Annotated in this window: 52 protein-coding genes and 1 tRNA gene (1 of these 53 running past the window's edge); 26 read left to right on the top strand and 27 right to left on the bottom strand. The window is 57.0% G+C overall.

What is annotated here, in order from left to right; genetic code table 11:
- Positions 1-1,944 carry the 3' portion of a SpoIID/LytB domain-containing protein gene (locus tag ACH2EM_RS04410; protein WP_395150900.1) on the top strand. 942 nt of this gene lie to the left of the window's left edge, so 1,944 of the gene's 2,886 nt are visible here — the last part of the coding sequence; its start codon lies off the left edge, out of view; the stop codon is at positions 1,942-1,944.
- A gap of 235 nt (positions 1,945-2,179) precedes the next feature.
- Here ACH2EM_RS04410 and ACH2EM_RS04405 read toward each other — a convergent pair whose 3' ends face one another.
- The 9 genes from ACH2EM_RS04405 to ACH2EM_RS04365 form a co-directional block, all read right to left on the bottom strand.
- Complete coding sequence (locus ACH2EM_RS04405) at positions 2,180-3,259, bottom strand: LCP family protein (protein ID WP_395150898.1); 1,080 nt, start codon at positions 3,257-3,259, stop codon at positions 2,180-2,182.
- A 511-nt stretch (positions 3,260-3,770) separates the two neighbouring features.
- Positions 3,771-4,172 (bottom strand): ATP synthase F1 subunit epsilon, encoded by a 402-nt coding sequence (gene atpC, locus ACH2EM_RS04400; RefSeq protein ID WP_395150897.1) that lies wholly within the window; start codon positions 4,170-4,172, stop codon positions 3,771-3,773.
- Positions 4,172-5,569, bottom strand: coding sequence for a F0F1 ATP synthase subunit beta (atpD, locus tag ACH2EM_RS04395; RefSeq protein WP_395150895.1), 1,398 nt, complete (start codon positions 5,567-5,569; stop codon positions 4,172-4,174). Before atpD ends, atpC begins: the two co-directional genes overlap by 1 nt.
- A 27-nt stretch (positions 5,570-5,596) precedes the next feature.
- A complete protein-coding gene (gene atpG, locus ACH2EM_RS04390; protein WP_395150894.1) occupies positions 5,597-6,577 on the bottom strand; it encodes an ATP synthase F1 subunit gamma in 981 nt (326 codons plus the stop codon).
- Positions 6,565-8,082: a F0F1 ATP synthase subunit alpha gene (gene atpA / locus ACH2EM_RS04385; RefSeq protein WP_395150893.1), complete on the bottom strand. Its 1,518-nt coding sequence runs from the start codon at positions 8,080-8,082 to the stop codon at positions 6,565-6,567. The genes atpG and atpA overlap by 13 nt, the downstream gene beginning before the upstream one ends.
- Positions 8,083-8,087: 5 nt before the next feature.
- A complete protein-coding gene (atpH, locus tag ACH2EM_RS04380; RefSeq protein WP_395150891.1) occupies positions 8,088-8,603 on the bottom strand; it encodes an ATP synthase F1 subunit delta in 516 nt (171 codons plus the stop codon).
- Positions 8,600-9,091 carry a F0F1 ATP synthase subunit B gene (atpF, locus tag ACH2EM_RS04375; RefSeq protein ID WP_395150890.1) on the bottom strand — a complete coding sequence of 164 codons (492 nt, stop codon included), beginning with the start codon at positions 9,089-9,091 and terminating at the stop codon, positions 8,600-8,602. Before atpF ends, atpH begins: the two co-directional genes overlap by 4 nt.
- Positions 9,092-9,107: 16 nt before the next feature.
- Positions 9,108-9,329: an ATP synthase F0 subunit C gene (atpE, locus tag ACH2EM_RS04370; RefSeq protein ID WP_395150889.1), complete on the bottom strand. Its 222-nt coding sequence runs from the start codon at positions 9,327-9,329 to the stop codon at positions 9,108-9,110.
- Positions 9,330-9,380: 51 nt separating this feature from the next.
- Positions 9,381-10,061 carry a F0F1 ATP synthase subunit A gene (locus tag ACH2EM_RS04365; protein ID WP_395150888.1) on the bottom strand — a complete coding sequence of 227 codons (681 nt, stop codon included), beginning with the start codon at positions 10,059-10,061 and terminating at the stop codon, positions 9,381-9,383.
- 285 nt (positions 10,062-10,346) lie between these two features.
- On the opposite strand from ACH2EM_RS04365, the gene ACH2EM_RS04360 reads away from it, so the two are divergent.
- The 4 genes from ACH2EM_RS04360 to ACH2EM_RS04345 all read left to right on the top strand — a co-directional run bounded on the left by ACH2EM_RS04360 (position 10,347) and on the right by ACH2EM_RS04345 (position 14,657).
- Entirely contained in the window at positions 10,347-11,951 is a 1,605-nt protein-coding gene (locus ACH2EM_RS04360) for a sensor histidine kinase (protein WP_395150887.1), read from the top strand.
- Positions 11,948-12,658 carry a response regulator gene (locus tag ACH2EM_RS04355; protein ID WP_395150886.1) on the top strand — a complete coding sequence of 237 codons (711 nt, stop codon included), beginning with the start codon at positions 11,948-11,950 and terminating at the stop codon, positions 12,656-12,658. Before ACH2EM_RS04360 ends, ACH2EM_RS04355 begins: the two co-directional genes overlap by 4 nt.
- A gap of 92 nt (positions 12,659-12,750) precedes the next feature.
- Positions 12,751-13,716: a GTP 3',8-cyclase MoaA gene (gene moaA, locus ACH2EM_RS04350; RefSeq protein WP_395150885.1), complete on the top strand. Its 966-nt coding sequence runs from the start codon at positions 12,751-12,753 to the stop codon at positions 13,714-13,716.
- Between the two features lie 5 nt (positions 13,717-13,721).
- Complete coding sequence (locus tag ACH2EM_RS04345; protein WP_395150884.1) at positions 13,722-14,657, top strand: molybdopterin-binding protein; 936 nt, start codon at positions 13,722-13,724, stop codon at positions 14,655-14,657.
- A gap of 148 nt (positions 14,658-14,805) precedes the next feature.
- Here ACH2EM_RS04345 and secA read toward each other — a convergent pair whose 3' ends face one another.
- The gene (gene secA / locus ACH2EM_RS04340; RefSeq protein WP_395150883.1) at positions 14,806-17,625 is read right to left on the bottom strand and encodes a preprotein translocase subunit SecA; all 2,820 of its coding nucleotides are present in this window, start codon (positions 17,623-17,625) and stop codon (positions 14,806-14,808) included.
- 313 nt (positions 17,626-17,938) lie between these two features.
- Here secA and ACH2EM_RS04335 point away from each other — a divergent pair, with 313 nt between their 5' ends.
- On the top strand, positions 17,939-18,589 hold the full coding sequence (locus ACH2EM_RS04335) for a hemolysin III family protein (protein ID WP_395150882.1): 651 nt from the start codon (positions 17,939-17,941) through the stop codon (positions 18,587-18,589).
- 75 nt (positions 18,590-18,664) lie between these two features.
- Here ACH2EM_RS04335 and ACH2EM_RS04330 read toward each other — a convergent pair whose 3' ends face one another.
- The 5 genes from ACH2EM_RS04330 to ACH2EM_RS04310 all read right to left on the bottom strand — a co-directional run bounded on the left by ACH2EM_RS04330 (position 18,665) and on the right by ACH2EM_RS04310 (position 22,257).
- Positions 18,665-19,312, bottom strand: a complete 648-nt coding sequence (locus tag ACH2EM_RS04330) for an HAD family hydrolase (protein ID WP_395150881.1) — start codon at positions 19,310-19,312, stop codon at positions 18,665-18,667.
- A 29-nt stretch (positions 19,313-19,341) separates the two neighbouring features.
- Complete coding sequence (locus ACH2EM_RS04325; protein ID WP_395150879.1) at positions 19,342-19,854, bottom strand: QueT transporter family protein; 513 nt, start codon at positions 19,852-19,854, stop codon at positions 19,342-19,344.
- Between the two features lie 196 nt (positions 19,855-20,050).
- Positions 20,051-20,926 (bottom strand): DegV family protein, encoded by an 876-nt coding sequence (locus ACH2EM_RS04320; protein WP_395150878.1) that lies wholly within the window; start codon positions 20,924-20,926, stop codon positions 20,051-20,053.
- A 5-nt stretch (positions 20,927-20,931) separates the two neighbouring features.
- On the bottom strand, positions 20,932-21,429 hold the full coding sequence (locus ACH2EM_RS04315; RefSeq protein ID WP_395150877.1) for a tRNA (cytidine(34)-2'-O)-methyltransferase: 498 nt from the start codon (positions 21,427-21,429) through the stop codon (positions 20,932-20,934).
- A 3-nt stretch (positions 21,430-21,432) separates the two neighbouring features.
- A complete protein-coding gene (locus ACH2EM_RS04310; protein WP_395150876.1) occupies positions 21,433-22,257 on the bottom strand; it encodes a pyridoxamine kinase in 825 nt (274 codons plus the stop codon).
- Between the two features lie 275 nt (positions 22,258-22,532).
- Between ACH2EM_RS04310 and ACH2EM_RS04305 the strand changes: the two genes are divergently transcribed.
- From ACH2EM_RS04305 to ACH2EM_RS04270, 8 genes are all read left to right on the top strand, one after another.
- Entirely contained in the window at positions 22,533-22,727 is a 195-nt protein-coding gene (locus tag ACH2EM_RS04305) for a hypothetical protein (protein ID WP_395150875.1), read from the top strand.
- Positions 22,728-23,103: 376 nt separating this feature from the next.
- Positions 23,104-24,999, top strand: coding sequence for an aminotransferase class I/II-fold pyridoxal phosphate-dependent enzyme (locus tag ACH2EM_RS04300; protein ID WP_395150874.1), 1,896 nt, complete (start codon positions 23,104-23,106; stop codon positions 24,997-24,999).
- 317 nt (positions 25,000-25,316) lie between these two features.
- Positions 25,317-26,153: a transporter substrate-binding domain-containing protein gene (locus ACH2EM_RS04295; protein WP_395150873.1), complete on the top strand. Its 837-nt coding sequence runs from the start codon at positions 25,317-25,319 to the stop codon at positions 26,151-26,153.
- 67 nt (positions 26,154-26,220) lie between these two features.
- Positions 26,221-27,066: a transporter substrate-binding domain-containing protein gene (locus ACH2EM_RS04290; protein WP_395150872.1), complete on the top strand. Its 846-nt coding sequence runs from the start codon at positions 26,221-26,223 to the stop codon at positions 27,064-27,066.
- Between the two features lie 99 nt (positions 27,067-27,165).
- Entirely contained in the window at positions 27,166-27,885 is a 720-nt protein-coding gene (locus ACH2EM_RS04285; RefSeq protein ID WP_395150871.1) for an amino acid ABC transporter permease, read from the top strand.
- The gene (locus tag ACH2EM_RS04280) at positions 27,872-28,594 is read left to right on the top strand and encodes an amino acid ABC transporter ATP-binding protein (RefSeq protein WP_395150870.1); all 723 of its coding nucleotides are present in this window, start codon (positions 27,872-27,874) and stop codon (positions 28,592-28,594) included. Before ACH2EM_RS04285 ends, ACH2EM_RS04280 begins: the two co-directional genes overlap by 14 nt.
- Positions 28,595-28,903: 309 nt before the next feature.
- Entirely contained in the window at positions 28,904-30,307 is a 1,404-nt protein-coding gene (locus tag ACH2EM_RS04275) for an ROK family protein (RefSeq protein WP_395150869.1), read from the top strand.
- 207 nt (positions 30,308-30,514) lie between these two features.
- Positions 30,515-31,156 (top strand): hypothetical protein, encoded by a 642-nt coding sequence (locus tag ACH2EM_RS04270; RefSeq protein ID WP_395150868.1) that lies wholly within the window; start codon positions 30,515-30,517, stop codon positions 31,154-31,156.
- 272 nt (positions 31,157-31,428) lie between these two features.
- Here the strand turns inward: ACH2EM_RS04270 and ACH2EM_RS04265 are convergent, their stop codons facing one another.
- Both ACH2EM_RS04265 and hemW read right to left on the bottom strand, forming a co-directional pair.
- Entirely contained in the window at positions 31,429-32,340 is a 912-nt protein-coding gene (locus ACH2EM_RS04265) for a L,D-transpeptidase (RefSeq protein WP_395150867.1), read from the bottom strand.
- Positions 32,341-32,365: 25 nt separating this feature from the next.
- The gene (gene hemW / locus ACH2EM_RS04260) at positions 32,366-33,457 is read right to left on the bottom strand and encodes a radical SAM family heme chaperone HemW (protein WP_395150866.1); all 1,092 of its coding nucleotides are present in this window, start codon (positions 33,455-33,457) and stop codon (positions 32,366-32,368) included.
- Between the two features lie 157 nt (positions 33,458-33,614).
- Between hemW and ACH2EM_RS04255 the strand changes: the two genes are divergently transcribed.
- The 9 genes from ACH2EM_RS04255 to ACH2EM_RS04215 all read left to right on the top strand — a co-directional run bounded on the left by ACH2EM_RS04255 (position 33,615) and on the right by ACH2EM_RS04215 (position 42,777).
- Positions 33,615-34,346 (top strand): Bax inhibitor-1 family protein, encoded by a 732-nt coding sequence (locus ACH2EM_RS04255; protein WP_395150865.1) that lies wholly within the window; start codon positions 33,615-33,617, stop codon positions 34,344-34,346.
- A gap of 226 nt (positions 34,347-34,572) precedes the next feature.
- Positions 34,573-36,237, top strand: coding sequence for a phosphotransferase (locus ACH2EM_RS04250; RefSeq protein ID WP_395150864.1), 1,665 nt, complete (start codon positions 34,573-34,575; stop codon positions 36,235-36,237).
- A complete protein-coding gene (locus ACH2EM_RS04245) occupies positions 36,234-37,571 on the top strand; it encodes a hypothetical protein (protein WP_395150863.1) in 1,338 nt (445 codons plus the stop codon). Before ACH2EM_RS04250 ends, ACH2EM_RS04245 begins: the two co-directional genes overlap by 4 nt.
- Before the next feature lie 3 nt (positions 37,572-37,574).
- A complete protein-coding gene (gene yfcE, locus ACH2EM_RS04240; RefSeq protein WP_395150862.1) occupies positions 37,575-38,117 on the top strand; it encodes a phosphodiesterase in 543 nt (180 codons plus the stop codon).
- A 21-nt stretch (positions 38,118-38,138) separates the two neighbouring features.
- Positions 38,139-38,609, top strand: a complete 471-nt coding sequence (locus tag ACH2EM_RS04235; protein ID WP_395150861.1) for an S-ribosylhomocysteine lyase — start codon at positions 38,139-38,141, stop codon at positions 38,607-38,609.
- Positions 38,610-38,913: 304 nt separating this feature from the next.
- On the top strand, positions 38,914-39,981 hold the full coding sequence (locus tag ACH2EM_RS04230) for an ABC transporter permease (protein ID WP_395150860.1): 1,068 nt from the start codon (positions 38,914-38,916) through the stop codon (positions 39,979-39,981).
- Positions 39,978-40,943, top strand: coding sequence for an iron chelate uptake ABC transporter family permease subunit (locus ACH2EM_RS04225; RefSeq protein WP_395150859.1), 966 nt, complete (start codon positions 39,978-39,980; stop codon positions 40,941-40,943). Before ACH2EM_RS04230 ends, ACH2EM_RS04225 begins: the two co-directional genes overlap by 4 nt.
- Before the next feature lie 3 nt (positions 40,944-40,946).
- Positions 40,947-41,699 (top strand): ABC transporter ATP-binding protein, encoded by a 753-nt coding sequence (locus ACH2EM_RS04220; RefSeq protein WP_395150858.1) that lies wholly within the window; start codon positions 40,947-40,949, stop codon positions 41,697-41,699.
- A 46-nt stretch (positions 41,700-41,745) separates the two neighbouring features.
- Positions 41,746-42,777 (top strand): siderophore ABC transporter substrate-binding protein, encoded by a 1,032-nt coding sequence (locus ACH2EM_RS04215; RefSeq protein WP_395150856.1) that lies wholly within the window; start codon positions 41,746-41,748, stop codon positions 42,775-42,777.
- A gap of 208 nt (positions 42,778-42,985) precedes the next feature.
- On the opposite strand, the gene ACH2EM_RS04210 is transcribed toward ACH2EM_RS04215, so the two are convergent.
- The 8 genes from ACH2EM_RS04210 to ACH2EM_RS04175 form a co-directional block, all read right to left on the bottom strand.
- Entirely contained in the window at positions 42,986-44,374 is a 1,389-nt protein-coding gene (locus ACH2EM_RS04210; protein ID WP_395150855.1) for a hypothetical protein, read from the bottom strand.
- A 12-nt stretch (positions 44,375-44,386) separates the two neighbouring features.
- Complete coding sequence (locus ACH2EM_RS04205) at positions 44,387-45,838, bottom strand: MBOAT family O-acyltransferase (RefSeq protein WP_395150854.1); 1,452 nt, start codon at positions 45,836-45,838, stop codon at positions 44,387-44,389.
- 69 nt (positions 45,839-45,907) lie between these two features.
- Complete coding sequence (locus tag ACH2EM_RS04200; RefSeq protein ID WP_395150853.1) at positions 45,908-46,267, bottom strand: DUF2304 domain-containing protein; 360 nt, start codon at positions 46,265-46,267, stop codon at positions 45,908-45,910.
- Complete coding sequence (locus tag ACH2EM_RS04195) at positions 46,264-46,974, bottom strand: glycosyltransferase family 2 protein (RefSeq protein WP_395150852.1); 711 nt, start codon at positions 46,972-46,974, stop codon at positions 46,264-46,266. Before ACH2EM_RS04195 ends, ACH2EM_RS04200 begins: the two co-directional genes overlap by 4 nt.
- A 6-nt stretch (positions 46,975-46,980) precedes the next feature.
- Positions 46,981-48,222 carry a glycosyltransferase family 4 protein gene (locus ACH2EM_RS04190; protein WP_395150851.1) on the bottom strand — a complete coding sequence of 414 codons (1,242 nt, stop codon included), beginning with the start codon at positions 48,220-48,222 and terminating at the stop codon, positions 46,981-46,983.
- A gap of 28 nt (positions 48,223-48,250) precedes the next feature.
- The gene (gene wecB / locus ACH2EM_RS04185; RefSeq protein WP_395150850.1) at positions 48,251-49,390 is read right to left on the bottom strand and encodes a non-hydrolyzing UDP-N-acetylglucosamine 2-epimerase; all 1,140 of its coding nucleotides are present in this window, start codon (positions 49,388-49,390) and stop codon (positions 48,251-48,253) included.
- Between the two features lie 30 nt (positions 49,391-49,420).
- Positions 49,421-50,554: an NAD-dependent epimerase/dehydratase family protein gene (locus tag ACH2EM_RS04180; protein ID WP_395150848.1), complete on the bottom strand. Its 1,134-nt coding sequence runs from the start codon at positions 50,552-50,554 to the stop codon at positions 49,421-49,423.
- 21 nt (positions 50,555-50,575) lie between these two features.
- On the bottom strand, positions 50,576-51,622 hold the full coding sequence (locus ACH2EM_RS04175; RefSeq protein ID WP_395150847.1) for a polysaccharide biosynthesis protein: 1,047 nt from the start codon (positions 51,620-51,622) through the stop codon (positions 50,576-50,578).
- 244 nt (positions 51,623-51,866) lie between these two features.
- Between ACH2EM_RS04175 and pepT the strand changes: the two genes are divergently transcribed.
- Together pepT and ACH2EM_RS04165 are read left to right on the top strand one after the other, a co-directional pair.
- Positions 51,867-53,087, top strand: a complete 1,221-nt coding sequence (pepT, locus tag ACH2EM_RS04170) for a peptidase T (RefSeq protein WP_395150846.1) — start codon at positions 51,867-51,869, stop codon at positions 53,085-53,087.
- A gap of 73 nt (positions 53,088-53,160) precedes the next feature.
- On the top strand, positions 53,161-54,819 hold the full coding sequence (locus ACH2EM_RS04165) for a SulP family inorganic anion transporter (protein WP_395150845.1): 1,659 nt from the start codon (positions 53,161-53,163) through the stop codon (positions 54,817-54,819).
- Positions 54,820-54,906: 87 nt separating this feature from the next.
- Here ACH2EM_RS04165 and ACH2EM_RS04160 read toward each other — a convergent pair whose 3' ends face one another.
- Together ACH2EM_RS04160 and ACH2EM_RS04155 are read right to left on the bottom strand one after the other, a co-directional pair.
- The gene (locus ACH2EM_RS04160) at positions 54,907-55,623 is read right to left on the bottom strand and encodes a GGDEF domain-containing protein (protein ID WP_395150844.1); all 717 of its coding nucleotides are present in this window, start codon (positions 55,621-55,623) and stop codon (positions 54,907-54,909) included.
- 90 nt (positions 55,624-55,713) lie between these two features.
- Positions 55,714-57,138, bottom strand: a complete 1,425-nt coding sequence (locus ACH2EM_RS04155) for a TrkH family potassium uptake protein (RefSeq protein ID WP_395150843.1) — start codon at positions 57,136-57,138, stop codon at positions 55,714-55,716.
- Positions 57,139-57,587: 449 nt separating this feature from the next.
- Here ACH2EM_RS04155 and ACH2EM_RS04150 point away from each other — a divergent pair.
- A tRNA-Arg gene (locus tag ACH2EM_RS04150) sits at positions 57,588-57,664 on the top strand.
- Positions 57,665-57,671 lie beyond the last annotated feature (7 nt).

Below are 57,671 nucleotides of genomic sequence, written 5' to 3'. Positions count from 1 at the left end.
ATTCTGGCGGCCTCGGTGTGGCACATCCGGTACAGCAGCGGTGGCTCCCCTCTGGAGGGAATGGGCTATGGCACTGCGGATTTTGATGCAGCCGCTCGCAGCAGCCTGACCCAGGCCCAGGGGCAAGGCAGCCAGGCAGCGGCCTATCTGGCCCTGCCCCAGCTGGGCGGAACGCTGGTTTACCGGGCGGGGGCTGTACCGCAAACCGCTGCTGATGGCAGGGTGTATGCCGCCGAGGCCCAGCAGGAGGCGGCCCAGTTTACCGCAAGCGTTGACCCGGCAGCCCCTCATGCAAACCCCATTGTGGTGTGTCCCCGCCAGTCCATTCCGGGGCTGGATGGCCTGAGCGACCAGGAATTGCTGAGCCAAAACAGCGGTTTTACCCTTTACACCAACGAGCAGACCTACCGCTACAAAGTGGCAGCGGTTTACTACTGGGACCCTGCCGAAACAGGGGCCACTGCATTTGATTTGTACGAGCTGGAGGATTTGAGCAACTACCAGGACTTTTTGACCTTTGTATTGGGCAGCAAGGCCCGCAGCCTGTACGAAATGCCGGTGGATTTGCAGGATGACGACCGGTTTGCAACCCTGGTGGCCGATATGGAGGATGGCACCAAGCTGGTGATTTTGGGCCGGATGCAGCGCAGCGATGAAACAGCGGTGCTGCAGCCCAAGCAGATTCAGCCAGCCGACCAGCCCCTGCTGCCCATGGCCATGTACAAGGCCGCAGACCAGCAGGCCCCCTCGGTGGAAACCTTGAACCAGTACTGGATGAACTGGTACCTTACCAGCGGCGCCACCAGCAGCGATGTACAGCAGGAAAGCGGTATGCCCCAGGAGGATCAGCTGGTGGAAGGGGAGCTTTTGACCCCTGAAAACCAGGAAAACCAGCAGCCGGAAACCAGCGCCAGCCCAGAGCCTTCTTCCAGTGCTGCCCCCAGCAGCAGTGAAAAGCCGGGCACCAGTGCCAGCCCCAAGCCCACGGCAACCGGCACTGGCACCCCCAGTCCCCAGCAGACAGAGGCACCTACCCAGCAGCCCGCAGGGAACGCCACCCAGGCGCCCATCCAGCAGGCTACCCAGGCGCCGGTGCAAACCCAGGCCCCCACTCCGGCACCCACTCAGGCGCCCACCCCTGCCCCCACGGCTGCGCCATCCAGCGGTAAAACCATTACCGTAACCATGAATGGCGTGCGCCAGGAGATGGACCTGGTGGAATGCCTGGCCATGATTGCCCGTGCCGAGATGGGCGCCGGTGCTCCGGTGGAAGCCTACAAGGCCCAGATTATTGCGGCCCACTCCTGGATTTTGAGCCAGGGCGGAGCCCCCAGCGTGGTGGGCAGAGAGCCCAACAGCACCATCCGACAGGCAGCCCAGGAGGTGGCAGACCTGGTGGTGACCTACAACGGCAGGGTGGCCTTTACCCCGTATTTTGCAAGTGCTGCCTTTGGTACCAATGCCAGCGAGGATGTGTGGGGCAGCTCCCGTCCCTATCTGGTAGCGGTGGACAGCCCCTATGACCAGACCTATGCCACCAACTGGCAGAACACCCGTGTGTTTACGGTGGAGGAGGTGGCCCAGCGGGCCAGCGAACGGCTGGGACAGGATTTGTACGCTTACAGCGACGACCCTTCCACCTGGATGGGGGATTTGGTGAAAAACAGTTCCGGCTATGTTACCAGTATGCGGGTGGGCAATGTTACCATCAGCGGCAGCAAATTGCAGGAAAATGTTCTGGCCGGTTTCTCCGGGCGGCCCATTCGCAGCGCTGCCTTTGACATTACATACAGCGATGGAGCCTTTTCCATTACCACCTATGGCTATGGTCATGGCTGCGGCATGAGTCAGTTTGGCGCCTGGGGTTATGCAGCCAACGGCTGGAGCTACCAGCAGATTCTGGCCCATTACTACCCCGGTACCAGCCTTTCGGCGGTGGGCTGATGGATGTTAACCGGAAGCGGGCCTCTGTGTTAAATCCGCAAGGCGGATTGCAGGGCCTTTGCGGCAAGCCAGCCGCTGCCAGGTTGATTTATAAAAGAAAAAAGATAAACGCAAGAGGTTCCCTGCCATGCACTGCGGCAGGGAACCTCTTGCGCTTTTGTAAGGGTGGCTGGGGCGCAAAAAAACTCCCCCAAAGTTTTGGGGGAGTGAGTGTTTTAAGTGGCTGAACCCAGCATTAAGCGGCGCTGCTGGCAGAACTGCTCTGAGCACTTTGGGCAGAGCTTGCATCCTCGCTCTGTTCGGCCACCAAACCGCCCAGAGTGCGGCCGGGGTCAATGTTCATGCCGTAGAGATAGCTTTCGCCGGTAACAAGGCCCAAATCTTCTTCGGCCACCGGGTGGGCTGCATCCCGGAAGTGCTCGTTCAGCAGCTGGGCACAGCTTTCTCTGTCCACATAATAAACAAATTTGTGCCCGTTGATGTTGGCAGCACCGCCAGGCAGCCGCACAATGTAGATTTGTTCGGGATTTACCTTCAGCAGGGTGGCGTAGATGCCCCAAAGCTCGGTGATATCCAGGCTGGTGTTGATATAGTGGGCTACCACCTTGCAGGTGTTATAATAGTCGGCAAGGGTGTACTCGGTAAGCAGACTTTTTACAAGGGCAGCGTAGAAGTACTGCTGGGTTTCCAGACGCTTGTAATCGGCAGTGCCATAGTTGCGGTTGCGCAGAATCACCTCGGCCGTATCGCCGCTTACCCGGTGCTGGCCCTGAGGTACCAGCATCTCTTCCTCGCCGGTTTCGGGGTTGATGGCCGTAATATCCCAGGGAACATACATTTCGATGCCGCCCATGTTGTTGAGCATGGTTTTAAAAGCCTGCATATCAATGGTGATGTAATCGTCCACCGGCAGCTTGAACAGCTGGTAAAGCTTGTTGGCAATGTTGTTGATTTTGTTGGTTTGATCGGGGCCGTTGGCAAATACCTCGTTGATTTTGCCGGTATGGGTGGAAATGCCCTCGCCTATATCCTCGCCTGCGTAGGTGTCACGGGGGATTTGCAGGGCATTGATGGTGTAATTTACCCGGTCGATTTGCAGGTACAGCAGCACATCGGTCATGCCTTTGCCGTTGGAATAATCCCGGCCTTCGTCGTCTGCATCGTAGTCGATGCCCATAATCAGGAGGTTGTAAAACCGGTCGCCGCCAGATTCGATATCCGGGTCGGTTTGCTGGTTCAGGGTACCGGCATCGCCCTCGTCAAAGGCATCGGCAATCTGGCTGTAAAAGTAATAAGCAGATGCGCATCCTGCCACCAGCAGAACTGCCAGAACTAGAGCGGCTATTTTTAAAACTAGCGATCGTTTTGAGTGTTGCAAAAGGTTGCCCTCACTTTCTGTTGGGTGAACATTGAAACAAAATAATCCACTTTATCATGGAAAAAAAGCCATAATATGGATGTTTGTATCAAAATAGTTACAAAGATATTATACCCTATTCCGGGCAATCTGGCAGTAATTGAAGTGAAATTTGATTTAATAACAAGTTTGCAGGGACTGAATTTGTGCATTTTGCGTAAATTTGCCGAAAAAATGTACAAAGATTGTGAAGATGAAAGGATGATATTTCCTAAATAGCCATTTAAAAACCAGTTCATGGTGCATCCATAAGCTGGTTTACTATCCTGGGGGGAATGCCCGGATTTGGGGCAGGGGCAAAGAGGGCAGCAGGCAAAAAAAGGAAGGAGAGCCGTGGCTCTCCTTCCTTTTTTGATACAAAACACATGGGTCAAACCACAAAAGCCGCAAAATCAGCTGCAAAGAGCCATCAGCGGCGGCCAGATACCTTCAGGCGGGCCATGGCACGGGCCATAGCGGCCTTGGAGCGATGGTATTCTTCCACGCTCTTTTTCTGGCGCAGGCGTTCCTCGGCACGCTCCAAAGCTTCCTGGGCACGCTTGGCGTCAATTTCCGCCGGGTCCTCGGCGCTGCTCACCAGCACAATGGCCCGTTCCGGCATGATTTCCACAAAGCCCTGGCCAATGGCGGCGGTTTTCCACTCGCCGTTCACCCGAAAGCGCAGTTCGCCCGGCTCCATGGCGGTTACGGCAGGCTCGTGGCCGGGCAGCACGCCATACAGGCCGTCAATGGCGGGGATAACCAGTTCCTCCGCAGGGCCAATGTAAAACTGCCGCTCCGGGGTGATAATCTCCAAAAACAGAGTAGCCATTAAATCGCCCCCTGTGCACGGGCCTTTTCCCGCACCTCGTCAATGGTACCAACCATGGAGAAGGCAGTTTCGGGGTATTTGTCCAGCTCGCCGCCCAGAATGGCCTCAAAGCTATTGATGGTTTCGCTCAAGGGCACATAGCGGCCCTGCATACCGGTAAAGGTTTCGGCCACAAAGAAGGGCTGGCTGAAGAACTGCTGAATGCGGCGGGCACGCTCCACGGTCTTTTTGTCGGCGTCGCTCAGTTCTTCCATGCCCAGAATGGCGATGATGTCCTGCAATTCTTTGTAGCGCTGCAGCAGCTCCTGGGTGCCGCGGGCTACCCTGTAGTGACGGCTGCCCACCACATCCGGCTCCAGAATACGGCTGCTGGATTCCAGCGGGTCCACAGCGGGGTAGATGCCCTGTTCCACGATTTTACGGCTCAAAACGGTGGTGGCATCCAGGTGGGTAAAGGTGGTGGCAGGGGCCGGGTCGGTCAGGTCGTCGGCGGGCACATACACAGCCTGCACGCTGGTGATGGCCCCATCACGGGTGGAGGTAATACGCTCCTGCAAAGCACCCACCTCGTTGGCCAGAGTGGGCTGGTAGCCTACGGCGCTGGGCATACGGCCCATCAGAGCGGATACCTCGCTGCCGGCCTGCACATAACGGAAGATGTTATCGATGAACAGCAGCACATTGCGCTTTTCCTGGTCACGGAAATATTCGGCCATGGTCAGGCCGGTGAGTGCCACACGCATACGGGCTCCCGGCGGCTCGTTCATCTGGCCAAAGACCAGTGCGGTTTTGGAAAGAACGCCGCTGTCCTTCATGTCACGCCACAAATCGTTGCCCTCACGGGTACGCTCGCCCACGCCGGTAAAGATGGAATAGCCGCCGTGCTCGGTGGCAATGTTGCGGATCAGCTCCTGAATCAAAACGGTTTTGCCTACACCGGCGCCGCCAAACAGACCAATCTTGCCGCCACGGGCATAGGGAGCCAGCAGGTCGATGACCTTAATGCCGGTTTCCTGAATCTGCACCACAGGGCTCTGGTCCACAAATTCGGGGGGCTGGCGATGGATGGACCACTTGTCAGCGTCCTTTACATCCTCGCCGCCGTCAATGGCCTTGCCCAGAACATTGAACATACGGCCCAGGCATTTTTCGCCCACGGGCACCTCAATGGGGGCGCCGGTGGCGGTAACAGCCACACCACGGCCCAAACCCTCGCTGGGGCTGAGCATGATGCAGCGCACGGTGTTGCCGCCCACATGCTGGGCAACTTCCATCACCTGTTCGGTGCCGTTCAGCTGCACGGTCAGGGCTTCGTTGATGGCAGGCAGCTTGCCGCTGTCAAATTCCACATCTACAATGGGGCCCAAAACCTGTGCGATGGTACCTTGGTTTTGCATATCGGTTCCTCGCTTTCAGAGAATAAATCAAAGGGTTGGGGCTGCCGGGCTGGGCAGCTGGGTGGGGGTGCCGTCGGCCTGCACCAGATAAACCGCATCCGGCTTTGGCAGGGCAGCGGTGTGCAGGCACACCTTTTTTTGCTGAGAGCCGCCCACAATCTCGGTAATTTCCTGGGTAATAGCGGCCTGGCGGGCACGGTTCAGCTCCAGCGAAAGGGTGCGAATCATCTCACGGGCGTTTTTGGTGGAAGAATCCATGGCGGTCATGCGGGCGTTCTGCTCGCTGCAAAAGGATTCCACCAGGCAGCCAAACACCACACCTTTCAGATAGCCGGGCACGATTTTATCCATAACCTTGTAAGAGGAAGGCACATAGGTTACCCGGCGCTTGTACTGGCCGCCGCTGTATTCCGGCTCGGTGTACTCAAACTGGTTGATATCCAGGGGCAGCAGCTGGTAGGTGCGGGGCTCCATCATCAGGGGTGTTACCATGTAGGTGAACACCATGTGAACCTCGTCCAGCTCGCCGCTTAAAAACAGCTTGGCAATCTCCTCGCTGATGTCCCGGGAGCGGGTGATGGTGGGGTCCTGTGCGGTGTACAGAAAGTCGGTTTCAAAGGGGATGCCCCGGCCGGTAAAATAGGCCCGGCCCACCTGGCCGATTACAAACAGACGGTAGTTGGGGGTTTGTGCCAGTTTTTCTTCGGCCAGCTTGAGCACATTGTGGTTGTAGGCACCGCAAAGGCCCTTGTCGCCGGTTACCACAACATAACCCACGGTACGGTTATGGCCAGGGCGCTTTTCCATATAGGGATGGTCCAGCCGGCCGGAGTGGTGCAGGATATCGGCAATGGTATCCTGAATTTTTTGAAAGTAGGGGTGCACGCCGTTGAGCTGCTGGCGTGCCTTGCGCATTTTGGAGGAGGAAATCAGATACATGGCGTTGGTGATTTTAAGGGTCTGATCCACGCTCTTAATGCGCACCCGGATTTCTTTTATGCTTTCCATTGTGCGCTCACCTGATCCTTATATCCCTCCAGTGCAGAGCGGATGCCTTCGGCAACGGCGGCGGACAGTGCGCCGGTGGTGTCGATTTCCTCCAGCAGCTGGGGTTGGGTGTTTTGCAGATGGTCCACAAAGCCCTGGGCCACGGTGCGCACATGGGCAAGGGGCACATCGGCCAAAAGACCATTGGTGGAAATATACAGGATGGTAGCCTGACGGCTTACGCTCATGGGGGAGTACAAAGGCTGCTTGAGCAGCTCCATCAGCCGCTTGCCGTGGTCCAGTGCATTCTGGGTGGCTTTGTCCAAATCCGAGCTGAACTGGGTGAATACCTCCAGCTCACGGAAACGGGCCAGGTCGATGCGCAGGGTACCGGCGGTCTTTTTAACCGCCTTGGTCTGAGCACTGCCGCCCACACGGCTGACGGACAGGCCCACATTGACGGCGGGACGCTGGCCGGAGAAGAACAGGTTGCTCTCCAGATAAATCTGGCCATCGGTGATGGAAATCACATTGGTGGGAATATAGGCGGAAACATCGCCTGCCTGGGTTTCGATGATGGGCAGAGCGGTCATGGAGCCGCCGCCGTACTCCTGGGTCAGCCGGCAGGAACGCTCCAGCAGGCGGCTGTGCAGATAGAACACATCGCCGGGGTATGCTTCACGGCCGGGGCTGCGGTGCAGCAGCAGGGACAGGGCACGGTAGGCCACAGCGTGCTTGGAAAGGTCGTCGTACACAATCAGCACATCCTTGCCCTGGGACATAAAGTATTCGCCCAGAGCGGTGGCGGAGTAGGGGGCAATGTATTGCAGGGGAGCCGGCTCGCTGGCAGGACTGGATACAATGATGGAATACTCCATGGCACCGTATTTTACAAAGGTGTTGCGCAGCTGTGCCACGGTGGAAGCCTTCTGGCCGATGGCCACATAGATGCAGATAACATCCTTGCCTTTCTGGTTCAGAATGGCGTCCACAGCAACGGAGGTTTTGCCGGTCTGGCGGTCGCCGATAATCAGCTCACGCTGGCCACGGCCAATGGGTACCATGGCGTCGATGGCCAAAATACCGGTCTGCAAAGGCACATTCACTGGCTCACGGGAAACAACACCGGAGGCTTCTCGCTCGATGGGCAGGGTCTGGGTGGTTTCGATGGGGCCCAGGCCGTCGATGGGACGGGCCAGAGCATCCACGGTGCGGCCAATCATGGCGTCGCCCACAGGCACATCAGCGGCACGGCCGGTGCGCTTTACCACACTGCCCTCTGCCAGGCCGTCCTGCTTGCCCAGCAGAACTACACCCACGCTGTCCCGCTCCAGGTTCAGCACAATGCCCTTGGTGCCGTTTTCAAACTCCACCAGCTCGCCGTAAATGGCGTTGCGCAGGCCGTAGATGGTGGCAATGCCATCACCAATTTCCAAAATGGAACCGGTCTCATCGCAGGTGGCACGGTTATCGTAATGTTCAATCTCCTCCCGCAGGATGGAGATAATTTCTTCGGACTGATTCACAGGATTCACCTCTCTTGCAGCTGGCGAGACAAACGCTGAAGCTGCCCGCTGACACTCTTGTTGTATGTGGTTCCGTTGATTTCCAGCACAAAGCCGCCCAGCAGGGCAGGCTCGATGCAAACCTGCATTTCCACGGCGGCCAGCTTATGGAGCTGGCACATGGCCCGGCCCAGCTGAGAAACCGTTTGCTGGCTGGGTGCATGGGCACAGCGCAGCAGACAAACAGCCTTGTTCTCGCTGGCCAGCTGCAGCAGGTGGAACTGGTGTACAATTTCGCTCAGGATGCAAAAACGGCCCTTTTCGGCCAAAAGCTCATAAAAATGAAGCAGTTGTTTGGGGCAGTCTGCAAAAGGCAGGCGGTGAATCACCGCCTGCTTTTCTTTTAAACGGACTGCCGGGCTTACCAACGCCTGGTACAAAGCGGGGTTTTCCAAAATCAGGCTGGCACTCTGGCGCAGCTGCTGTTCGGAAACACCGGTCTGGAACAAGGCGGCAGCATAGCGCTGGGCTGTCTGGCTCATGCGTGTTCCTCCACTTCACTCAGGAAGGCAGTAACCAGGGCCTGGTCGGCATCGGCATTCATGTTTTGCTGAGAAACCTTGGAGGCAGCCATCAGGGCCAGCATGGCAATCTGCTGCCGTGCCTGGGCCAGCATGGCGTCCTTGTCGGCCTGGGCCTGCTGCTGGGCAGCGGCCTGCAAACGGCTAATGTCCTGCCGGGCCTGTTCCATCTTGGCTTCGTAGTCTGCCTGGGCCTGCTTTCTGGCCTGGTCCAAAATAGCCTGGGCCTCCTTTTTGGCGGCCAGCAGGTGGGCCTCGTACTCGGCCTTGGTCTGGTTTGCCTCTTCCATGCGGGCCTGGGCACCCTGAATGTTATCCGAAATCTCCTTGGAGCGTTCGTCCAGCATCCGGGTGACCGGGCCAAACAAAAACTTTTTCATTAAAAGAAGCAGAATTGCCAGGTTTAAAAACACCCACAGTATTTCTGCATTCAGGTTTAAAATCGTCACGGCATCTCGCCTCCCATTACTGCATGAAGATCAGCAGGATGGCAATCAGGAAACCGTAGATAGCGGTAGCTTCGGCCAGCGCACAGCCCAGCAGCAGGTTGCTGCTGATTTTGCCGGCAGCTTCGGGCTGGCGGGCAATGGCCTCGTTGGATTTGCCGGTGGCAATACCAATGCCCAGGCCTGCACCCAGGCCAACCAGAACAGCGATAGCAGCACCAATAGCAGTAGCGGTAGTCATAATAAAGTTCCTCCTAAAAATCAATGTTTAAAAAATGTTGGTGAAAGGTGGTTATTCAATGGCTTCGCCCAGGAACAGCGTGGTCAGGAAAACAAAAACCACCGCCTGGATGATGCCGTCGAATGCATCGAAATAAAGGCTCAAGGGGATGGGCACAATGGCCGGCGCCACAATTTTGATGAGTTCCATAATGACAAAGGATGCAAACACATTGCCAAACAGACGCATACACAGCGAAAGCGGCCGGATGCCAATCTCCAGAATGTTCAGGGGCGCAACAATGGGCGAAGGTTCCGCAAATTTGCGAAGTCCGCCTTTAAGCCCCTTAACGCGAAAGCTGGAACCATAAATCAGCAAAGCCGACATAATGGCAAGGCCAGCGGTTACATTCAGGTCCTTGGTGGGCGGGGTAAGGCCCACAAATTCCGAAAGGTTGGCCAGTACCAGATAGATGCCCATGGTACCCAGAATGGGTGCGTAGCTGCGCCAGTGATGGCCCAGGTTTTCGCGGCAGAAGTTGTTCAAAAATCCCACCAGCGCTTCTGCCACCATCTGTTTGCGGCCCGGTACCTTTTTCATGTCGTGGGTCAGCCAGATGGCAACCAGCGTAATGCCGGCAATCAAAATCCAGCTTACCACCGCAGATTCCGGCACGGGAATACCGCCAAAAATGGGAATTTCAAATGCAGTTTTGTTTTGCAGCGCTTGTGCGAGTTCCTCTTTGATATCCATAGATTCTCCCCCCTTTTGATACCTGCCCTATTGTAAGCTGTTCTCCGGTTAGGGGCAAGTCTTACGAAACTAAAAAAAATAAAAAACCAAACAAACCGACGATTTTCATAATAGAGGCAAACCAATGTGGAAAAAATGCACCGGCATTGTGCAGAAATCACAGCGAAAAAACGGCCCTGTGGCGTCATTTGTGCCGTCTGGGTAATTGTGGTATGATAAGGGCACAAGCCGCCGGATGATGGCCGGCAGATTGCTTTAGCCCCAAAAAGGAGGAGCCCGCCCGTTATGAAACCCTTGAAATTGCTGCACAAAGTGCAAAATACCCTCACCAGCCAGCTTTCGCTGCTGAGCGTTCTGGGCATTGTGGCGGCGCTTTTGCTGGGGCTGGTGAGCAGCCTGTGCCTGAATATGCACACCAGCGAAACCATGCAGAACCAGCATATGCAGGAGATGGCGGCCGTGCTGGCCCAGACCGATACCGTAAAACGGCTGCTGATGACCGGCCAAAATCAGGACAAGGAGCTGGTGCAGGCGGTAGCCGCCCAGATGGAAGGGGTGGATGTGGTGCTGGTGGCCGATCCCCAGGGGCAGGTGGTTGTGTTTGGCGGCCGCTGGTCCGGCGACTATGTTACCCTGCCCAGGTCTGGGGAAAGCCTGGCCCCGCAGCGCATGAAAACGGAGCATGGGCTGGAACGCTGTGCCTTTGCCCCGGTGTACCAGGACCAGCAGCTGCTGGGCTATGTGATGACAGGGGTACATGAGCGTTTTGTGTATGCAGTGGTGGGCCTTACACTGGCCCAGTACCTGCTCATTGGCGTGGTGGCGGTGCTGATTGGTGCGGTACTGGCCCGGCGCATGGCGGTGCAGATTAAAGGGGAACTAAAGGGCTATGAGCCCAATGTGTTTGCCCAGATGGTGGATCAGCGCACCGAGGTATGGGATGCACTGGAGGAAGGGGTGCTGGCCATTGATGCAGCCAGCCGGATTGTGTATGTGAATGCCGCAGCGGTGGAGATGCTGCACCTGGATGCTCAGCAGCCCCTGGGGGCAAAGCTGCACCAGGTATACCCGGCCAGCACGCTGGAACGTATTTTGCAAACCGGCCAGCCGGAATACAATGTGCCCCTGCGCTCGTTGCAGGATGCAAAGGTGCTGGCAGACCGGGTGCCGGTGCGCAAGGAGGGCAAAATCATTGGGGCAGTGGCCATTTTCCGCAACCGAACCGAGATGATGCGGCTGGCCCAGGATCTGACCGGCGTGCGCCATGTGATGGAGGCACTGCGGGCCAACAACCACGAATTTATGAACAAGCTCCATGTGATTTTGGGCCTGCTGCAGCTGGAGGAATACCAGGAAGCGGAACGCTATGTGCTGGAGCTGACCAAGGCACGGGCCCAGTCCACCGGGGATATAACCAAGCGCATCCAGGAGCCTTCTGTGGCAGCCTTGCTGATTGGCAAATTAAGCCGTGCCCAGGAATTGCAGGTGCATTTTTCCCTGGACCCTTCCAGCAAGCTGCTCCAGGGCAGCCGCTGCCTTTCTACCCATGCCATGATTTTGATTTTGGGCAATCTGATTGAAAACGCCTTCGATTCCTTCCGTCATGTGGCCAGCGGGGCAGTGCGGGAGGTGGAGGTTTGCATTCTGGAGGAGGAAAAAGGCCTGCTCATCTGTGTGGAGGACAGCGGCTGTGGCATGGAGCCGGATGTGTGCCAGCGGATGTTCCAGCAGGGCTATTCCACCAAAGGCGAGGGCCGAGGCACCGGCCTTGCTTTGGTACAGCAGATGCTGGAAAGTTACGGCGGTACCATCCGGGTGGAGTCCACACCGGGGCTTGGTACCACCATTACCATCAATGTGCCGGTACAACAGGAGGAAAAAGACCTATGATGCAGGAGGAACGCAAGCTGCCTTACCAGGTGGTGATTGTGGAGGATGATCCTATGGTGGCCATGCTCAACCGCCGCTATACCCAAAAGGATGATCGGTTTGTGGTGGTAAAGGAGTTTAACCGGGGCCAGCCTGCGCTGGATTATCTGCGGTTTCACCCGGTGGATTTGCTGCTGCTGGATATGTATATGCCGGAGCTGAGCGGTTTGGAGCTGCTTCGGCAGCTGCGCAGTGCCGGGGTGCAGGTGGATGCCATTTTGATTACCGCTGCCAGCGACACACCCACCGTGGAGAATGCCATGCGGCTGGGCGTGGTGGATTATCTGGTAAAACCCTTTGAATACCAGCGGTTCCAGCAGGCGCTGGACACCTTCCACTGGCGCCGGGCGGCGGTGCAGTGCCCCACCATGAGCCAGCAGGAGCTGGATGGGCTGCTGCATAGCCCCACCCAGGCATTGCCCGCCAAGGCGCCCATCCCCAAAGGCTTGCAGGAAAAAACCCTGGCCCTGATTTTGGAGTTTTTGCGCCAGCAGACCCAGAGCCTGACCTGCGAGCAGATTGCCCATGGGGTGGGGTTTTCGGTGGTAACGGTGCGCCATTATGTGGCCTATCTGGCCCAGAGCGGGCAGGTGGAGTCTCAGGTGGATTATTCCACCGGCGGCAGACCCAGCGTGCTGTATTGGCTGGCCCGGCCACACAGTAATTGACTTTGAACGACAAAATCGTTACAATCGTTATAGCAAAAGAACTACAATGCTTTTTGGGGCGGTGCCCCACAAAAAGGGAAAAGGAGTGCCCTATGCAGGATTCCTATGGGCGCAGCATTGATTATCTGCGCATTTCCGTCACCGACCGGTGCAACCTGCGCTGCCGGTACTGTATGCCCCAGGGGATAGACTGGGCCGAACACGATACCATTCTGAGGTATGAAGAAATTTTGCAGGTGGCCCGTGCAGCCATTGCCCAGGGCATCAACTGCTTTAAAATTACCGGCGGCGAACCCCTGGTGCGCCGGGGCATTGTGGAGTTTATTAAGGAGCTGGCCGCTCTGCCGGGCTGCCGCAATGTAACCCTGACCACCAACGGCCTGCTGCTGGCGCCGCTGGCAAAGCCCCTGGCCCAGGCAGGGCTGGAGGCGGTGAATGTAAGCCTGGATACCCTGGACCCGGCACAGTATGAGGCCATTACCGGCTTTGCCGGGCTGCCCCAGGTGCTGGAGAGCATTCAGGCAGCCATGCAGGCCGGGCTGCGGGTAAAAATCAACAGTGTGCTGCTGGCGGATACCGCAAACCAGATTAAGCCTCTGGCCCGGCTTGCAGCGCAATGGCCGGTGGATGTGCGCTTTATTGAGCTGATGCCCATTGGCGAGGGGGCAGCAGGCGGGGGCTATAACCCTGCGCTGGCCCACCGTGAACTGCTGGAGGAATGGCCGGACCTGCATTCGGTGCAGGAACGGCGGGGCAACGGCCCTGCCTGGTATGAGGCTGCGGAGGGCCTTTTGGGCCGCATTGGCTGGATTGATGCGGTAAGCCATGGCTTTTGCGATGGCTGCAATCGGGTACGCCTGACCAGCACCGGCCAGCTAAAACCCTGCCTGTGCTACGAGCAGGGGGTGGATTTACGCAAGCTGCTGCGCAGTGGCGCCAGCCAGGCTCTGCTGGAGCAAACCATTGCCCAGGCCATTGCCCAAAAACCCAAGGCCCATTGCTTTAACCAGGCACAGGATATTACAGAGTACCGCCGTATGGCGCAGATTGGAGGATAATTGCCGTGGGCATTGTAAAGGCGATTTGTATTTCGGAAGTACGAGGGGTGCAAAAGCACCCGGTGGAGCAGGTGACCCTTACCCCGGAATGGGGCATTGTGGGGGATGCCCATGGCGGCAGCTGGCACCGCCAGGTGAGCCTGCTTTCCTACGATAAAATTGAGGCGTTCCGCCAAAAGGGAGCGGACATTGATTTTGGGGCCTTTGGCGAAAACCTGGTGGTTTCCGGCTTTGATTTCCGCAGTTTGCCGGTGGGCACCCTGCTGCGCTGCGGCTCGGTGCTGCTGGAAATGACCCAGATTGGTAAGGAGTGCCACAGCCATTGTGAAATCTACAAGGCAATGGGCGATTGCATCATGCCCCGTGAAGGCGTGTTTGCCAAGGTGGTGGAGGGCGGCTGCATTGCCGTGGGGGATGAAATGACCATTCAGCCCCGCACCCAGCCCCGGCCCTTCCAGGCGGCGGTTATCACCCTGTCGGACAAGGGCGCAAGGGGACAGCGCACCGACGAAAGCGGCCCGGCCATTGTGCAGCGGCTGGAGCAGGAGGGCTACCAGGTAGTGGAAACCCTGCTGCTGGCGGACGAACAGGCGGCCTTGCAGCGGCATCTGATTCGTTTGTGTGACCAGCGTCAGCTGGATTTGATTCTTACCACCGGCGGCACTGGTTTTTCGCCCCGGGATATTACCCCCGAAGCCACCCTGGCGGTGGCCACCCGGCAGGCTCCCGGCATTGCGGAGGCCATCCGGGCGGCCAGCATGGCCATTACTCCCCGTGCCATGCTCTCCCGTGGGGCATCGGTGATTCGGGGCAAAACCCTGATTGTAAACCTGCCCGGCAGCCCCAAGGCAGTGCAGGAAAGCATGGATGTATTCCTGCATACCATCGGCCACGGCCTGGCTGTTATGCGAGGGCAGGAGGGTGAATGTGCCCGCAGGTAAGCGCAAGCTGCTGCACCGGGTTTGCCAAGTTGCCAAAGGCAGCGCAAAATCTGCCAACTGTGAATAAAAACAAAAGCATCCGCCGAAGATAACTCGGCGGATGCTTTTTTGTTTGCTTTAGGTAAGTGCAGCAAAGAGCGGGCAGACCTTACAGGTCGGGGTGATACTCCTTGCAGGTGCACTTTTTCCACTTTTGGCCGCTGCCGCAGGGGCATTCGTCGTTGCGGCCGATTTTTACCACCTTGGCAGGGCCATTGCTGCCGCGGCTGGGCACGGCGGCATCACCGGCGGGCTTTGCAACCTGCTCCCGCTTTACAACGGTGGAGGGGTCCACCGGCTGGGCGTCCTGCTGGTCGGCACCGGGGGCCTGGCCGTTGGGAGCGGCTGCGGGGTTGGGCTGAACCTTCAGCTGAATGGTCAGCAGCATACGCACGGTGTCCTCTTTGATGCTGTCAATCATGGCGTCAAACATCTCAAAGCCTTCCATGCGGTATTCCACCACAGGGTCACGCTGGCCGTAGCTGCGCAGGTAGATGCCCTGGCGCAGCTGGTCCATGGCGTCGATGTGGTCCATCCACTTGCTGTCCACATTGCGCAGCAGGCACATACGCTCCAGCTCACGCATGATGGGAGCGCCGAACATCTTTTCTTTGTTATCCAGCACACGGTTGCCCCGCTCCATAAAGAAGTCGATAACATCCTGCTTTTTCAGGGTGGCAAGGGCTGCATCGTCGTAATGCAGGTCGGTGTCCAGGGTCAGCCAGCCCAGGTAATGGAGGCGCAGGGAGGTCAAATCCCATTCGCTGGGTTTATCCCCGGCGCAGAAGCTCTGCACACTGGCCTCGATGTTGTCCTTCATCATGCTGCGAAGGGTTTCCTTCAGGTTTTCGCCATCCAGAACCTTGCGGCGCTGGCCATAGATGATTTCACGCTGCTTGTTCATAACATCATCGAATTGCAGCACATTTTTACGGATGCTGAAGTTTTGAGCCTCCAGCTTTTTCTGGGCACCTTCGATGGTGTTGGTAATCATCTTGTTTTCGATGGGGGTATCGTCGTCCAGGCCCAGCGTGTTCATCAGGCCCTGTACACGGTCGCCGCCAAACAGGCGCATCAAATCGTCTTCCAGGCTCAGGAAGAAGTGAGAGGTACCGGGGTCGCCCTGACGGCCGGAACGGCCGCGGAGCTGGTTGTCAATCCGGCGGCTTTCGTGCCGCTCGGTACCAATGATGTACAAACCGCCGGCAGCACGCACCTCCTCGGCCTCCTGGGCGATGGTGGCCTTGTGGTGGCTGAGCAGCTCCTCATACCGGGCACGCACAGCCAGAATTTCCTGGTTGTCGGTCTCGGCATGGCCGTCTGCCTCGGCAATCAGTTCCTCGGCATAGCCTTCCTTGCGCAGCTGGGCCTTGGCCAGATAGTCGGCGTTGCCGCCCAGCATAATGTCGGTACCACGGCCTGCCATGTTGGTGGCAATGGTAACGGCACCCTTTTTGCCGGCCTGGGCTACGATTTCGGCCTCTTTTTCGTGGTTTTTGGCGTTCAGCACATTGTGCTTGATGCCCTGGCGGCTCAGCAGCTTGCTGAGCAGTTCGCTCTTTTCGATGCTTACGGTACCAACCAGAACAGGCTGGCCCTTTGCGTAGCACTCCGCCACCTGACGGATCACCGCATCGTACTTGCCCTGTACGCTCTTGTACACACTGTCCGGCTCATCCTTGCGCAGACGGGGCTTGTTGGTGGGTACGGTCACAATTTGCAGGCCGTAAATTTCCAAAAATTCATCCGCTTCGGTTTTGGCGGTACCGGTCATGCCGGCCAGCTTTTCGTACATACGGAAGTAGTTCTGGAAGGTGATGGTGGCCAGGGTTTTGCTTTCGGCGGCAACCTTAACCCCTTCCTTGGCCTCGATGGCCTGGTGCAGACCCTCGTTGTAGCGGCGGCCAATCATCAGACGGCCGGTGAACTCGTCCACGATGATAACCTCACCGTCCCGCACCACATAGTCGATGTCACGCTGCATCACGCCACGGGCCTTGATGGCCTGGTTGATGTGGTGGGACAGGGTCATGTTGGCAGCGTCCGAGAGGTTTTCCACATGGAAGTAAGCCTCGGCCTTTTCGATGCCGCTCTGGGTCAGGGTGGCGGTCTTGTGCTTTTCGTCCACCACATAGTCGCCTTCCACCTGAGCGTCCTGGTCTTCCTTGTCGTCCAGTTCTGCCACTTTGCTCATCTTCAGGGTTTTTACAAACTGATCCGCCTGCTGGTACAGCTGGCTGGAATCATCGCCTTTACCGCTGATGATGAGGGGGGTGCGGGCTTCGTCAATCAGGATGGAGTCCACCTCGTCCACGATGGCAAAGTAATGGCCCCGCTGCACCATATCCTTTTTGTATACCACCATGTTGTCACGCAGGTAGTCGAACCCGAACTCGTTGTTGGTGCCGTAGGTAATATCGGCCTGGTAGGCGGCGTGGCGCTGGCGTGCGTCGATGCCCTGCACAATCAGGCCCACCGAAAGGCCCAGCCAACGGTACAGCTTGCCCATCCACTCGGAGTCACGGCGGGCCAGGTAGTCGTTTACAGTAATAACATGCACACCTTTGCCGGTGAGGGCGTTCAGGTAAACGGGCAGGGTGGCCACCAGGGTTTTGCCCTCACCGGTCTGCATCTCAGCAATGCAGGCACGGTGCAGCACAATACCACCAATAATCTGCACAGGAAAGTGCTTCATGCCCAGCACACGCCAGCTGGCCTCACGGCAAACGGCAAAGGCGGTGGGCAGAATATCATCCAGGCTTTCGCCCTTGGCCAAACGCTCTTTCAGAGCGGGGGTCATGGCCTGCAATTCCTCGTCGGATTTAGCAGCCATCTCGGCTTCCATTGCAACCACCTGGTCTGCAATGGGGCGAATACGCTTCAGCTCTTTATCCGAAAAGGTACCAAAGATTTTGTCTAAAAATGCCAAACTCGATCACTCACATTCTACATTTTAAGCATTCTTGGAAAACGCTGGTCGGTGTAAGATCGGCGATTCCCGGCGGGCAGAGCAGCAGTGTACGGTAATTTTGAGCTGAAAAAGCTACAAAATACCCCACGGATGCTATGCACCCATACTACTTCATTTTAATATAATACAACATGGCAGGGCTTCTGTAAAGGAACACCATGGCCCAAACTGTGAAATTTTTTGTTAACATTGCATTTTACGGCATGAACGGTTATAATAAATGTGAAATATAGTATTTAAAACTAGATTAAATAGGGAGGGAGGCTACTTCATGAGCCGCTATTTTGCAAAAGGGCGGGAGCCTGTAAGCAGTTATACACATTTTTGGGGTGCCATTGGAGGGCTGGCCGCAACCGCATTGCTGGCGGTGCGCAGCATTGTGCAGGGCAACAGCGGGCTGGTGCTGGCAGGGTGCCTGTTGTTTGGTCTGTCGCTGGTGGCGCTGTATTCTGCCAGCAGCGTCTACCACTATGCCCGGTGTGCGGCCCCCGGCCTGCGGCGGCTGCGCAAGCTGGACCACGCTATGATCTATGTGCTGATTGCGGGCAGCTACACCCCCTTTTGTGTGGCTTATATGCAGCCGGGCCGCCGGGAACTGTTTTTGGGCGGCTTGTGGGTGGCTGCGGTGCTGGGGATTTTGTTCAAGCTGGTTTGGCTGGACGCCCCCCGCTGGATTGGCACGCTGATTTACCTGGCCATGGGCTGGTCCATCCTGCTGGATTTTTCCTCCTTTGCATCCATGCCGGGGGCCTGCCTGGCCCTGGTGGCTGCGGGCGGGGTGTGCTACACCGTTGGGGCTGTGTTCTACATTGCCAAATGGCCCAACATCAACCAGCAGTGGGGGTTCCACGAGCTGTTCCACCTGTTTATTCTGGCAGGCAGCCTGATGCACTTTTTGGCCGTTTTTCTGTTTGTGGCATAAACGGCATAAAATAAGAAAAAATTCCCCAGTGGGTGCATGGCATCCCTGGGGAATTTTTGTTGTATTTGAGAGAGTTTACAGCCCCAGCATACCCGGCAGCAGGCTAAGGGTTTGCAGCACCGGCGCACCGGTGGTTTGCAGCCGCTGGGCGCTGTGGTGGCCCTGGGCGCAGAGCACGCACTGGGTGCCCATGGCCTGGGCGGTTTCAAAGTCATGGAGCGTGTCCCCAATCATGACCACCTGGGCAGGGTCGATGGATTGGGTGGCCATAAACCGCAGGCCGGTTTCCACCTTGCTGTGTGCGTAAATGTCGTTCTGGCCGAGCAACTTATCAAAAAAGCCAGAAAGACCACGCTGGGCCACCTGCTCCTCCAGGACAGACTGGGGACTGGCGGACAGCACCACCTGGGGAATCCCGGCGGCTTTTAGGGCGGTAAGAGCCTGCAATGCACCGGCGCACAGGCCGCATTGCTGGGCGGCGGGCAGGTAATGCTCCATGTAATCCTGGGCCAGCACATCAAAGGGATGGCGGTCAAAATCAAACCCGGCAGTCCGGTAGTAATCCCGTACCGGAAAGCCAAAGATGGAACGGTACTGATTTAAATCGTACCGCTGGGCATAGCCCCAGCGTTCCAGCAGCTGGTTCAGGCACTGGATGCAAAGGTCCAGGTCGTCCAGCAGGGTGCCGTTCCAATCCCATAAAATAAGGCGGGGAGGATTCATGGTGCGCTCCTTTTTGGTGTAAAACGCTCTTATTCGGTAAACAGCCGGCGCAGAGCAGGTACCCGCTCAATCAGGCAAACCAGGGCAACACCCAGAATGGTGCAGCTGATGATTTCGCCCACGCCAACGGTAAAGCCGTTCCACAAAGCGGCAGGCAGGGTTGCCTCAGCTTCGGGAATCAGGAAGGTGAGCATGAGCGCACCCACAATGATGGCGTTGGATACCACCGGGGGCAGGCTGGGCACAATGGCCAGCTTCTGCTTGCCAAAGCGCACATTGCGCAGCAGGTAGGTAACCACACAGGCCAGCAGGGTGGCTGCGGTGCCAAACACCACATCCATCAGGGTAGAGCCCAGCAGGTTGGACAAAAAGCAGCCCAGGGTAACGGCCACAATGTATTCCGGGCCGAACACGGGCAGCAGGCAGAGTGCCTCGGCAATGCGAACCTGCACAGCACCGTAGCTGAAGGGAAGAAAGACCAGGCACAGCACAGTGTAGATGGCTGCCACCATGGCACAGCGAACAAGGCGTTTTGTATTCATAGTTTTATTCTCCGGCAGAAAGATTTTATCCCCACAGAACTGCCAACGCTGCGGGGGTGGGCCCAGCCAGAAGGCTGGGAGAGCCTAAAATCATAAGTTGCTCTGTGCCGTCAAACACTGCGGCACCCCGGTATTTTAACAAAAAAAAGGCCCTGGGGCAAGCCCCGGGGCCAAAACTTTTTGCAAAAAACAAGGTTTATCGACGAGGAGCGCCGTTGTACACAATGGCCAGGGCATCCGGGCCGGTGTTGCTGGCGATGGCGGCACCCAGCTTGAATACATGGTGGGGTGCGCAGCCAAACTCCTTTTTGCATTGCTGAACCAGGTCGTCCACAGCGTCAATGTCGGTGCAGCCGATCATGTAGGAGAAATCCTCGCCCAAATCTGCGGCACGCTCCTTAACCAGCCGAATCATGGCAGCAGGTACGCCTGCATCGCCCCGCACCTTGGCCTCCACCGAGCTTTTGCCGTCCACCAGGCTGATGATGGGCCGCAGTCCCAGCAGTTCGCCGGCAAAGGCAGCAGCGGCAGAAACACGGCCGCTTTTTTTCATGACCTTCAGGCTAAAGGCAGAGAGCACCACCTCGGCACTGGCGAATGCCTTGTTCAGCAGGCTGAGCACATAGTCCATCTCGGCACCGTTGCGCAGCAGCCGGGCTGCCTCGCACACCGGCCAGCCGTATACAAAGGAGTAGGTGTGGCTGTCCACCAGATGAATGCGCAGGGTGTGGTCCGGGCGTTCCTCCCGCAGAAGGTCCTGGGCCATGACGGCGGCATCGTAGGTGGCACTGCCCCCTGCATTGATGGTCACATGCAATACATCGGTATATCCCTCGTCCACATAGCGGCAGTACTGCTCGCAGAACTGCATGGCGGTGATGTGGGCGGTGCTGGGGGTGCCTTTTGCCTCTCGCAGCATCTGGTAGTACTGGTCGAAGGTAAAGTCTTTGCGCTCCACATAGCTCTGGCCGTCCAGAGTAATCACGAAGGGCAGGATGTCAATGCCATATTGTTGTTCCAGGTCTGCTGGAATGTCACAGGCAGAGTCGGTTAAAACGGCGATTTTACGCATCTGTATCACTTCCATTCATAGTTCGTAAGTTGGCCCTGGTCCTCCAGGTTTTCAAAATCCCACTGGCGCAGTACCTCATACACACCCACCGCCACCGAGTTGGAAAGGTTTAGGCAGCGCACCCCCTTGCGCATGGGCAGCCGCACACAGCTGGACTGGTTTTCGTACAGCAGTGCTTCCGGCAGGCCGGCATCCTCCCGGCCGAACACCAGATAGCTGCCGTCGGGATACTGCACATCGGTGTGCCGGTGGCAGCCCTTGCTGGTAAAGTAGTAGTAGGGGCCCTGGGTGCGTTCAAAAAAGTCCTGCAAACCATCGTAATAGGTGATGTCCAGCAGGTGCCAGTAGTCCAGCCCGGCCCGCTTTAAATGTTTGTCGGTTACTTCAAAGCCCAGGGGCCGCACCAGATGCAGCCGTGCGCCGGTTACGGCACAGGTGCGGGCGATGTTGCCGGTGTTTTCTGGGATTTGGGGCTCCACAAGTACAATGTTAATGGTGGGCATGGGTCAGTTCCTTTCGCACAGGCGGCCCAGCAGCGGCTCGAACCAAACGCCAAAGGCGGGTTCGGCGGCGGGGTCGGTGTTTTGGATGGCTTCGCTTACAAAACCGGCGGCGGCGTCCACCGCTGCGCTCAGGGCGTTGCCCCGCAGAAGGGCACCGGTGAGCACCGAGGCAAACAAATCGCCAGTGCCGGGGTAGCTGCGGTTTAGGCGCAGCCGTTTTACCAGAAAGCGGGTTCGGCCATTGGAACCGGCACAGGCCAGATACTTGGCCATGGGCAGACCGGTGACCACCGCCTGCTGCAAGGTTTGGCTCAGCTCGTCCGCCAGGGCCTGGGCCTGCTCTGGGGTGAACTCACCCTCCTGATAGGGTTTGCCCAGCAAAAAGCAGGCCTCGGTGAGGTTGGGCAGAATCAAATCCGCCTGGCGGCACAGGCTGCGCATACCCTCCACCAGGGGCTCCATACCGGTGTAAAAGCGGCCATGGTCCCCCAGGACCGGGTCCACAATTTTAAGGGCTTGGGGCCACAGGGCAAATGCCTGCTCCACCAGCTCCTGCTGCTGCGGGCTGGAAAGATAGCCGGAATAGATGCAGTCAAAGGTAAAGCCCAGTTTGTGGTAGTGCTCCAAAGCCGCCTGGCCATGGCCGGGCAAGTTATGCACCACAGGCTGGCCCAGCCCCCCGGTATGGGAAGAAAGCAGCACGGTGGGCAGCATCACAGGCTGATGTCCCATAGCAGCCAGAACCGGTGTTGCCACAGCCAGGCTGCACCGGCCAATGCCGGAAAGGTCATGGATGCATAAAACGGTTTTGGGTGCAGATTGTTTCAAAAAGGTCACTCCTTTGCAAGATGCCCCCGGCGGGCCAGCGCAGCTGGAATTGGTACCAAGGGCAGGGGCGGCAGCAACGGGAAGTTTATCCCTGTGCAATGCCGCTCCATGGACGAAAATTCGATTCAGTCTGTTTCAGTTTAGCACAAAAACTGCTGTAAAAAAAGATGTATGCACCAATAAAAGCAGGAAATACTAGCTCTAACGCCTGGAAATCGCCACAAACAGCCCAGGCGAGCGATGGGGAACACTTCCCCGCAAAGGAGGGAAAACGCATGAATAAAAAAACGATGATGGCCGCAGGTGCGGCCGGTGCAGCCGCTGCCATGATGGTAACGGCGGGTGCCGTGAGCATGGCCTCCACCGGCAAAAATGGCCGCAAGATGAAGAAGGTAGCCAAAAAGGTGGCCAAGGGTGCCGAAAAGGCCGTAATGGACCTGGATAAGATGGTGGGCCGGTACTACCACTGATGCAAAGGATGGGAGAAGCGCTAGGATAAACCGAAGCAGTCCCCAGCCTGCACACAGCGGCAGCACGCCCCAACACTTTGCGCAAAAAAGGTTGCCTTTGCAGCTCCACCACAAAAAAGTCTCTGCCTGCACACCGCTGCGGGCAGAGACTTTTTGTTTGCCGGGGCTGGTTTTTTGCCATGCTCAAAGGGGTATGCCGCCTGCGGCAAGCACTGGCCCAATGGCCGGGCTTTCTGTGCAAAAACCATGGCTGGATACCATTTCTGCCCAAGGCGTGTTATAATGAAAGTTAAACATCCGGCAGGGGGCAGTGCCGCCGGCCGGGCTTGTTCGGTTTGTATTTACCATTATATATTTTAAGGAAGAAGGAACCAGCATGAAACAAACAAGCACACTGATTTTGGAAGGTGGTGCACTGCGGGGGATTTACACCTCTGGTGTGCTGGATGCACTGATGGAGCAGCAGCTGTATCTGCCCAATGTGGTGGGGGTTTCGGCAGGTGCGCTCAACGGATTGAGCTACCTGTCCGGCCAGCCGGGCCGCAGCCGGGATATTAACCTGACCTATGTTCACGACAAGCGGTATATGGGCCCTTCGCATCTGCTCAAGAGCTTTAGTTTTTTTAATTTTGACTTTGTATTTGGAGAATTAAGCCAAACTCTGCTGCCCTTTAATTACCAAAAATTCTATGCCTCCAGCCAGACCTTGTGGGCGGTGGCCACCAACTGCCGCACCGGCAAGCCCATGTTTTACAGCAGCAAGGAGATGGGCGAGGGATTTTTTGACGCCTGCCGGGCCAGCGCAAGTATGCCCCTGCTGTGCAGCATGGTAAAAGTAAACGGTGATGTGTGCCTGGATGGCGGCATTGCGTGCAGCGTGCCCCTGCCCCAGGAGCTGCCCTTTGAGGCGGGCAAGATTGTGCTTGTGCTGACCCGGCAGAAGGGGTTCCGCAAAAAAAGCCAGGGGGCTGCGGTGGAAACCATGTACCGCCGCCGGTATAAAAACCACCCGGAATTGATTGATGCCTGCCTGAACCAGGCAACGGAGTACAACCGGCGGATGGACCTGATTGACCAGCTGGAGCAGGAAGGCAAGATTTTTGTCATCCGGCCCCAAACACCGGTGCGGGTGAGCCGCACCGAGCGGGATGTACACAAGCTGCGCAATTTGTATGAACAGGGCTACCGGGAAGCCATGGAGTGCATGAACAATCTGCGGGCCTTTTTGGGCCTGGAGCCGCTGCCGGAGCTGGAACAGCCCCAGCCCATTGGGGCCGACCGGCTGCACAATCCCCTGGGAATGCCGCCGGCGGTGCGCAAAGCGGCCCAGCAGGCAGTGGGCAGCCCGGCAGAGCCGGACAGCAAGGCCCTGCGCCAGGCCATTGCCCAGCGGTATGACCTGCTGGCCAAGGCAATTTGTGTGGAGGCAGGCCGCAGCCAGCTTTTGTGGAAGGTGAGCCGGGCCATCTGCCCCCAAAAGGTACTGGTGGTTGGCCCCGGCATGGCCCAGGATGAGGCACTGCTCAAACAGGCTGGCTATGAAGTGGAAACCTGGCTGCCCGCAACGCCCCAGCAGGGGCTGGACATGGCCCAGCTGGAACAGCGGCTGCAAGGCGTAGGCATGGTGCTGGCTGCCAACCCCGGCTGGGGTGTGCAGCCCAGCCGGGAGCAGTGGCTGACCCTGGCCGCTGCCTGCCACAAGGAGGGCAGCTGGCTGGTGGTGGATGAAAGCCTGCTGGAGCTGACCCATCAGGCCCAGGAGCACTCTCTTAAACAGGATGCCATTTACTGCCCTCAGCTACTGGTGATGGATGATTTTGCCGCCAGCTTTGGGATGGAAGGGCTGCCCATTGCCTGGTGCGTGTGCGGCGATGGGGATTTTCGCAGCAAGTTGGGCAGCTGCGGCCCCCAGCAGCTGGTGAGTGCACCGGCCCAGGCGGCGGCCCTGGCTGCCATGGAGCAGGAGGAAAGCTATCTGGAGCAGGCCCGGATTGTGCTGGATTGCCAGCAAACCAATCTGGCAAAGGGGCTGGTTGCGGCAGGGTATGAGGTGCAGCTTTGCGCCAATGGCACCCTGCTGGTGCAGGCAGCCACCGCCCAGTGGGAGCAGCTGGAGCAGCAGGGATTGGTGGCCGGTGAGGTTTGCCCCTGGGATGCCCAGGGCAAGCAGTGGCGCATTCTGGCTGTATACACCGAACAACAGGCTGGCCGGGTGCTGGCGTTGATGGAACAGCTGGCCCAGGAGGAACAGACAGCGGGTTTGAATGCATAATAAAATGAATATTTAATAAAAATATACATTTTTGACAGGCTGCCAAAACAAGATGAGTCTGTTTTTTTGCAAAAACAAAGGGTCGAATTGTGCAGGATGTCGGCTTTAACCCCCAATAAAAACCTGAGATAAGGCTGTTTTGCTGAAAAAAATGCAGTTCATAAAAATGCGTTGACAAAGCATAAATATACATATATACTAAATACACGGTCCAAGGCAGGGCAGGCAAGCAAGCATCCGTGCCCTGCCGGACATACCGGTTGGACTAAAAGTTTATGCAAAATAATCTGTGTTTTTATGAGGAGTGTAATCGTACCATGAAAAAAGTAATTGCTCTGGCCCTGGCCGCTGTACTGGCCTTGAGCCTGGCCGCCTGCGGCGGTACCAATTCCGAAAGCCAAACCAACAGCACCGGCACCTCTGCCTCCGGCTCTACCGCTCAAACAGGGGTGGACCTGTTCGGCGATCCCATTGCATTTTTGGAAGGCAAAAAGGTAGGCGTGCAGCAGGGCACCACCGGCGACAAGTTCGCCAGTGACCTGGACTGCCAGGTGATGCAGTTCACCAAATATGCCGACGCTGTTACCGCACTGGAGCAGGGCAAGGTGGATGCCATTGTAATTGACCAGCAGCCCGCCCAGGCTTTTATAAACCAGAAGGACAATCTGGCTGTGTTTGAAACCCAGCTGACCCAGGACGAATTTGCCATTGCGGTCAAGAAGGGCAACACCCAGCTGGCCGAGCAGTTCAACCAGGCCATTGCGGAAATTAAGGCAGACGGCACCATGGATGCCATTCTGGATAAGTACATCAACGGCACCGAGGGTGCCCAGGGCTATGTTACCCCCGAAGGCACCCAGTACCCCAACGGCAAGCTGATTATGGCCACCAACGCCACCTATCCCCCCTACGAATACCTGCAAGGCGAGGAAGTTGTGGGCATTGACCCGGAAGTAGCCAAAGCCATCTGCGACAAGCTGGGCTACGAGCTGGTAATCCAGGATATGGAGTTTGACGCCATTCTGGCAGCGGTGAACAGCGGCAAGGCAGATTTTGGTGCAGCAGGCCTCACCGTCACCGAAGAACGGCAGAAGAATGTGGATTTTACCGACACCTACTCCCAGGGCATTCTGGTTTGCATGGTCAAGGAGTAACAGCACACCGCTGGCTCACCCTGCAAACGGGTGAGCAGAGGGAGATTCAACAAGGGGGAATTGTGTTATGATGAAAAAGTTTCTTTCCCTGGGTCTGGCAGCGCTGCTGGCTTTGAGCCTGGCAGCCTGCGGCGGTACATACTCGGCTGGAGGTTCCACGGTGAATTCCGCACAAAGTCAGGCAGGCTCCCTTTCCGGCACAGCCTCGCTGGATCTGACCGCTGACCCGGCGGCCTACCTGGAAGGCAAAAAGGTGGGCGTTCAGCAGGGCACCATTGGCGATACCTTTGTTTCCAACCTGGAATGCACCCCGGTGCAGTTCACCAAATATGCCGACGCTGTGAGTGCGCTGGAGCAGGGCAAGGTGGATGTGGTGGTGCTGGATAAGCAGTCTGCTGCTGCCTTTATGGGGCAAAAACAGCAGCTGGCAGTGTTTGAAACACCCCTCAGCAGCAAAGAATTTGGCATTGCCATCAAAAAGGGCAACACCCAGTTGACCGAGCAGTTCAACCAGGCCATTGCCCAGCTGCGGGAGGAAGGCACCCTGGACTCCATCCTGGAATACTACCTGAATGGAGACACCACCAAGGGTTACACCACCCCCGAAGGCACCCAATACCCCAACGGCAAGCTGGTTATGGCCACCAACGCCACCTACCCGCCCTATGAATATCTGGACGGAGAGGAGATTGTGGGCATTGACCCGGACATTGCCAAGGCTATCTGCGATAAGCTGGGCTATGAGCTGGTGATTCAGGACATGGAATTTGATGCCGTTCTGGCAGCAGTCAACAGCGGCAAGGCAGATTTCGGTGCTTCCACCCTTACCATTACCGAGGAGCGCCTCAAGAATGTGGACTTTACCGACGGCTACGCCGAAAGCGTGCTGGTTTGCATGGTAGCTGCTCAATAATGCTTAAGATAAAACCCAACAAAGCAGGGACCGGTATCGCCGGCCCCTGCTTTGCTGGTGTGCATAAACCATTATAACTTTAACCAAGGAGGAACTTTCATGAACAATGCCCTTGCTGAGTTCTGGGAGATTCATATTTACCAGAACTTTTTGGCCGAGGACCGGTGGAAATACCTGGTCAGCGGCTTGCAGAATACCCTCATCATCACCTTTTTTGCCCTGCTGATTGGTATTGTGCTGGGCGCATTGGTGGCGGTGGTACGGGTAAGTCACGATAAATCCGGCCGGCCCGGTGCTCTGCTGAAGGCACTGAACTGGGTATGCAAGATTTACCTTACCATCATCCGTGGTACCCCTGTGATGATTCAGCTGCTGATTATGTACTTTGTTATCTTTGGCAGCGTGAACATCAGCTCGGTGGTGGTGGCTTGTTTTGCCTTTGGCATTAACTCCGGCGCTTATGTGGCCGAAACCATCCGAAGCGGCATTATGAGCATCGACCCCGGCCAGATGGAAGCGGGCCGCAGTCTGGGCCTGCCCTACGGCACCGTGATGAAAACCATCATTCTGCCCCAGGCGGTCAAAAATGTGCTGCCTGCTTTGGCCAACGAGTTTATTGCCCTGCTGAAGGAAACCTCGGTTTCCGGCTACATCGGCCTGCGGGACCTGACCCGTGGCGGCGATATCATCCGCAGTCAAACCTGGGATGCCTTCCCCCCGCTGCTGGCGGTTGCGGTGGTGTACTTAGTACTGGTGCTGCTGATTGAAAAGGCAATTCATGCAATGGAAAGGAGACTGGCTCAGAGTGATCGAGGTTAAAAAACTGCAAAAAAGCTACGGCCCGGTACAGGTGCTCAACGGCCTGGACCTGACCATCAACAAGGGGGACAAGGTGGTGCTGGTAGGCCCTTCCGGCTGCGGCAAATCCACCTTTCTGCGCTGCCTGAACCTGCTGGAAACCCCCACCGGCGGCGAAATTATCTTTGAAGGCCAGCTGGTAAACGGCCCGGATACCGATATTAACCAGCTGCGCCGCAAGATGGGCATGGTGTTCCAGCATTTCAACCTGTTTCCCCATCTGACCGTAAAGCAAAACATTACCCTGGCACCTGTAAAGCTCAAGCTGAAAACCCAGGAGCAGGCCGACGAGCAGGCCATGAAGCTGCTGGAGCGCATTGGCCTGGCCGATAAGGCGGATGTATACCCCAACCGGCTGAGCGGCGGCCAAAAACAGCGCATTGCCATTGTGCGTGCCCTGGCCATGGACCCGGATGTGCTGCTGTTTGACGAACCCACCAGCGCACTGGACCCGGAGATGGTGGGCGAGGTTCTGGAGCTGATGAAGGAGCTGGCCGAAAGCGGCATGACCATGGTGGTGGTAACCCACGAAATGGGCTTTGCCCGTGAGGTGGCCAACCGTGTTATCTTTATCAACGAAGGCCAGGTGCAGGAGGACGAACCTCCCGAAGAATTTTTCGGCAACCCCAAAAATCCCCGCCTGCGGGAATTTTTGTCCAAGGTGCTGTAACCCTGCCCGGCGGTGCAATCATCCCTCAAAACACTCGTACCCGTTGGGTGCGGGTGTTTTTTTGTGCAAGAGGCGGCAAAGCACTGGCGGCGGCACGCCAGGGGGCTATGAGCAGATTCCACAGGAAAATACTTTTCGGTTTGTACAATTTGAATCTTGATTTGCTAAAAGTGGATGAATGTGCAAATAGCGTGGCCGCTTGGCAATAGACGCAGCTTGGAGCCATGCACTACAATAAGGGCAGAAAGAAGCCCTGCCCCGGTCCAAAAGGGTGGCGAGGGCGGTTTGTGATGAAAGGATGACAGAAGCATGAAGTTTTTAAATGTGGAAATCCCCGTCAAGAATCTGCCCCAGCTGGACGAGGGGTTTATCCCCCTGGGCCTGTTCTTTAAGCAGTATGCAAAGGGTGCCTCCAAGCCCCTGTGCATTGCGGTGGAGCGCAGCGGCGGCCAGATTGGCACCTGGGAGTGCAAGGTGTACGAAACCCCCGAAATGGAGCAGGCGGATGCCTACTATGTGGACCGGCTGGTAAAGTTTTTGCTGTGGAGCTGGGGCGGCTATAAGGTGTACATCTGCGGCAGCGAAAAGCTGGCCGGGGTAATTGCCGAGGCCTACTCGGCCAAGGGCAGCCGTGCCTTTGACAAAGAGTTTATGGAAAGCGTCTATGAGCAGGAATTCCAGGTGGTAAGCCTGCCCTACGACCAGAAGCCCGCTCCGTTCCAGAAAACCGAGAGCGTGGGCCGCCACACCAATGGCGCCCGCATCGGCTTTGATGCCGGCGGTTCCGACCGCAAGGTCAGCGCTGTGATTGACGGCGAAACCATTTACAGCGAAGAAGTGGTCTGGTACCCCAAGGTGAACACCAACCCGGACTACCACTATCTGGGCATTTTGGCTGCCATGCAGACCGCCGCTGCCAAGATTTTGGAAAAAGGCCGCAAAGTGGACGGCATTGGTGTTTCTTCCGCTGGCGTATATGTAGACAACAAGTGCATGGTTGCCAGCCTGTTTTTGAAGGTAAGCAAGGAGGACTTTGCCGCCAAGGTAAAAAACATCTACACCCGTGCGGCGGAGGATTTGTCCCGTATTCTGGGGTATGAAATCCCTGTGGTGGTGGCCAACGACGGCGATGTATCCGCACTGGCCGGCGCCATGGGCCTGGGCGAAAACGGCATTATGGGAATTGCCATGGGCACCAGCGAGGCTGTGGGCTATGTGGATGGCGAGGGCAACATCTGCGGCTGGCTCAACGAGCTTGCCTTTGCACCGGTGGACGCCCAGCCCGACGCCATGGAGGATGAGTGGAGCGGCGACATTGGCTGCGGCGTAAAGTACTTTAGCCAGGATGGTGTAAACAAGCTGGCCCCCCGTGCCGGCATTGCGCTGGACGAGAGCGAGCCCCCCGCAAAGCGGCTGAAGGTGGTGCAGGCTCTGATGGAGCAGAACGACCCCCGTGCCATTCAGGTATACGAGAGCATTGGTGTTTACCTGGGCCACACCATGGGCCTGTATGCCCAGTTCTACGACATTCATCATGTGCAGATGATGGGCCGTGTAATGAGCGGCCGGGGTGGTGACATCATTCTGGAAACCGCTGCCCGTGTAATGGACGAGGAATACCCCGAACTGAAGTTCCGCCCCGAAGCACCCGATGAGATGACCCGCCGTGTGGGCCAGAGTGCAGCAGCGGCCAGCCTGCCCCAGGTAAAATAAGGCATTCAGGGGCTAAAACTATGAAATTTGCCCCCCTTACCCTGCGATTTTAAGCATAAGTTGCGGCTCGCCCCTTTGCGGGGCGGGCCGTTTGTGCTATAATGGCCAGAGGGTCTGACATCCGGCCCTTGTGAGGAGGGGTTCTGCGGCGGGGAAAAAACGCTGGCAGAGGCCCTTTGAAGTTTGCAGAGAGGGGGCAATTTGCCCATGAAAAAATACATTTGTTGGAGTTTGGCAGCCGTCTGCTATATGCTGGCCGCCGTCTCGGTGCTGGTGCCGGTCAGCAACTATGGCCTTTCGGTGGCACTCCGTGTGGGGGCTTTGCCGGTGCTGGTGGCGGCGCTGCTGCTTACCTCCGCCGCCCTGTCGGAAGGGCATAAGCCTGCCGCCGGGGTTGGCATCCACACCCAGGAACAGCCGGTGGGCACTGGGGTGGAATTTCCTGCCCATCTTACCCTGGAGCAAAAGTCTGAGGGCAGTTTGCGGGGGGCAGTAAAGGCCTTGGAGCAGATGCAAACGGTGTTTGCCGCAAACCCCATGGCGGCCTGGCAGCTGCGGCGCATTCTGACCGCCTGCACCGCCTTGCGGCAGCTGCTGGATAACGACCCTGCCCAGGCCCGCAATATGGCGGATTTTACCGTGCAGTACCTGCCGGTGGCTATGCAGTATCTTATAGGCTGCTGCCACCGCCTGCCCACCAACGGGGTAGAGGCCATGGCCCGCATTGCCTGTGCCTGTGAGCGGCAGCAGGATGCATTGGCCCAGGGCCTTTATGTAACCTTTGAGCAGGAGCACCAGCAGCTCCAGCAGGATTTGCTGGCAGGCCGGCAGGAGCAGCTGTATCTCTAAGAAGTTGACCCCAAGGCAATCCATCCTTTTTTGCCCTGGGGGAATCGGCTCGCAGATTTTGTGGGCCATAAGCCAAACACAACGGGGGATTTTTGCCGGATTGGCTTGTGCCTTTGGCTGCAATTTTATAAGGCCGCTGGGGCTGCACCCGTGGCATTTCAGGGAGTGCACTCCTGACCTTGCTTTTAAAAAGAAACAAACAACACCGCCTTCTCAAGGGAGAAAGCGGTGTTGTTTTGCGTTATGGCATTTTGCAAAGGGGTTATGCTGCCTTAACCACGGGTGCCCACAAGGGCGCTGTCGTGGCTCCAGCCTTGCAGGTCGGTGGGGGTCAGGTTTTGGGTGAACGCCTCGCTGGCTTTAAAGGCTTGCCAGTCTGCCTGGGCGGCTTCGGTGCGAATGGCGGTGCCGTCCAGATATTGGGTGCCCCAGGGGTTGGCCGGGTCCGGGTCGGTGGGATCCCATCCCCGGAGGGTCTCGTCGGTGGGGTCAATTTTAATGGTGTCCGGTTTGCCCAGGGGGCCGGGGTTTGCCTCATCGTCGTAGATGGCCACCGGGGTGCCAATGGGGCAGTTGGTGTAAATCCAGCGCACATCCACCACCGCCAGCCGGATGCAGCCCAGCGAGGCAATGGAACCCAGCTTGTTGAATTCATCGTATTCCAAATCGTCCTTGTGCTGGGTGTAGTAGGGTACCGAGTGGAACAGGAAGGAGCCGTGAATCCGGGTGGCATACTGGCCATAGCAGGGGCCTTCCAACAGCCGCCAGGGGTAGTTCACCGGGGTGGTCCAGTGGCCCACCGGGGTGGCACTGCCGCCGCTGCACACCATGGCCATATAGGGCTGGGTATAGCGGCCCTCCTGGTCGGCGGTGTAAACGGTTACGGTGTTGGCGGCCCGGTTCACCGCCAAAAAGTAGGGGTAGCCCTCCTGCACCGTTAAATCCAAATCCTCAAAGCCGGGCTGAGCGGTGAGCCAGGCCATGGTATCGGCGCCTGCCTGGGCCAGCACCTGCTGGGGGTCCGGGGTAGGCTCCGGCGTGGGGGTTGGCTGGGGTGTGGCAGTGGGGGAAGGGGCAGCGGAAGGAGCGGGCCCAGCCCCTTGGCTGGGTGCCTGGCAGCCTGCAAAGAGGCAGCAGCCCAAAGCCAGCACCGCCCCGGCAAGGTAAATTAAAAAACGACGCATAAAAACACCTCACAAATGCAAATCATCAGTCCATCAGCTGGCACAGAATGCTGTTTTGCACCAGCATACCCTGGGGCGTCAGGCACAGGCGGCGGCCCTCCATCCGGGCATAGCCCTGGCGGATGCATTGCTCCACAAACAGCTGCTGGCGGCGGCTTAGCCGGATACCCCACCGGCTGGCCAGCTCCTCCAGGTCCAGCCCGGCGGTCAGGCGCAGCTGGAGCATGAGATAATCCTGCCCATCACATTGGCCGTCCGCCACCGGCTGTGCCTCCGGCTGCAAAAACTGGCTGGTTTGGGCGGGCCAGTAAAACCGCTGGCCCTGCACGCAGCTGTGGGCGCCGGGGCCAAGCCCCAGGTAGTTTTGGCAGTTCCAGTACAGCAGATTGTGCCGCCCCTCAAAGCCGGGACGGCTGAAGTTACTGATCTCGTACTGGGCAAACCCGGCCTTTTGCAGCTGTTCCACCCCATACAGGTAAAAATCCGCTGCCTGTTCGTCGCTGGGCAGGTGCTGGGGCGGGTTGCGGCCAAAGGGGGTATCCGGCTCGATTTTAAGCAGATAGGCTGAGATATGCTGCACGCCGCCCTCTGCCAGCAGGTCCAGGGTTGCGTCAAACTCGGCCCGGCTGTACTGGGGCAGGGCCATCATAATATCCCCGGTGATGTTTTTAAAACCAGCCCGGCGGGCATCCGCCAGGGCCTGGCGGCTTTGCTGGGCTGTGTGGGGCCGCCCCAGCCGGGCCAGGCTTTCGTCCCAGGCGGTTTGCACCCCCAGGCTCAGCCGGTTGACCCCGGCCTTTAAAAAGCCCTCCAGCCGGGCGGCGTCCACCGTTTCCGGGTTGGCTTCCAGGGTGATTTCCGCACCGGGGGCCGGGCAGGCCGCTTGCAGCAGCTGGGCGACCTGAGCAGGGGTAAGCAGGCTGGGAGTTCCACCGCCAAAATAAACCGTATCCGGCTGGGGGCAAAGCTGGCCCAGGCTGCGGAATTGATGAATCCGCCCGGCGAGAGCGTCCACATAGGTTTGGGGAACCAGCTGGCTGCCCCCGGCAGAATAAAAGTCGCAGTACCGGCATTTGGCCAGGCAATAGGGAATATGAAGATACAAACCAAACGGCATGGGGGGAAAATCGCCTCCTTGTGTGCAGCAAACAAAACAACCGCCTGCCGGATAAAACTGGCAGGCTACTTTATTATAAAAGAATTTGATTTTAATTACAAATGCGTGTAAAATAAGCAGTGTACACGAAACTGTGTAAGAAAGGATGGGATATTTTATGAAGGAGTCAAACCGTTGGGATGGATTCTATCAGCAAAGCACTATTCCTTTGAGTGAAGGCTTTCGGTACGAGACCTTGAGCGACTACACCGCAAAAACCTTTTTGTGGATGTTTTTTGGTTTGTTAACCACCTTTGGCGTGGCGGTGGCTGCCTATGCCACCAACCTGGGGGCGGTGCTGTTTCAGGTGCCGGGTATGTTTTGGATTTTGGGCCTGGCAGAAATTTTGCTGGTGGTGTTTTTGAGCGCCCGGGTGGAAAAAATGAGCGTGGCCAGTGCACGGGTTCTGTTTTTTGTGTACGCCCTGGTAAATGGCCTGGTGTTCAGCTCCTATCTGTGGCTCTTTGAGCTGGGGGATGTGCTCATGGCCTTTGGTGCGGCCGCCCTGTACTTTGGTGCAATGGCTGCCTACGGCTACATGACCAAACGGGACCTTACCAGCTGGAAGCCCATGCTCACCTTTGGCCTGATTGCCATGCTGGTGGCAGGAGTGCTCAGCGCACTGTTCCTGGGTGGAACAAGTGTGGTGTACAGTATGCTGGGCGTGGTTCTGTTTGCCTGCTACACCGCTTACGATACCCAAAAAATCAAGGCAATCTACTTTGCCTATGCCGGCGACGAAACAATGTCTAAAAAGATGTCCATTCTGGCAGCCTTGCAGCTGTATCTGGACTTTATCAATCTGTTTTTGTATCTGCTGCGCATCTTTGCACGCTCCAACAACGATTGATGCCCCTGGCAACAAAAAGAGAAGGCGGTTTTGCCTTCTCTTTTTTTGTTGCCAAAGGGTGCGCAGCGGGAGTACAACTTTTTGGTATGGCTTGTGCTGGCCGGTGGATTGCACTATAATAGAACCATTGCAGATTTTGTACAAAATGGCCGCCCGGTTGGCGCATATGATTGATGTATTGCGGCGGTCTTAAAACACAACATTGCTCAAGGAGGTTGAAGGACTTATGCCCAATCTATTGATTTTGGGGGCTGGCGGGTTTGGCCAGATGGTTTATGAATCGGCCGTATCCACCCGGCAGTTTGACAGCATTGCCATGCTGGACGACGCCAGCAAGGACAGCCGGGTGATTGGCAAGCTGGTGGACTACAAAGAGCTGCGCAGGGAGTACCCCTGTGCGGTGGCTGCCTTTGGCAGCAACAAGATGCGCCTGCAATGGGTGCAAAAACTGCTGGAGGCGGATTTTGTGGTGCCCACCATCATCCATCCCAGTGCAGTGGTAAGCCCCAGTGCAACCATTGGGGCAGGCAGCTTTGTAATGCAGCGGGCGGTCATCAATACCAACACCCGGCTGGGAATGGCCTGCCTGGTAAACAGCGGCGCCATTGTGGACCACGACACGGTGGTGGGGGAAGGCGCCCACATTGGCCTGGGCAGTGTGGTAAAGGCCAACTGCCAGGTGGAAGCCTGCCGCAAGGTGGAAGCGGGCGAGGTGATTTTTTCTCAGCGCCGCAAGATTGATGGGGTGGAAAGCCGTATGCTGGAGGATGCCCTCTATGCTTTTGGCCTGGGCAATCAGTGCAGCTATGTGCGCCCCTTTGGCGAGGGCCACATCAACGAAACCTATGGGGTGTATATGCAGATTGCAGGGGAACACGCCACCCAGGAGGAAGAACTGTGCTATATCTTGCAGCGGGTGAACACCAATGTGTTTAAAAAACCCCGTGAGGTAATGGATAACATCTTTGGTGTGACCGAGTACCTGCGGCAGAGCATCCGTCAGGCTGGCGGCGATGCAGACCGGGAAACCCTGAGTTACCTGAAAACCAAGGAAGGGGAGCCCTATTTTGAGGATACCGAGGGCCTGCCCTGGCGCTGCTACCATTATATTACCGATTCGGTATGTTACCAGAGTGTGGAACGGCCGGAGCAATTTTACGAGTCTGGTTACAGCTTTGGCCGCTTTTTGATGGAGCTGGACGGCTACCCGGCGGATACCCTGTACGAAACCATCCCCCGCTTTCACGATACCGAGGACCGGCTGAACAATTTTAAACAGGCACTGCGCCGGGATGTGAAAAACCGGGCTGCCAGCTGCAAAAAAGAAATTGAGTTTGTGCTGGACCGCCAAAAGGATTGCAGCGTGCTGATGGACCAGCTGCGCAAGGGCAACCTGCCCCTGCGGGTAACCCACAACGACACCAAGCTGAACAACATTCTGTTTGACGAAAAAACCGGCAAGGGCATCTGCGTAATCGACCTGGATACCATCATGCCGGGCCTGGCCCTGAACGATTTTGGCGACTCCATCCGGTTTGGTGCATCCACCGCCTCGGAGGATGAGCGGGATTTAAGCAAGGTGCATTTTGATTTGCAGCTGTTTGAAGCCTATACAAAAGGCTATCTGAAAGCAGCAGGCAAGGTGCTGACCCAAACCGAAAAGGATTATCTGACCTGGGGTGCAAAGCTGATTACCCTGGAATGCGGTATGCGCTTTTTAACCGACTATCTCCAGGGCGATACCTACTTTAAAACCCAGTATCCGGAGCATAATCTGGTGCGGGCCCGCACCCAGTTCAAGCTGGTGCAGGAGATGGAGCAGCAGTTTGAACGGATGCAGCAGATTGTAAGGGAATGCGACCGGCTTGCTGGGGAGGAACTGCAGCCGTGACCAGTTTTTTGTTGGATTGCTCCTTTTTTTACACCAAGGCTGCGCTGCTGGGGCTGCTTGCCGGCCTGCTGGTGCAGCTGGTCCGGTGCCGGGCAGATTTGTGGCGTGCCCTGCGGTCTGCCAGTCCCATGGCGGCATTGGGCCAGGCTGCGGGCCAGCCCCACTGGCTTTGGGGGGACTGGGCGGCAGCCCAAAGAGGCCGCTGGGCCAATTGGCTGTTTTGGGCAGCTGGCATGGCCCGCCTGTTTCAGACCTTTTTTTTGGAAAGCCTGATTCGGGAGCGGCTGCCCCTGCTGTATGCAGTGAGCATCCCTGTGCTGGACCATCTGGTGGGGTTTTGCCTGGTGGCAAAGCTGCTGGGCTTTAGCCGTTACACCCTGGGGGAGCTTTGTTCTGCCTGGCCCATGTTTTTTGTGGTATGGTACAGCTGCCAGAATAGCCACGAGCGGTGGCTGTTCTGGACGGCGCTGTTCTGCCTGGCGGCAAAGGATGTGGACCTGCGCCGGCTGCTCAAGATGGCACTGCCCACGGCGGCTGTGTGTACCCTGAGTGTGGTGTGTGGTTCGCTGCTTGGGTGGATTCCCACCCTGGTGGAGTTTGACACCCAGCGCCAGCGCAACAGTTTTGGCTACGAGTGGTACAACTATCTGGGCGTTTTGCTGCTGACCATGGGCATGATGTACCTGTGCCTGCGGCAGATTGGCCGCCTGCGCTGGTGGGATGTTCTGGTGCTGTTGGGCCTGGGGGCCTTCAGCCAGTTTGGGCCGGACAGCCGGGCCGCCACCGTCTGCTTGGTGCTGCTGGCCGCAGGCAGCCTGCTGGTTCGGCTATGGCCGGGGCTGCTGCGTCCGCTGGCGGTGCGTGTGGCCCTTAGCACCATGCCGGTGCTGCTATTTGCCATCAGCTTTACGGCGGTGGCCTGTTGGGAGAGCCAGTCTGTTTGGGTTGTGCTGCTGAACCGGGCCTTGAGCGGCCGCATTGAGCTGGGCGCCCAGGCTTTGGCGCAAATTCCGGTGGGGATTTTGGGAACCCATCCCCCTGACTGGATGCTGGTGGACAATGCCTATCTGTACTACTGGATTGTGTCCGGCCCGGTTGTGGCACTGCTGATGCTGGGGCTGCTGTGCGCCTTGCTGTGGAACCTGCTGAAAACCAGACACACCACCGAGGCAGTATGCCTGCTGGTGCTTTTGCTGCACGCCATGATGGAACGCCACCTGGCCAGTGCGGCGGTGAATATTACCCTGCTGCTGATGCCTGGTGTACTCTACTGGGGCAGCGCCCAACCCGGATTTGGCCCGGCGGACCAACCGGAATCCATAAAAGGAGAATGAACCATGAAATTGTTGATTGCGTCCGACCTGCACGGCTCGGCTTACTACTGCCAAAAACTGCTGGAGCGCATTGAAGCGGAACAGCCCGACCGCATTTTGCTGCTGGGAGATTTGCTGTACCATGGCCCCCGCAACGACCTGCCCCGGGACTATGCACCCAAGCAGGTGATTCCCATGCTGAATGGCCTGAAGGACCGCATTGTGGCGGTGCGGGGCAACTGCGAGGCCGAAGTGGACCAGATGGTGCTGGAGTTTCCTGTAATGGCAGACTACACCACCCTGCTGCTGGAGGAAGGCAAGCTGCTGTTTGCCACCCATGGCCACAAATTCAACCCGGAAAACCTGCCCCCCCTGCCCAAGGGCAGCGCCTTTGTGTTTGGCCATGTGCATGTAAAGCACACCCGCTGGCAGGACGATGTGCTGATTTTGAACCCGGGCAGCGTGTCCATCCCCAAGGATGGCTCCCACAGCTACATGGTGTACGAACAGGGCACCTTCACCACCAAAACTTTGGAAGGCGAAAGCCTGGAATGCATTGCTTTTTAATCTGCAAGGAGGAACCTACGAATGAAAACCATTGCCAGCTTTACCGTAGACCACGATGTACTGGAACCCGGTATGTATGTTTCCCGCATTGATGGGGATGTGGTGACCTATGACCTGCGAATGGTCAAGCCCAATGGGGGCGAATACCTGCCCAACCCGGCCATGCACACCTTTGAGCACCTGTTTGCCACCTATGTGCGCAACTCTCAGTACAGCCAGCAGATTGTGTATGTGGGGCCTATGGGCTGCCGCACCGGCTTTTACTTTTTAACCCGTGATGCCATGAGCCGTGCAGAGGCTTTGCAGCTGGTGCAGGAGTGCTTTGCCTTTATTGCACAGTACGAAGGCGAAATTCCCGGCAACCAGCCCAAGGAATGCGGCAACTACCGGGAGCACGACCTGGAGGGTGCCAAAAGCTGGGCTGCCCGTATGTGCCAGGTACTCAAAACCGTTACCCCCGAAACCATGGACTACGCCAGCAGCGGCGTGTAAACTCAAACCGAAAAACGCCGCCCTCTTTTGCACAAGGAGGGCGGCGTTTTTGCTTGCTGCGGGGCAGGGCAGACAAGCAGTGCAAGCATTGAAAACCAACAGGGGGGACGGATGGCACTCCCTGCAAGGGAACACGGACAGATTGCAGCAAACAGTGCAAGAATTTAAAACCGGAAGCCGAAAAAACAAAGGCGCAGCCCCAGGCAGTTATGCTATACTAACTTCCGTAAGTTTTGGTGCGCACCGTACCCAACGGAACCGCATCAACCATTTTTTTGCCCACTGGTTAGTCTTGGCTAATTGAGTGTGCGGCAAAAAGAACGGAGGGATTTTTATTAAACACAAAAACATTACAGCACTGCTGGCTGTTGCCCTGGTGCTGCTGAGCGTATGCTCATTGTTTGTGGGTGTTTTGGATCTGAACGCTGCCAGCCTGCTGGCAGGTGATTTGGAACAGCTTGAAATTGTTGTAATTTCCCGTTTGCCCCGTTTGCTGGCCATTCTTTGCACCGGTGTGGGCATGAGCGTGGCGGGCCTTATTATGCAGCAGCTCTGCCGCAATAAATTTGTTTCGCCCACCACAGGGGCAACCATCTCCTCGGCCCAGCTGGGCATTCTGCTTGCGCTGATTTTTTGGCCGGGCGCAACCCTGTGGGGCAGAGCCCTGTTTGCCTTTGGGGCAGCCATTGCAGGCACTTGGGTGTTTGTGTGGTTTATCCAGCGGATTCAGTTTAAGGATGTGGTGCTGGTGCCGCTGGTGGGCATTATGTTTGGCAACATCATTGGCGGCGTTACCAGCTATCTGGCTTACCAGTACGAGATGACACAGGCCCTGTCCACCTGGCTTACAGGCCATTTTTCCATGGTGATTAAGGGCCGCTACGAGCTGGTGTATCTGGTGGTGCCTCTGGTGATTGCGGCCTTTGTGTTTGCGGGCTACTTCAACATTGTGGGCATGGGCCAGAACTTTGCCCGAAACCTGGGTGTAAACTACAATCTTGTGCTGTTCTTGGGCCTTTCCATTGCAGCTATGATTACCGCCAGCGTGGTGGTAATTGTGGGCAGTATCTCTTACATTGGGCTGATTGTACCCAATGTGGTGGCCATGTTCAAGGGCGATAACATTAAGGGTACCCTGGTGGATACCGCCCTGTTTGGCGCCCTGTTTGTGCTGGTGTGCGATTTAATCAGCCGCGTGGTGATTGCACCCTACGAGCTGCCCATCGAGCTGGTGGTGGGCATTTTGGGCAGCGTGGTGTTTGCGGCGCTGCTGTTCCACCGGCTCAACGGCGGCAGCCGACTGCCCTTGAATGCCGGGGCTTGCGCTTGCAGCACCGCAGCGAATAAAGCCCAAAAGGAGGAAACTGCATGAACCAGGCCATAAAAGTAAACCGCCGCAAGCTGGCGGCGCTGGGGCTGCTCACCCTGCTGGTGGCGGCGGGCTACCTGTGCATTGGGGTGGACCCCCGGTACATTGCCTTTGCCTTTAGCCTGCGGGTGCCCCGTCTGGCAGTGATGCTGGTAACGGCTTTTTGCATTGGCAGTGCCTCCATTGTGTTTCAGTCCATCATTCAAAACAACATTGTTACCCCTTGTTTGCTGGGCATGAACTCTCTGTACACCCTCATTCACACCGTGGTGGTATTCTTTTTTGGCTCCGGCAGCCTCATTGCCCGCAGCCCGAACCTTGCCTTTGGGGTGGATTTGGTGCTCATGGGCATTACCGCCACCCTTCTGTATGGATTTATCTTTGAAAAAACACGGCACAATGTGCTGTATGTGCTGCTGGTGGGTACCATTTTAACCTCCTTTTTTGGCAGCATTCAAAGCACCCTTACCCGTGTGATGGATCCCAACGAGTATGACGCCTTGCTGGCCACCCTGGTGGCAAGCTTCAGCCGGGTGAATTCCGGCATTTTGCTGCTGGCAGTGCTGCTGATGGCGGCGGTGGCCTTTTGGCTGCGCAAAGACCTTGCCCTGCTGGATGTGATTACCCTGGGCAAGGCCCAGGCCATTAACCTGGGGGTGGATTACGACCGCACCATCCGCCGCTTGCTGCTGGGGGTTACCCTGTACATTGCCATTGCCACGGCCATGGTTGGCCCGGTTTCCTTTATGGGCCTGATTGTGGCCAACCTGGCCCGGCAGCTGATGCGCACCTACCGCCACACCCATTTGATTGCAGCAGCCGGGCTGATTGGCATGGTGGTGCTGGTGGGCGGTCAGCTGCTGGTGGAACGGGTGTACAGTTATGCGGTGCCCATCAGCGTGTTTATTACCGTGGGCGGCGGCATCTACTTTTTGTACCTGCTGCTGCGGCAAAGGAGGGCGTAAGCCATGCAGATTAAACAACTAATCAAACGCTACAACCAAAAAACCGTGGTGGATGAGGTAAGCTTTACAATCCCCAAAGGCAAGGTGCTTTCGCTCATTGGCCCCAACGGGGCGGGCAAGTCCACCGTTATGGGCATGATCAGCCGCCTGGTGGAGCGGGATGAAGGCCACATTCACTTTGAAGGCAAGGATTTAAAACAGTGGAAAAGCCGTGATTTGGCAAAGCGGCTGGCTATTTTGACCCAGTCCAACAACATCCAGATGAAACTTACCGTGCGGGAACTGGTGGCCTTTGGCCGCTTTCCGTACAGCGGCAGCCGCCTGACCCAGCAGGATGAGGAGATGGTGGACAAGGCCATTCGGTACATGGAGCTGGAGGAGTTTGAACATCGGTTTATCGACGAGCTTTCCGGCGGTCAGCGTCAGCGGGCCTACATTGCCATGGTAATTGCACAGGATACCGAATACATCCTGCTGGATGAACCCACCAACAACCTGGACATCTACCATGCCACCAACATGATGAAGATTGTCCGCCGCCTTTGCGACGAGCTGGGCAAAACCGTGATTCTGGTGCTGCACGAAATCAACTATGCAGCCTTTTATTCCGACTATATCTGTGCCTTCAAGCAGGGCGAGGTGGCAAAGTTTGGCCCGGTGGAGGAGGTAATCACCAAAGAAAACCTCTCGGAAATTTACGGGGTGGATTTTGAAGTCCAGCAGGTGGAGGGACGGCCCCTGTGTCTGTATTACTAACTGTTTATTTTTGACAAAAATTATTGTTTTAAGAAGGAGAATACCCATGAAAAAGATGTTATCCATTGCTCTGGCGGCCATTCTGGCCCTTTCGCTGGCAGCCTGCGGCAATCAGCCTGCGGCATCCGGCAATTCCGCATCCGAACATTCTGCTGCTTCCAGCACTTCGGCCTCTGCCACTCAGCAGCAGGAAACCCCCAGCACCATTACCATTAAGAGCCTGAACGGGGCAAAAGAGGTAATTGACCTGGAAGTGCCCTACAATGCCCAGCGCATTGCGGTGCTGGATATGGCTGCCCTGGATATTCTGGATGCTCTGGGCGTAGGTGACCGGGTTGTGGGCAGCGCAAAAACTTCTTTGGACTATCTGCAAAGCTATGTGGAGAACAAGGCGGTAAAAAATCTGGGTACCATTAAAGAGGCCGATTTGGAAAGCATCATGAGCTGTGAGCCGGATGTAATTTTTATTGGCGGCCGGCTGGCTTCCCAGTACGATGAGCTGAGCAAAATTGCCCCGGTGGTGTACCTGGCCACCGATACCGAGATTGGCGTGGTGGAGAGCGTGCGCACCAATGCCACCACCATTGCCTCCCTGTTTGGGCTGGAAGATCAGGTGGAAAGCCTGATGGCTGGTTTTGACAGCCGGATTCAGGCCCTGGCAGACTTTGCCCAGGGCAAGAGTGCGGTGGTGGGTATGTGCACCAGCGGCAGCTTTAATGTGCTGGGCAACGACGGCCGCTGTTCCATCATTGGCCGTGAGATTGGCTTTGAAAACATTGGCGTAGATGCACAGCTGGATACCTCCACCCACGGCAACGAGGCATCCTTTGAGTTTTTGGTGGAGAAAAACCCCCAGTACATCTTTGTAATGGACCGTGACGCAGCCATTGCGTCGGAAGGTGCCAAGCTGGCCCAGGAAATCATGAACAACGAGCTGGTAAACAAAACCCAGGCAGCCCAGAACAACCAGATTATCTATCTGGAGCATCCCGCTGTGTGGTACACCGCCGAAGGCGGCATTACTGCGCTGGATGTCATGCTGCAGGACCTGGAAAAGGGATTGGGCCTGACCGCCTGAGTCGGGCAAGCCCCCAGCAGATTTTTGCAAGAGCGCAAAACAAAAAAGCGTACCCCAAAAGGGTACGCTTTTTTTGTGCTGTAAGCAAGGCCTCAGCGGCTGCAAAGCATAAAGGGCTGGGCGTCAGCAGATACCAACGCCCAGCCCAAACACACTGGCCCATTGCCTGGGTCCATGCAAGGAGCGTGGCCCAAGCTGCCAGGGCTTGTTAAGGAGAATCGCCCTGGCTGGCCTGTGCCTCAATGGCATCCTGGTCAAAGTCCGCCGCATAGGGGGTTCCAAGGCCGGTGTCGGCCTGGGCCTGCAAGAACCAGTTTTCATCCACCACAAGGCAGTCCGCAGTGGTGCCCACGGTGGCTTGCTCCACCAGAGCAGGGTATTCCTTGCCGTAGCGGTTCAGGTACTCCTGCTGGTAGGCGGTTTGCTGGCCCTGCAAGGCGGCCTCCACCCCGGGGAACATCAGCCGCAGGGCCTCGCCCTTGCAGTGAATGCCATCAAAAAACAGCCATTCCTGAATGCCCACCCGGCTGGCGTGGTAGCTGCCATACAGGGGGATATTGTGCTCCTGGGCAAATTGGCGCAGCCAGGGCTCCACCTGGAAAAAGCCCTCCAGCCCCTGGGGGTTGTTGGCCACATGCTTGAGCACAAAGGGATGGTAGGGGGTAAGTAAAAAGATAACCTTTACCCCACGGCTTTGCACATAGGCAACAAATTCCTCAAAAATCTGGGTCCAATAGGGGTCCATGGAATCAAAGCCGTGCATCTGCTGGATGGTACCGGCCTGGGCCAGCACCTCGGCCATCATCTGGTCATAGGTCCAGTTGCGGAAATCCTTTTGGTAGTAGATGCTGCCGTCCGGACGCTTTACCGTGTAGCTCAAATCGTCAATCTGGCTCATATCCACCGCAAAAAAGGGGGAGTCGCTGGCCTGGCTGCCCGCTGCGGCTTGCTCCTGTTTTTGCTTTAAAAAATACCGAACATTGCCCTGAAAATATGAGGGGTCCAGCAGGGCTTTCCAGTGTTCCAACTGGTTGGGGGCTTCGTAGCCGGTATCCCGCCCCAGGCAGAGCTGCAAAAACTCCGCAAACAGCTCGCTGTCCGCCCGTTTGTTCAAATCCTGGCTGGAAACACCGTTGAACAGCCAGGGGTCCACCTCAAAAATCAGGGTTTGGGGCAGTTTGTCTGCCCGGTCAAACAGGTAAAAGGCATTGATCACATCCATCAAGCCTGCGCCGCTCATGCCTGCATTAAAAAAGCTGGCATCCCCGGCAATCTCCTTGGTGAGCTGCATCACCCGGCTGGAGCCAATGGCCAGGGTGGTGGGAACCTGCTCCTTGCTCAGATTTTGTACATACAGCTCCAAAACGGCCCGTTCGTCCATCTGGTCGTAGTTGGCTACGGTTTTGCCTTCCAGCAGCAGATTGCAGATTTCACGGGGGGCAAGCTCGCCCTGGAACAGACCGCTGATGTCCACCGTGTAGTTGAACCAGACCATAAAAAGCAGGATGGGCACAAAACACAAAGCCTTGATGGCAATACTCAGCAAAGTGAGCAAGCGCCGCACCATAAACCGTAAAATCGATAGAGGCTTTTTCATGGCAGCAGCTCCTTAGTAATTTTGATAGATGAAGGCCGACTTGCCAAAGGAGGCAAAAAACAGAATGGCCAGGGCCAGCAGGTAGTACAGCGGCCAGCGCACGGCGGCGCAGCGGCGGCGAATCCAGCTGGACACAGGGCCGTGGGCCTCCACAAAATCGGTTAGCAGAATGCCAGCGGCGCAGACCAGCGCAACCGGAAGGGTAAGGCCCTTATCCCCAAAACCGGCCAAAAGCTGGCTGAACGGGAGGTTCCAGCCCTCAAACAGCCCGGCATACACCGCAAAGGCACTGCCGCCATACAAATCCGCCGCAAAAAACACGATGCAGGCGGTAAACAAAAGGTACACACAGCACCGCTGGATGGCAGTGCGCAACCAGGCAATGCGGTAGAGGGGGTTCTTTTGGGCAAGCTGCGCCCGCAGCTGCTGGGTTTGGCGGCCTGCCGAAAGAATGATGCCGTTGAGGGCACCCCAAATCACATAGCCCCAGCTGGCACCATGCCACAGACCGCTGACCAGAAAGGTAATCAGGTTGTTGAGAATCTGCCGCCAGCGGCTGCACCGGCTGCCCCCCAGCGAGAAATACACATAGTCCCGGAACCAGCTGGAAAGGCTGATGTGCCAGCGCCGCCACAAATCCTGGTAAGTACAGGCGGCAAAGGGCCGGCGGAAGTTTTCGGTCAGGTCAAAACCAAGCACACGCCCGGCCCCAATGGCAATGTCGCAGCAGCCGGAAAAATCCAGATAAAGCTGGTAGCTGAACAGCAGACTGGCAGCCAGCAGGTACGGCCCGGCAGCGTTCTGCGGTGCGGCATAAACACCGCTTACAAACACCGAAAGGCTGTCGGCAAGTACCATCTTTTTAAAATAGCCCCACAGCATCCGAAAGGCGCCGCCGCTCATGCGCTGGTAGCTGAACTTATGGGGGGCGGTAAGCTGGGGAATCAGATGGCCTGCCCGCTCGATGGGGCCGGTAAAAATACAGGGGAAAAAGCTTACAAACAGGGCGTAGTGGGCAAGATTGAGCACCGGCTTTTGCTTGTGGCGGTAAACATCAAACAGGTAGCCCATGCTCTGAAACAAAAAATAGCTAAGCCCCAGCGGAACCACCAGGTTTACCTTGGGCAGCTGGAGCGAGAGGGTATCCCGGAGCAGCTGGGCCGCAAAATCATAGTATTTGTAGCGAACCAGGCAGTAGCCGCTGAAGGCAAGGCAGGCACCCAGCACGGTGCGCCGCAGCCATAAAAAATTCAGCTTGGAGCTGCCCAGCAGAATGCCGCCCAGCCAGGTGATGAGGGTTGCACACACCAGCACCCACACCAATTGCAGATTTTGGGGTTGGTAGCAGTAAAACAGGTAGCTGGCCAGCAGTAAAAAATAGGGTTTTACACGCTGGGGCATACAGTAGGTTAAAACAGCTGTGCCTGCAAAGAACCCCAAAAAAATCAGCGTATTAAAGTCCATTGTTGCACCTCGGTCTCCCTTACAAAATTTGTGCTACGGCAAAGGGGTGCTCTGCCGCAGCAGGCTGGCTTACCGGTGCAGCTGCTGCTCCAGCTTGCGCACCCGTTCCTCCAAAATGGCGTTGGCCTGGGTAAGCCGTTTAAGCTGTTCGGACTGTTTGCTTGCCGCAGAACACAAAGCCAGCAGAATGAGCAATATAAAGCCAATCATGAACAAAAAAATCATGTTGGAGACTACTTCAATCTGCAAAAGGGCCCGCAATACCTTAGCGGGGTAGGTCCACACCGAGAGCACCAGCATGGAACCGCCCAGCACCAGCCAGGGCAGGCTGAAACGCACCCCCAGCAGGCTTTTTTTGACCATGTAGACCACAAGCATTAAAAAAACCAGAGAGCCTGCAAACAAAAGCAGCTGAAATAAAGGGCTCATGCAGTCCATCCTTTCTGCCGGGCACCAATTCGGTGAATGACCAGTGCAAGGCTTACCTTGATCATGTAATAAACGCTCTTAAAGGCCCGGATGGAGGAAACGCCGCCCTGGCGTTCCACCATTTCCACCGGCACTTCCCCCACCCGAAAGCCGTTGCACAAAGCAGTGACGATGGCCTCCGGTTCGGGGTAGTCCTGGGCATAGTGGGCTGCAAAAAAGGCAGTCATTGCCCGGTTGCAGGCCCGGTATCCGCTGGTTACATCCAGCAGCTGCTGGCCGGTGAGCAGCCGAATCAGCCCGCTTAAAAACCGGATGCCCAGCCGCCGCATAAAGCTGGTTTGAAAGCCTTTTTTTTGAATAAACCGGCTGCCAATGCACAAATCCAGCTTGCCCTGGGCCACCGGCTCAATCACCTGGTTCAGGTAGCGGGGGTCGTGCTGACCGTCGCCGTCCATCTGAATGGTGATGTCGTAACCCTGCTCCATGGCATAGAGATAGCCGCACTGCACGCCGCCGCCAATGCCCAGATTCACCGGAAGATCCAGATAGTTCAGCTGGTGTTCCTTTAAAATCTGGCGGGTGTTATCGGTGGAGCAATCGTTCACAATGATGTAATCTACCTGGGGGCAGGCGGTACGCAGATTGTTCACCACCTGCACAATGTTGCTGGACTCGTTATAGCAGGGGATAATTACCAAAACCTTCAAACCGGTTCACCTCACAGTATCGTTGATGGGAGCAGGGCCGCTTAAAGCCTGCACCAGCTGTTCCAGCACGCTGCTGCGCTGGTAGTGAGCCTGGTAGTAGGCAAAGGCCCGCTGGCCCATGGCAGCCCGCTGCTGGGGGCTGGTGTTGTAAAGCTGAAGAATGCGCTGCGCCAGGGCGTTTGCATCCTGTGCAGGGCTGGTGTAGCCGCACTGGGCCTGCTCCACCGCCCGGGCACCCTCCCCGTCCATGCTGGCCAGAATGGGCTTTGCAGCGGCCATATAGCTGGCAATCTTGGCAGGTACCGTCATGCCCAAATCCGGGCTGGCACTCAAGGGGGCCACAAGGGCCTGGGCCAGGCTGGTGTAGCAGGGAATGTTCTGCGGGGCAGTACTGCCTGCAAAGACCACCGTGTCCTGGGCGTTCAGCTGGGCAGCAAGCTGCTCCAGCTGGGGGCGGCTCATGCCGTCCCCCACCAAAATCAAACGCAGGTCCTGGGCGCCCTGCTGCTTTGCCTGCACCACCGCCCGAATGACGGTGTCCAGGCTTTGGGCAGGGCTGAAATTGCCTGCAAACAGCAGATTAAAACCCCCTGCAAACCGCTGCTCCAAGGCAGGGTCATGGCCGGGCTGGGCGTAAAAATCCTCGCAATGCTGGGGGATAACCCAAACCCGGCTGGAATCAAAGCCAGTGCGCTCCATGAGCCGCTCTTTCAGCGAGTCGCTCATGGCAATCAGCCGGTCGGCCTGTTTGTAGTGCCAATCGCTCACCCAAAGGGCAATGCGGCACAGCAGGGGATTGGACACCGGCAGCACGCTGTAAAGGTTTTCGGGCCAGATGTCCAGCACATAGCTTACCAGGGGCACCCGGTGCAGCTTTGCATACAAAATTGCAGGCAGATTCATGAGCACCGGGCTGGTGTTGTAGCAAAGCACTGCATCGTAGGGGCCTTTCAGCCGCCAGAGATGAAACAGTGCAAACACCGGCCAGCTGATGTAGTTTAAAAAAATCATGGGGCCGGTGTTGCCCCGGCGGGGAATTTCCCCGGCACGGAACACCTGGGCGCCCTTGTACTGCTGGCGGCGGGGGGTGGTGTAGCGGTAGCCCTCAAACCATTCCCCCTTGGGGTAGTTGGGCAGACCACACAGCACATCCACCTGAATGTCCTGCTGGACAAAGCCCTCCACAACATCGTTGATGCGGAAGGGCTCCGGCCAGAAATGCTGGCTGACCACTAAAATTCGTTTCACGCTTATAAACACTCCTGCCTGGGGGCTTTTAGAATTTACGCCACACCATCTTGTTGACTACGCCCACATAGCTTTGGATGATTTTTACCACCTTGGTGGAAACATCCTCCACATAGTTGGGCACGGGGATGCCAAGATCACCGTTCTGGTTCATGGCAACGGCGGTTTCCACCGCCTGTTCCACCCCGCCGGCGGTGATGCCCGCCAGGATAAAGCAGCCCTTGTCCAAAGCTTCCGGCCGCTCGGTGGAGGTGCGGATGCACACCGCAGGGAAGGGCTTGCCGATGCTGGTAAAAAAGCTGGATTCCTCCGGCAGGGTGCCGGAGTCGCTCACCACGCAGAAGGCGTTCATCTGTAAATGGTTGTAATCGTGAAAGCCCAAAGGCTCGTGCAGGCGCACCCGCTCATCCAGGGCAAAGTTCATGGCCTCCAGCCGTTTGCGGCTGCGGGGATGGCAGGAGTACAAGATGGGCATATCGTACTTTTGGGCCAGGGCATTGATGGAGGAGAACAGGGCCACAAAGTTCTGCTGGGTGTCGATGTTTTCCTCCCGGTGGGCACTCAGCAGCATATAGCGGCCAGCTTCCAGCCCCAGCCGCCCCAGCACATCCGAAGCCTCAATCTGTTCCAGATTGGCCCGCAGTACCTCTGCCATGGGGCTGCCGGTTACATAGGTGCGCTCCTTGGCGGTGCCCTCCGCATTCAGGTAGCGGCGGGCATGCTCGGAATAGCACAGGTTCACATCCGCAATGTGGTCCACAATGCGGCGGTTGGTCTCCTCCGGCAGGCATTCGTCAAAGCAGCGGTTGCCGGCTTCCATGTGGAAAATGGGAATGTGCAGCCGTTTTGCCGCAATGGCGGACAGGCAGCTGTTGGTATCGCCCAAAATCAGCAGGGCATCCGGCTGAAGCTGGGCCATCAGCTTGTAGCTTTTGGCAATGATGTTGCCGATGGTCTCGCCCAAATCCTCGCCCACGGCGTTCAGGTAGTGGTCCGGCTCCCGCAGGCCCAGGTCCTTAAAAAAGATGCCGTTGAGGGTGTAGTCGTAGTTCTGGCCGGTGTGCACCAGAATCTGGTCAAAGTACACATCGCATTTTTTAATCACAGCCGCCAGGCGGATGATTTCCGGCCGGGTGCCCACGATGGTCATTAGTTTCAGTTTGCTCATACAAATGCTCCTTGTTGTTTAACGGGGGGGTCAAACCGGCAGAAAGAAGGTGTCCGGATGGTCCGGGTCAAAGGCTTCGTTGGCCCACATCACCGTTACCAGGTCGGTATCACCCACATTTTCGATGTTGTGGGTGTAGCCGGTGGGAATGTCCACAACCTCCAGCTTGTCGCCGCTGACCGGGTATTCAATCACCTGGTCACTGTCGATGGCACGGAACCGAATCACCGCTTTGCCGCTTACCACCAAAAACTTTTCGTTTTTGCTGTGGTGCCAGTGGTTGCCCTTGGTGATGCCGGGCTTGGAGATGTTGATGCTCACCTGGCCCCGTTCCGGGGTGCGCAAAAATTCGGTAAAGCTGCCCCGCTGGTCCGCATGGGTGACAAGCGGGTAGGAGAACTGGTCCTGGGGCAGGTAGGAAAGCCAGGTGGAATAGAGCTTTTTTTCCAGGCTGTTTTCCGCCAGCAGGGGAACCTGCAGGCTGGTGCGGTTGGCGGCAAAGCCCTCGATTACCTGGGCCAGATGCCCCAAGGTGGTGGTGTGCACCGGCTGCACCAGGCACAGAGGCTCCAGGCTGCGGTCCTGCATTACCTGGCCGTCCATGGCCTGCACAAAGCAGCGCACCACATCGTCGATATAAACCAGTGGCAGACTGAATTCCGGGTCCCGCACCGAGAGGGGAATGCCGTGGGCGGCGTTATGGCAGAAGGTGGCCACCACGCTGTTGTAGTTGGGGCGGCACCATTTGCCAAACACCCCCGGCAGCCGGAACACATACACCGGCGCACCGGTGCGGCGGCCATAGGCAAACAGGGCCTGTTCTGCCTGGGCTTTGCTTTTGCCATAGTCGTTGTCCAGCTGGGCCTGGGTGCTGCTGGTGACCAGCACCGGGCAGGGATTGCCCGCCTGCTCCAGCATGGCAAGCAGGCTTTCGGTCAGGCCGGCGTTGCCGGTATAGAACTCGCTGGGGTCCTGGGGACGGTTGATGCCAGCCAGGTGGAACACAAACCGGGCCCGGCGGGCATACTCCTGCAAGGTCTGGGCAGTGTCGGCCCGTTCAAAGAGCATCAGGTCTGTAAAACCGGCGGCTTTCAGGGTGGCGGTAAGGTTGCGGCCGATAAATCCCCCGGCGCCGGTAATCAGAATGGGTGCGTTCTGGTCCATAAAAGGCGGCTCCTTTGCTTGTTATTTCTTCCAGTCGGCCAGAGCCTGCTGTACATAGTCGGTGGTCAAAATCTTTTCCACCGTCTGCTCCACATTCAGCCGGCGGGTGTTGTGGCTGGTGTAGGCTTCGTCAGCCTCGGTGTGCACCTGGCCCTGCACCACAAATTTGTCATAGTTCAGGTCACGGCCATCGGCGGACACACGGTAGTAGCCGCCCATGTCCTCGCTGCGAATCCGCTCCTCTCTGGTCATGAGGGTTTCGTACAGCTTTTCGCCGTGGCGGGTGCCGATAATCTGGGTGCCGGTGTCCCCAAACAGCTGCTGCACTGCCTTGGCCAGGTCCCCAATGGTGGAAGCATCGCTCTTTTGCACAAACAAATCACCGGGGTTTGCGTGCTCAAAGGCAAACTGAACCAGGTCCACCGCCTCGTCCAGATTCATCAGAAAGCGGGTCATGCTGGGGTCGGTGATGGTGATGGGCTTACCGGCCCGAATCTGGTCGATAAACAGGGGAATCACGCTGCCCCGGCTGCACATTACATTGCCGTAACGGGTGCAGCAGATGGTGGTATCCTCTGCTTTTACGGTGCGGGCCTTTGCGCCGATGACCTTTTCCATCATGGCCTTGGAAATGCCCATGGCGTTGATGGGGTAGGCGGCCTTATCGGTGGAGAGGCAAACCACCTTTTTTACCCCTGCGTCAATGGCGGCAGTGAGCACATTGTCGGTGCCGACCACATTGGTGCGCACAGCCTCCATGGGGAAGAATTCGCAGCTGGGCACCTGCTTGAGGGCAGCGGCATGAAAGATGTAATCCACGCCCCGCACGGCACTGCGCACACTGTCGATTTCCCGCACATCGCCCAGATAAAACCGCAGCTTGCCCGCCAGCTGGGGATGCTTTTGCTGGATTTCGTGGCGCATATCATCCTGCTTTTTTTCATCACGGGAAAAGATTCGGATTTCGCCAATGTCGCTGGCCAAAAAATGCTTGAGTACGGTGTTGCCAAAACTGCCGGTACCGCCGGTAATCAAAAGGGTTTTGTTGGTAAAATAGCTGCCTGCCATAAAAAAGGCCTCCGTTTCTATCATTTCGCCCCTGAAACCCAGGGCGGGTAAGCACACTGATACAGAACATAGCATACCACAAAAGCGTCGGTATTCCAAGTATAACGGGGGAATTTGGCGAGCCGGCGCACCTGTGCAGGGCAATCTCTGCCCTTTTTATTTTACCCCGTTTGTGATACAATTCAGTACATAGAACAACTGCCGCTGTTTGCAGCAGCGGCTGCCAAGGAAAGGATGAATCACTATGCGTGCATACCAACGCTTTTTGGACTATGTAACCATTTACACCACTTCGGACCCGGCCAGCACCAGCCATCCCACCACCCAGCGCCAGTTCGACCTGGCCCGCCTGCTGGTCAAGCAGCTTCGGGAGATGGGCATTGAGGATGTAACGCTGGACGAGCACTGCTACATCTACGCAAAAATCCCAGCCACCCCCGGCCTGGAGCACAAGCCCGCCCTGGGCTTTGTGGCCCACATGGATACCGCCCCGGCGGCTCCCGGTGAGGGGGTAAAGCCCCAGGTAATTGCCAACTACGACGGCGGCGATGTGCTGCTGCCTGGCAGCGGCCAGTGGATGACGGTGGAGCGTTTTCCCGAACTGAAAAACTGGAAGGGCCAAACCCTGATTACCGGCGACGGCACCACCCTGCTGGGAGCAGACGATAAGGCAGGCATTGCGGAGATTATGACCCTGGCTCAGCAGCTGATGAAGGGCGAAGTTGCCCACGGCCCCATCTGCATTGGTTTTACCCCGGACGAGGAGGTTGGCCAGGGTGCAGACCTGTTTGATGTGCAGCGTTTTGGGGCTGCCTATGCCTACACCGTGGACGGCGGCGATGTGGGGGAACTGGAGTACCAGAACTTTAACGCAGCGGATGCCACCGTGCGCATCCATGGCTTTTCGGTGCACCCCGGCAGCGCAAAGGGCCTGATGAAGAATGCCCAGACCATTGCCATGGAGTTTGCCGCCGGTCTGCCCCCGCTGGAAGTGCCGGAGCACACCGAGGGCTTTGAGGGCTTTTTCCACCTGGAAAGCATGGAGGGCGATGTAACCGCTGCCAAGCTGCACTACATCATCCGGGACCATGACCGCCAAAAATTTGAGGCCCGCAAGGAGCTGCTGGTTCAGCTGGCCCAGCGGCTGAATCAGACCCACGGCGAGGGAACGGTGGAGCTGACCATGCAGGACAATTACTACAACATGGAAGAAAAGGTGAAGCCCCACTTCCATCTGGTGGAAAATGCAGCCCAGGCCATCCGCCAGGCAGGTCTGGAGCCTCACATTGTGCCCATCCGGGGCGGCACCGATGGTGCACGGCTCTCCTTTATGGGGCTGCCCTGCCCCAACCTGGGCACCGGCGGCTTCAACTTCCATGGTCCCTGCGAATACATCACCGCAGAAAAAATGGACAAGAGCGTGGAAATTCTGCTGAACCTGGTGTCTAACTACGCAAACAACTAACCAACCAAGCCACCAGCGGCAAACCGTGCGCCGCTGGTGGCTTTTGAGTGCAAACAGGGGAGGAATTTGTGGCATGAAAACCTATTGGAAGGATTTGCAGCAGGAATTTGCAGGCTATAATGGAGCCGCACTGCTGGCGGATATCCTGGCGGGCCTTACCGTTGCGGCGGTGGCCCTGCCCTTGGCTCTGGCCTTTGGCGTAAGCAGCGGCGCCGACGCTGCCAGCGGCATGATTACCGCCATTCTGGCCGGTATTGTGATTGGCATTCTGGGGGGTGCTGCCTACCAAATCAGCGGCCCCACCGGCGCAATGGCGGCCATTCTGGTGGGCATTGCAGGCCGGTATGGGGTGCAGGGGGTGCTCACCGCAGGCTTTTTGACCGGTGCCATTCTGCTGGTTATGGCCCTGCTGCGGGTGGGCAAGCTGGTATCCTACATTCCGGTGCCGGTCATCACCGGCTTTACCTCCGGCATTGCCATTATTATTGCCCTGGGCCAGATTGATAACTTTTTTGGCACCACCAGCCAGGGAGAAAACGCCCTGCAAAAGCTGGCCTCCTACGCCAGCCTGGGCTTTAAGCCCAACCCCCAGGCGGTTTTGTTTGGCGTGCTGGCAGTGGTGGTAATGCTGGCCTGGCCCAAAAAGCTGGCCCGCTGGCTGCCCGGCTCCCTCATGGCCATTGTGGTGGCCATCCCCATTAACTTTTTGCTCAACCCAAACAGCAGCGCTTCGCAGGTGGCAGAGGTGGGGGCCATCCCTCAAACCCTCATCACCCCCCACGGCCTGCTGCAAACCGGGCTGGATGTTTCCATGCTGCCCCAGCTGCTGCTGCCCGCCTGCTCCATTGCGGCCCTTGGCATGATTGAAAGCCTGCTGTGCGGCGCTGCCGCAGCCCGCATGACCGGCCAGCCCCTTAACTCCACCCGGGAGCTGGTGGCCCAGGGCATTGGCAACCTGGTGATTCCGCTGTTTGGCGGCGTGCCTGCCACGGCGGCCATCGCCCGTACCTCGGTGGGCATTAAAAGCGGTGGTCGTACCCGTATGGTAAGCGTGGTGCACGCCATCACCCTGATTTTGTCCATGTTTTTGCTGGGCGGCATTATGGGCCGCATTCCCCTGGCTACCCTGGCTGGGGTGCTGATGGTAACGGCCTGGCGCATGAACGAGTGGCCGGCCATCCGGCGGCTGTTCCAAAACAAGCTGCGGGCTTCTCAGGCGCAGTTTTTGGCCACCATGGCCGCCACCGTGGTGTTTGACTTAGTGGTAGCCATTCTGGTGGGCATTGGCGTGGCCATGCTGCTGTTTGTGCTCAAGAGCTGCAACCTGGAAGTGGCGGTGAGCGATGTGCGCCGCAAGCAGGGCGGGCAGGAGATTGCCTTCCCCCAGGTGAAGGTGGTGTACCTGACCGGTCCGCTGTTTTTTGGCACCCAGGAGCAGCTTACCCGCCAGATGGCCCAGATGGCCGAACCCCTCAAGGGGGTTATCTTTTCCATGCGTGGCGTGCCCTATATGGACGATACCGCCGCGGATATGCTGTGTGAACTGACCCAGCAGCTGAACCAGCAGGGCACCCAGGTGCTGTTTTGTGCGGTGCAGCCCAAGGTGAAAGAGGTTATGGAGCAGGCCGGTTTGGTGGAGCAGACCGGCGCCCACTGCTTTGTGTGGGACGCCATGGAAGCCATCGACTGGATGGAACAGCTGAATCTTTTAAAAACCACACAGTCTGTGTAATGCAAAAAAGCAGGATTCCCTCCTGGAAGGGAATCCTGCTTTTTGTATGGGTTGATTTGCCGCCAGAGGGCTGAACCTGCGAGAAAATTACCCCTTGGAATGGGCGGCGCCGTGTTCTGGCCGGTGGATTTGAAAGGAGTTTTTGCCGCTGCGCTTTACCTGGTAAAGGGTTTCGTCCACCTGTTTGAATACCTTCTCGTAGTCTGCGCCTTTTAAGCAGTAACCAGCGCCAATGCTCATGGAAAGATTGGCCTGCGGATATTGCAGGCTGATTTGATTGAGAGAGTCGCACAGATGGCTGAATTTACGGTTCAACACCTGTTCGTCCAGATGTTTGGGAATCAGTACCATAAATTCATCGCCGCCAAACCGGCCCACCAGGTCGGTGCTGCGGAAGGTGCTGGAAAGCAGGCTTGCGGTCTGGCGGAGTACCGCATCGCCCTGGTCGTGGCCATACAGATTGTTCACCTTTTTAAAGTTATCCAGGTCAATTATCACCAGGGTTGCGTTGGCGTGGCGCAGGTGTTTTTTCACCTGGGTCAAAAAGGCGCTCTTATCGGCTTGTTCCTGCTGCATTTTTTGAATGTTTACCTTGGCCATTTGCAGCAGGGTGCTGTACTCGTTCAGCTGGGTTTCAATCTCCCGGGCGTGGCTTTCCGTCAGTAGCATACCCATGCTTTGTGCATTGCGCAGCAGGTGATCCCGGAACAACAGCACACTGGCCCCCAGAATACACTCCAGCAGAACCAGCAGCAGAAAGGAGAGAGCAAGAACTTTTTTTAAGAAAAAATTACGAATGGACATGGGATTAATGCGAAGCCTGCTAAAAAAATCCGGGGAACAGCCCGGCTGCAATCCACAGGCAGCTTGCGTTATGTGGGTATGCCTGAGAACTTAGCCCACATTAATTTTGCCTTCGGGCAGTACAGCAAACCGGCCCTTCTTTTGGTTTTGTCTGGCCAGGCTGATGACCATGGAGATGGGGCCTACACGGCCAATAAACATGGTGAGAATGGTTACAATCAAAGCAGGTGCCTGCATGGTGGCCGTTACGCCCACGCTGCAGCCCACCGTCGCAAAGGCGCTGACGGTTTCGTACAGGCAGTCCAGCGGGCTGACGGTTTCGCCGCTGTAAAAAAAGACGCACAGGGTGGAAACTACCACAATGGCAATGGCCAGCATGGTGATGGACAAAGCCTGATAAACGGTTTTTTTGTTGATGCGCCGCTGCATCAGCTGGGCGTCCTCCTGGCCGGTGGCCACCGAGGCAACCGTAACCAAAAGTATGCTGAAAGTGGTTACCTTGATACCGCCGCCGGTGCCGCCCGGTGCTGCACCAATAAACATAAGCACCGACAGCATACATTTGGTAATGGGGTTCATGGCGGCCAGGTCTACCGTGTTAAACCCGGCGGTGCGGGCGCTTACCGACTGGAAGGCGCTGTTTACAACTTTATCAAACACGCCCATGGGGCCAATGGTGTGGGGGTTGTTCCACTCCAAAAAGGCAAAGGCCACCGTGCCGCCCACAATCAGCCCGGCGGTGCAGATGAGAACCACCTTGGCATGGAGCGAAAGATGCCGCTGTTTGCGCCACTGGCTCAGCTCGTACCAGACCATAAAGCCAAGGCCGCCGGCTGCAATCAAAAACATAATAACCGTTTGCACATACCAGTTGCCCGCATACCCGGTAAGGCTCACATAGGGAGCGGCCCGGCCTAGAATATCAAACCCTGCATTGCAGAACGCCGAAATGGAAAGAAACAGGGATACAAAGATGCCCTCTGCGCCGAACCGGGGTACAAACACCGGCAGCAGCAGCACAAAGCCCAGTGCCTCAAACACAGCGGAGATGCGAATGACCCAAAGCAGAAGCTTCATCACATCCGCCACATTGGTGGAGCCAATGGATTCGCTGGCCAGCCGCATGGATTTAAAACCCACCCGGCGGCGCAGTGCCACCATCACAAAGCTGGTGAGGGTAACAAGCCCCAGACCGCCCACCTGAATGAGTGCAAGAACAACAATCTGGCCAAAGCGGGTAAAGGCCTGAAAGGTATCCACCCGAATCAGGCCGGTTACGCAGGTGGCACTGGTGGCGGTAAAAAGGGCATCCAAAAATGCAATGCCCTTGTGGGTGGAAAAAGGAAGCAGCAACAGCAGCGTACCGGTGATGATGACCCCCAAAAAGCTGGATACAATCAACCGGGTGGGGGAGATTTCCTCCAGCCGTTTGCGCATGGTTTTGGGTGCGTGGGAGCTCCGGCTTAACAAACGACTAAATTGGGACGATGTGCCGGTTTGAGGTTGTTGGTCCAAAAAAAATACCTCCTTTGTTTTACCAGTTGGCCCTGCCTGCCCAGCCAGGGCAGTGCCGAGGGTCAAACCATATCCTTGCGGCTGCAAACCAAGCCGCAAACAAGTGAATGAATGCTGCCCGCCATACCCTGGGCAAAACCCGGCATGGCGGTTTCTTAGTATACTATACAATGAAGGAAAGGTGATTTCAACTTGATTTTACCCACGGTATCCTTTATAATAAAAAAGCATTGCGGCCCCGGGGGCCAAAGCACCGCCTGCACCATGGCTTGGCCCAAACAGCGGCAGCGGTACAGCGTAACTTTGCACAGCCCTGGGCCGCACGCCATGCAGCAATGCACCCGTATAGTAGAATATGCCCCCTTAGTTAAATGGATATAACAAGCCCCTCCTAAGCGGCAGTTCGTTCGAATCCTGTGGAGCCTGAAAATTGAATATTTGTTGTATAAGCCCCCGTACCTCACCGGGATAGAGGGTCCGCCTCCTAAGCGGAATGTAGTGAGTTCGAGTCTCGCCGGGGGTGCCAAAATGAC

The sequence above is a fragment of the uncultured Allofournierella sp. genome, assembly GCA_944382705.1.
GTDB lineage: Bacteria > Bacillota > Clostridia > Oscillospirales > Ruminococcaceae > Allofournierella.
This window is presented reverse-complemented; position numbering and strand designations above follow the sequence as displayed.

Coding starts and splice junctions, on each gene's coding strand:
- ACH2EM_RS04305 (WP_395150875.1), top strand. CDS start 22,533: ATGAATAAAAAAACGATGATGGCCGCAGGTGCGGCCGGTGCAGCCGCT.
- ACH2EM_RS04300 (WP_395150874.1), top strand. CDS start 23,104: ATGAAACAAACAAGCACACTGATTTTGGAAGGTGGTGCACTGCGGGGG.
- ACH2EM_RS04205 (WP_395150854.1), bottom strand. CDS start 45,838: ATGGACTTTAATACGCTGATTTTTTTGGGGTTCTTTGCAGGCACAGCT.
- ACH2EM_RS04360 (WP_395150887.1), top strand. CDS start 10,347: ATGAAACCCTTGAAATTGCTGCACAAAGTGCAAAATACCCTCACCAGC.
- wecB (WP_395150850.1), bottom strand. CDS start 49,390: ATGAGCAAACTGAAACTAATGACCATCGTGGGCACCCGGCCGGAAATC.
- atpE (WP_395150889.1), bottom strand. CDS start 9,329: ATGACTACCGCTACTGCTATTGGTGCTGCTATCGCTGTTCTGGTTGGC.
- ACH2EM_RS04210 (WP_395150855.1), bottom strand. CDS start 44,374: ATGAAAAAGCCTCTATCGATTTTACGGTTTATGGTGCGGCGCTTGCTC.
- ACH2EM_RS04275 (WP_395150869.1), top strand. CDS start 28,904: ATGAAGTTTTTAAATGTGGAAATCCCCGTCAAGAATCTGCCCCAGCTG.
- ACH2EM_RS04330 (WP_395150881.1), bottom strand. CDS start 19,312: ATGAATCCTCCCCGCCTTATTTTATGGGATTGGAACGGCACCCTGCTG.
- ACH2EM_RS04365 (WP_395150888.1), bottom strand. CDS start 10,061: ATGGATATCAAAGAGGAACTCGCACAAGCGCTGCAAAACAAAACTGCA.
- ACH2EM_RS04270 (WP_395150868.1), top strand. CDS start 30,515: ATGAAAAAATACATTTGTTGGAGTTTGGCAGCCGTCTGCTATATGCTG.
- hemW (WP_395150866.1), bottom strand. CDS start 33,457: ATGCCGTTTGGTTTGTATCTTCATATTCCCTATTGCCTGGCCAAATGC.
- ACH2EM_RS04315 (WP_395150877.1), bottom strand. CDS start 21,429: ATGCCCACCATTAACATTGTACTTGTGGAGCCCCAAATCCCAGAAAAC.
- ACH2EM_RS04335 (WP_395150882.1), top strand. CDS start 17,939: ATGAGCCGCTATTTTGCAAAAGGGCGGGAGCCTGTAAGCAGTTATACA.
- ACH2EM_RS04165 (WP_395150845.1), top strand. CDS start 53,161: ATGAAAACCTATTGGAAGGATTTGCAGCAGGAATTTGCAGGCTATAAT.
- ACH2EM_RS04175 (WP_395150847.1), bottom strand. CDS start 51,622: ATGGCAGGCAGCTATTTTACCAACAAAACCCTTTTGATTACCGGCGGT.
- ACH2EM_RS04235 (WP_395150861.1), top strand. CDS start 38,139: ATGAAAACCATTGCCAGCTTTACCGTAGACCACGATGTACTGGAACCC.
- atpD (WP_395150895.1), bottom strand. CDS start 5,569: ATGCAAAACCAAGGTACCATCGCACAGGTTTTGGGCCCCATTGTAGAT.
- ACH2EM_RS04285 (WP_395150871.1), top strand. CDS start 27,166: ATGAACAATGCCCTTGCTGAGTTCTGGGAGATTCATATTTACCAGAAC.
- ACH2EM_RS04250 (WP_395150864.1), top strand. CDS start 34,573: ATGCCCAATCTATTGATTTTGGGGGCTGGCGGGTTTGGCCAGATGGTT.
- atpH (WP_395150891.1), bottom strand. CDS start 8,603: ATGAGCCAGACAGCCCAGCGCTATGCTGCCGCCTTGTTCCAGACCGGT.
- ACH2EM_RS04220 (WP_395150858.1), top strand. CDS start 40,947: ATGCAGATTAAACAACTAATCAAACGCTACAACCAAAAAACCGTGGTG.
- ACH2EM_RS04200 (WP_395150853.1), bottom strand. CDS start 46,267: ATGAGCCCTTTATTTCAGCTGCTTTTGTTTGCAGGCTCTCTGGTTTTT.
- atpG (WP_395150894.1), bottom strand. CDS start 6,577: ATGGAAAGCATAAAAGAAATCCGGGTGCGCATTAAGAGCGTGGATCAG.
- pepT (WP_395150846.1), top strand. CDS start 51,867: ATGCGTGCATACCAACGCTTTTTGGACTATGTAACCATTTACACCACT.
- ACH2EM_RS04295 (WP_395150873.1), top strand. CDS start 25,317: ATGAAAAAAGTAATTGCTCTGGCCCTGGCCGCTGTACTGGCCTTGAGC.
- moaA (WP_395150885.1), top strand. CDS start 12,751: ATGCAGGATTCCTATGGGCGCAGCATTGATTATCTGCGCATTTCCGTC.
- yfcE (WP_395150862.1), top strand. CDS start 37,575: ATGAAATTGTTGATTGCGTCCGACCTGCACGGCTCGGCTTACTACTGC.
- ACH2EM_RS04255 (WP_395150865.1), top strand. CDS start 33,615: ATGAAGGAGTCAAACCGTTGGGATGGATTCTATCAGCAAAGCACTATT.
- ACH2EM_RS04265 (WP_395150867.1), bottom strand. CDS start 32,340: ATGCGTCGTTTTTTAATTTACCTTGCCGGGGCGGTGCTGGCTTTGGGC.
- atpC (WP_395150897.1), bottom strand. CDS start 4,172: ATGGCTACTCTGTTTTTGGAGATTATCACCCCGGAGCGGCAGTTTTAC.
- ACH2EM_RS04325 (WP_395150879.1), bottom strand. CDS start 19,854: ATGAATACAAAACGCCTTGTTCGCTGTGCCATGGTGGCAGCCATCTAC.
- ACH2EM_RS04215 (WP_395150856.1), top strand. CDS start 41,746: ATGAAAAAGATGTTATCCATTGCTCTGGCGGCCATTCTGGCCCTTTCG.
- ACH2EM_RS04225 (WP_395150859.1), top strand. CDS start 39,978: ATGAACCAGGCCATAAAAGTAAACCGCCGCAAGCTGGCGGCGCTGGGG.
- ACH2EM_RS04320 (WP_395150878.1), bottom strand. CDS start 20,926: ATGCGTAAAATCGCCGTTTTAACCGACTCTGCCTGTGACATTCCAGCA.
- ACH2EM_RS04355 (WP_395150886.1), top strand. CDS start 11,948: ATGATGCAGGAGGAACGCAAGCTGCCTTACCAGGTGGTGATTGTGGAG.
- ACH2EM_RS04160 (WP_395150844.1), bottom strand. CDS start 55,623: ATGTCCATTCGTAATTTTTTCTTAAAAAAAGTTCTTGCTCTCTCCTTT.
- ACH2EM_RS04180 (WP_395150848.1), bottom strand. CDS start 50,554: ATGGACCAGAACGCACCCATTCTGATTACCGGCGCCGGGGGATTTATC.
- ACH2EM_RS04290 (WP_395150872.1), top strand. CDS start 26,221: ATGATGAAAAAGTTTCTTTCCCTGGGTCTGGCAGCGCTGCTGGCTTTG.